Here is a 53,043-nt window from a genome sequence, read left to right on the forward strand (position 1 = left end):
AGCGCAACCTTGCCAAGGTTGAGGTCGCGAGTTCGAGTCTCGTTTCCCGCTCCAGATAGTGACCAGCAGATTCCATGTGATATCTGCAGGTAAAGAAAAGCCCCTGACGGGGCTTTTTTGTTGTCCGCGATTTACCTTCAGCCAACTGCTGCCGACATCGGCAGCAGTTGACGATGCGTGACGCTGCTCAGCGCGCGCCGTGCGCTGCAGGTTCCGCAGTGGGGGTGTGGGCCGCTGCACTCCATGCACGCAGCCCGATCACGGCAAGACCGAGGAAGAACACGTACAGCGCCGCGGTCACATGCAGTGACTTGAACAGATACGCGCCCACGTACACCACGTCGACCACGATCCACAGCCACCAGGTGGCGGTGTGGCGGCGTGCTTGCCACCACTGTGCGACCAGGCTCAAGCCGGTGAGTATCGCGTCCAGCCACGGCAGTGAGGCATCGGTGAGGCTGTGCATGCCGGCACCAAGCGCGATGCCGCCAAGCAAGCCGATGCCCAGGTCACGCAGCATCTTGCTGCGTGACAGGGGCACGATGCGCACGCTGCCTTCGTCGGCGTTGTGACGCCGCCAGTTGATCCAGCCGTAGACCAGGAAGACGGCAAAGGCGAGCTGCAGCAGAGTGTCCGAATACAGCTTGGCTTCGGCGAATACCAGTGCATACAGCGCCACCGACAACAGGCCGACCGGCCAGGCGACCATCCGCCGTTGCGCCATCAGCCAGACGCCGAGGATGCTGCATAGCGCGGCCGACCATTCGAGCGCGGCGCTGCTCACAGCGCGACGCTCACCGATACGCGTGCCTGTCGCGGTGCGCCCGGGAACAGGTAGTAGTCCCCCAGGCTGCTGCCGGTGTCGCGCCAGTAGAAGCGGTTGAACAGATTGTCCACCGACAGGTTCCAGCTCACTGCGTGGCCTTGCAGCTGGTGCTTGAAGCGCAGGCCAGCGTCGAACAGGTTGTAGCTCGGTGCGCGTACCGCGCCATCAGCGCGCGCGGTATTCGCCGATGCGTAGCGCCAGCCGCCGGTCAGGTCCAGCCCTTCAACGAAGGGCAGTGCATAGCTCAGGTGCACGCTGGTCCGCAGCTTGGGGACGTTGACCAGTTGGTGGCCTTCGTAGTCCGGCGTGCCGGTGTCGCGCGCACGTGCCTGCAATAGGCTGGCGCTGGCGACAACCTGCAATGCATCGGTGAGCTGGCCGTTGGCCGTCAGTTCCAGGCCGATGTGGGCCTGCTTGCCTTGCTCGACGAAGGTGTAGCCGACATCGCTGTCGTCGGGCTTTGCGTACTGGTAGGGCTGGGTGGTGCGGAACAGTGCTGCGCCCAGCGTCAGCTGCTCGGTGCTGGAATACTTCACGCCGATTTCGAGTTGTCGCGACTGCACTGCCGGCAGGAAGGTATCGGCGTTGGCGGTCCAGAACGGTGCTTCCTGGCCCAGCGAGATGCCTTCGACATAGCTGGCATAGGCATTGATGCTGTCGCTGGCCTTCCACATCACCGCGGTCTGCGGCAGAAAGCGCGACAGGCGGCTGCGACGTTGCGGGTTGCCGCGCTTGTCGTAGGCGCGTTCGTCCAGGCGCACGAAGCGGCCGCCGGCCAGCCATTGCCAGTCTTCATTGAGCTGGATGCGATCCAGTGCGAAGACGGCGGTCTGGCGGCTGTCGAGGCGGCGTGCGGAGGCGCCGGGCATCAGTGGCGAAGGCTCGAATACGGGCAACTGTTGGTCGTGGATGTTGACCGTGCCGACGTACTCGTTGACGTTGCGGCGCTTGTCCACGGTGCGGCGGAACTGGTCGGCACCCACGGTCAGCTGATGGCTGATGCTGCCGGTGTCGAAGCTGCCGCGCAGCTCGGCGCGCAGCTCCTGGTTGCGACGGGTATCGTCCGGGCTGCGGTAGTCGTAGATGTCGTAATCGCCATTGGGGGCGAAGTAATTGCCCGGCACGCTGCCATCGGCACATTCTGCGGCGTAATAGCAGCCATAGGCGAAGGCGACGTTGTCATCGATCACCGTGCGGCTGTGGCTGACGGCAACGCGGGATTGCCAATCGGCGCTGAAGTCGTAGGTGTGCAGCGCAGTGATATTGGTGCTGGCAATGCCTACCGGCTGCTGCCACGGCTGGTAACCGAGCAGGTGCTCGCGGTCCACGCCGGTCGGCAGTTTGCTCGCGCCCAGCAACTGGTAGCCGGAGGCTGAGCGCTGCGCGCTGGTCTGGTAGTTGGCATCCACTTCAAGCTTGCCGCGCTCGCCGATCAGCCAGTCGGTCGCCAGCGAATAGAAATTGCGGCGGCCATCGGCATGTTCGATATAGGACGCGCTGTCGTCCCAGGCGGCGTTGAAGCGCAGGCCGATGCGCGGGGTCAGCCAATGGCCGACGTCGATGGCGGCGTAGCGTGAGCCTTCGTTGTCGGTGCCCAGGGTGACGGTGCGTACTTCGGCCGGCCGCTTGCCGACGTAGTTGATGATGCCGCCCGGCGCCATCACCCCGGCCGCCAGGCCAGCTTCGCCCTTGAGCACTTCCACCGACTGCAGGTTCTCCAGCGCCAGCCGCTGTTCGCCGGCAATCGACATGCCGTTGAAACGATAGCCGGTGGCGGTATCCAGTGCGAAGCCGCGGATGGCGACGTTCTGGTAATAGCCGACCGGTGCATAGGCATCGCCCAGCGAAGCGTCATTGCTGGCCAGTTCGGACAGCGAGCGCACCTGCTGATGATCGAGGAAGTCGCGGTCCAGCACGTTCATTGATGCCGGGGTGCTTTTCCAGTCGCCGCTGCCAAAGCTGTTGACGCGGGCGTTGTCCGCTTCCGGCTGACGGGCCTGCACGCGTACGGCGGCCAGTTCGGTCGGCGAGTGTTCGACAGCCGCATCGAGGCCGGTGTCGCTGGCGTACAGCGGCAGGGTGGTGCTCAGGGCGAGGGACAACAGCGTGGGGCGCAGGCAGCGGTTCATTCGATTCGTCTTCAGGGAACAAGGGAGACGAAGCGAAGGCGCGCATGCGCAGCGCCAATGACGGCGCTACGGCTGCTGCTCAAAGCTCCCTACGCCGGTGCAAACCGGATCAGGTTCCAAGGGACTCTCTCAGCCTGGCAAATCCAGGCACCCCCGCTTCAGGCCGCCATTTCACTACAAATGCGAATGATTTGCGAGTCGGGCCGCTTCAGGCGGCGGCGTGCAGGGCCTGCAGCAAGGCTCGGCCGTGGTGACTGGCGAACCATTCGGGGTGGCCGAGCATGAATGGCTGCCAGGCGACATCGGCATTGGCGGTGGAACCGGTGATGCCTTCGAAATACTCCACTTCGGACAGTGCAAAGTCGAAATGCACCATTGGCAGCAGATCGGCAAGCAGGTGGACCCGCTCGGCCGACAATGGCAGTACTTCGCGGTAGCCGTCGAGCAGGGCCAGTGCGATATCGGTACGTACCGCTTCGGCGCCGCGCTCCAGTTCCAGCCAGGCCACCGCATTGCGTTCGATGGCGGTGGCCAGGTCGAACAGGGCGCTGGTGGGGGAGGCCAGGCCGAAGTCGAGCACGGCGCTGACCTGCATCGCGTTGTCGTCATGGCCCCACAGCAGGTTGGAGACATGCCAGTCGTTGTGCGCCCACAGCGGCGGTTCGGCCTGCAGGCGCGCGGATAGTCCGGTATGCCAGGGCAGGACGCTGCGCTGCAGTTGCTGCTCCCACGGGATGCGGGCCAGGTAGCGCGCCAAGCCGGGGCGATTGTCCAGGTCGGCGTTGAGTGCAGAGATCGGGTCTTCGGCCCTGATCAGCTCATCGCGGGCGACCAAAAGGTGGGTGCTGCGCTGGGGCGCGTGATAACCGGCCGAAGCGCGATGCAGGGTGGCCAGCATGCGGCCGGCGGCGCGTGCGCGTTCGCGCTCGGTCAGCAACGTCCACGACGGGGCGTCGCGGTACAGGTCCTGGCCAGTGGCGACGGCGTGCAGTTCGTAGGTCCAGTCGCCATGTTCGATCGCGGTTGCGCCGTGCTGGTTGCGCAGGAGTTCGGCAACCGGAACCCCTGCATTGGCGAGGTGGGTGATGAACCGGTGCTCCTCCTGCAGACAGGCGGCTGTACGGACCAAGCGATGATGCCGTTTGATGAAGACCTTGCCGTACGGGCCGGAGGCAATCGCGGCGGCCGACATCGGTCGCGGACTATGCCAAAGCAGGGCGCTGCCGGCATCCAGCTGCGGGTAGTGATCACATAGCCAGGCCAGTTCAGCCGCATCGATGGCGGGCCAGTCAGCGGCCACTTCATCATTGTTGAGGCCTTGCACGCGGTGTGATTGCTGGGTCATCGGAACAGGCTGGAGCAGGTGATGCGGCGGAGGCGCGATGGTACGCCAGCCCCGCCCAAGCTGCAGGCAGCACACACATGTAGTGCCGAGCCATGCTCGGCAAGAGCTTTACCAGCGTAAAGCTCCCCTCACCCCAACCCCTCTCCCGCAAGCGGGAGAGGGGCTAAAACCGTAGTGCCGAGCCGTGCTCGGCAGGGGCTTTCCCGGTGATGCCCCAGCCGAGCATGGCTCGGCTCTACAGGGATTGCAGAGCCGACGAAGACAGCCATCCAGCCTATGTGAAAGGAATTGTTAAAAAGCGCTGGCGCAGCCCTGCCGAAGTCTGTATGATTCGCCCACACCGCGGGAATAGCTCAGTTGGTAGAGCGCAACCTTGCCAAGGTTGAGGTCGCGAGTTCGAGTCTCGTTTCCCGCTCCAAATTGGAAAGGGCCCCCTCAGTGGGGTCTTTTCATGTCGAGGTGATGTTGTGCTTCGACGACGCAGTTGTTTGGCCTGGTAGCAGAGTGGTTATGCAGCGGATTGCAAATCCGCGTACGCCGGTTCGATTCCGACCCAGGCCTCCAAGTAGTAAGCACTAAAGCCCTGAGAAATCAGGGCTTTTTTGTTTTCTGCCGCTTGCGCCGAAATCCCGGGATGACCTGTTCAAGCGTGTGCGCTTATCCGCCACTCGCGTTCACGTGGCAAACCCGTGGGGGCATGCGTGCACTGCGTGTACTTGGGTTTGAGCGGCGACATCGTTTGTGCGGTTTGCTTGCCCAGCGCTATGCCTGCAAGCGGGAGGTGAGCGTGTGCGGCGTGGTTTGTTGGGCGCAGGCACTTCGGTCTATGGCACCTACCTTTGTCGACCCTCCGTAACTCAATGGCAAGCCAACTGAGAGTTTTCCGGTTCGTGGTATCCGCAGAACTCGGTAGGCATCCGTCCGCCAAGGTTGTCGGAGGGCTCTCGGCTTTGCATGGGCGCGCCTATCCAAGCGGTCGTACGATGTCCGCTTGAGGTTGCCGGGGCATATGATTGTTTCCAGGATCTCAGTGAAGGCAGTTCAGTAGAGAACGCCATGAAAGTGATTTTTGCTGTGTTGATCTTCAGCTGTTGCTCGCAATCAGTTCTCGCCCAAGAAATGGGTCTGTTGCCTCGTGCAGAGGATATCGCGACGGTGATTTCGTCTGAGCTCTCCAGGCAGGCAGAGCGGTCCCTGCCTGTCTTGTCTGCGCGCATCGATGTGGTTGACGCAAAGGCGCTGAAGCACGACTGTTCGCTGGTCTCGCCGGGATTGGTCGACTGCATGGCGTCAGGGAGCTTTGATGGCTTCCTGTATCTGGATGGAAGTGCCACTTCTGTCGCGCCGAGAGCTTTTGACGTGCGGCAAAAGCTTCGTCTCAGCATGATTGAGGGGGCCGGGTTTGTGCGGTTTGCTTGCCCAGCGCTATGCCTGCAAGCGGGAGGTGAGCGTGTGCGGCGTGGTTTGTTGGGCGCAGGCACTTCGGTCTATGGCACCTACCTTTGTCGACCCTCCGTAACTCAATGGCAAGCCAACTGAGAGTTTTCCGGTTCGTGGTATCCGCAGAACTCGGTAGGCATCCGTCCGCCAAGGTTGTCGGAGGGCTCTCGGCTTTGCATGGGCGCGCCTATCCAAGCGGTCGTACGATGTCCGCTTGAGGTTGCCGGGGCATATGATTGTTTCCAGGATCTCAGTGAAGGCAGTTCAGTAGAGAACGCCATGAAAGTGATTTTTGCTGTGTTGATCTTCAGCTGTTGCTCGCAATCAGTTCTCGCCCAAGAAATGGGTCTGTTGCCTCGTGCAGAGGATATCGCGACGGTGATTTCGTCTGAGCTCTCCAGGCAGGCAGAGCGGTCCCTGCCTGTCTTGTCTGCGCGCATCGATGTGGTTGACGCAAAGGCGCTGAAGCACGACTGTTCGCTGGTCTCGCCGGGATTGGTCGACTGCATGGCGTCAGGGAGCTTTGATGGCTTCCTGTATCTGGATGGAAGTGCCACTTCTGTCGCGCCGAGAGCTTTTGACGTGCGGCAAAAGCTTCGTCTCAGCATGATTGAGGGGGCCGGGGCTCTGGTGGATGGCGAGGAGGTTTAGCGCGCGACCGCTCCTTGCCGCGGCTCAGCTGCTTGTGCGCGCTGCGATCTCGACCTCGAGGTGGGCAAATGCACGCCACTCGATGGCTTGCAGCAGTGCGCGATCCGCCGGTGGCAGGGTGTTGCTCAACATGGCTGCACCGAAGTCGCTCAAAACTGCTTCGCCGGTGACCGGGTTCCACAGGATGTTGTGGGCGTACAGGTCGCCGTGCAGTATGCCGCGTGCATGCAGGTGCTTCAGCGCGCCACGGATGCAGCCCAGCAGCCGCTCGGCGATGGTCGGCGTAAAACGCGTATCTGTGGCATAGACATCACGCGTGCAACTGGCAAGGCTGGGTGGGCCGGCCAGATTGATGTAGTCCGGGGGGAGCAGGGGCATCGCCACCGCCAGGCGGCCTTCCGGGTGGCCTTCGACCGTTGCCAACGGTGCAAGCAGGTAGGGATGCCCGGCGGCGGCCAGGCCGGCAGCCAGTTCCGACTGTGGCGTCCCATCGCTGGTAAATGCCGCCTTGAATACCTTGATGGCCATCGACTGGCCGCTGCATGTGTGGGTGGCGCGATGGATGTGGCCGCTTGCCCCTTCGCCCAGCAGCGCGCCGATCTCCAGTTCGTCGTAGCGGATGGCGTGGTGATGCGCCTCTGCCAATGCAGTCTGCTCGGCGTTTGCAGTCAGTGGATTACCGGCCACCGCCGGCCACGCGAGGTTTGGCAATGCCAGCACGGTCGCGGGAATTTCCTGGAACCGGTTGCTGGCAATGCGCAGCAGCTCCAGTGCCTTGCAATTGCCCAGGTCGGGCAAGGTGGTGAGCTGGTTGCAGGAAAGCATCAGTTTCTGCAGCCGCGGCCGCTGTCCCAGCGCAGCGGGCAGTTCAGCCAGCTGGTTGTCGGAGAGGATCAACCAGCGCAGCTGCGCTGGCAGGCTGCGCTCGCTTACCCGGGTAAGCGCGCAAGCCTTGAAGCCGACCATCTCCAGCTGCGCGCAGTCGCCCAGCGCCGTTGGCAGTTGCGTAAACGGGTTGTTGGAGCAGAACAGGATGCGCAGCTTGTGCAGCCGCCGCAGGTCTTCAGGCAGTGAGCTGAGCTGGTTGCCGGAGAGGTCCAGTATTTCCAGAGTGTCAGCCAGTGCAAACAGCGCCTGCGGGAACTCGGTGAGGCCCAGGTTGACCAGCCGGACAGCCTGGGCGCCGGCGAGGGCGCCGTTGTTCAGATCTTCAAGGGTATGCATGCGCGGTGAGTGTAACGAGGCCGGCGGCAATGTCCTATGTGGAAGCGGCGCCAGCCGCGAGGCATGCGGATCAGCAGATGACGCTGCTGCCGGGTGCTTGCGCGTTGCCGGGTGTACGGTTGATGCCGCTCCCGCTGAGCAGGAGCAGCCCTGTCTCATCGAAGTGAGCAGCATTGCGCGCGGGTAGGCATGCTTCGTGGTGTGCTGTACTCCTTCAAGTCGCTCAAGACAGGCTTGTGGCCGTGAAGGCCGCCAGGCCGATGCACAGCAGCATCAGCGCCGCAAACGCCAACGGCTTGATCCGCCATCCGGATGCGTTGCCGCCTGCTTGGCAGGCCGGGCGGGCGCGATGGATGAGATCCAGGGGGTAGTGTTTGGCGGCCATGGTGTCGTCACAGGCATCCATGCAGTTGCCGCATTCGATGCAGCTGTCCGAGCGACCATTGCGGATATCCAGGCCGATCGGGCAGGCCGTCACGCAGGCGCCGCAATCCGTGCAGTCACCCAGATGGGCCGGGCTGAAGTTGGGCATCGCACCGGCAATGGCGGGGTGCGCGGCGCGGAATACGTAGTCGGCGGCAGTGGTTGCATCAAGCAGGCCGCGGGAGCGATGCAGCACGCTGGCGTTGTCCTGATCACGAGGGCCACGCGGCTCACCGCGTGGCGCGTTGTACTGGATGCTGGGGGTGCGTCCATCGCTGATCAGGCGTTGTACGCGGCTGTAAGGGCATAGGTAACTGCAGACCTGTTCATGCAGATACGCCACGTTGGCCCAGGTCGCCAGACCGTAAAAAATGATCCAGAAGCATTCCCAGCCGCTGAGCGTGAGCGTGAATACACCATGCACCAGTCCGCCGATTGGGGTGAAGTAGCCGACGAAGCTGATGCCGGTCCATAGCGCGATGGCTGCCCAGAGCGCGTGCCTCAGCGGGGTTCCCAGTGGCTTTGCCCAGCCTTGGAGATCAGTCAGGCGGGTCAGCCTGCGGAAAAGGCGGGTCAGTACCGTTTGTGGGCAGGCGTAGGTGCACCACAGGCGACCGTACAGGCTGGTGACAAGGCAGAGCAGGGCCAGTGCTGCCAGCGCCAGCCATAGCAGCGGCAGCGACTGCTCGGGTTGCATCGAGATGCCGGCAATCCGGAACTGGCGCGCATCAATGTCCAGCAGCAGCCAGGGTTTGCCATTCCAGTGCAGCCACGGCAGCCCGTAGAACGCCGCCAGCATCATCGTGGTGGTGAACTGGCGGAGCGTATCGCGCTTGCGGGCGGTGCCGGCGCAGGCTTCGCCGATACTGCGCACCGGCTTCATTCGAAGGATTCCTCCGGTTCGCGTGCCGGGCGCAGCAGCAGCGCGGTCACGCCGCAGGCGCACAAGGTGCCGGCCCAGAACATGAAGAATCCCAATGAATAGCCCAGTTCGCGGCTGATGACCTGTCGTGGGAAGCTGATCTGCTGCAGTTCCAACGGATCGATGAAGGCAAAGAACAACGCCGACATCACGGCAGCGGTGAAGAAGCTGGGCCAGACCACGGCGCCCAGGCGTTGGATCATCGGCAACGAGCGGCGGGTACTGGAGTCGACAGGGCTGGTCATTGAGGATTCCTGGGGGCCTCGTGGCGAAGGAATAGAATGGGCTGTGGCCACTGTGCGGGATGGCGGCAACTGGTGGCCCGGTGTGCAAGGCTAGGGGCTGTGCCGGTGGGCGTCGTTGATCCTGATCAAGCAGGGCACGGCCGGGTGTAGTCGATTCGGGTTAGGTGACAGGAGGTGTGTGGTGCGGGCTGGGCCGGATGTGTGCACGGAGGAAGAGGTCGAGCTGCTGGTACGGCGCTTCTACGCGCGGGTGCGCGAGGACGCGGTGCTGGGGCCGATATTCGAAGCGCGGGTGCACGATTGGGAGGCGCACCTGCAACAGTTGGTGGATTTCTGGTCGGCCCTGCTGCGTGGGACCTCGCGCTTCACTGGCGCGCCGATGCCCAAGCATCTGGCTATTCCCGGACTGGAGTGGCCGATGTTCGAGCGTTGGCTGGGCCTGTTCGCGCAGACCACGGCGGAGCTGGGCAATCCGGCGATGCAGGCGCTGGCCGACGAAGCCGCGGCACGGGTTGCCGGTTCCATCTGGCGCCGCTATCACGCCCCCTCGTTCCCGATACTCTGAACGTCAGGGTGGTTGGCTCCATTCATGAACGGGCCAAATTGATCTAACTCAAGGCAGGGGCATGCGGGCGCAGGCAAGCTGGCGCCATGAACATGCCGCTGCCGACCTCAAATACCCTGGGCTGGACCTTCGATGCAGACCTGCTGCGCCGGCATGATCGGCCAGGGCCGCGCTACACGTCCTATCCAACCGCGCCCCATTTCCATGATGGCTATGGGCAGGCGCAATTCTGTGCGGCGGTGGCGCGCAGCAATGTGGTGGGGCGACCGATGTCGCTGTACGTGCATGTACCGTACTGCAGCAGCCCCTGCTTCTACTGCGGCTGCAACCGCGTCATCAGTCGTGATCGCAGCAAGGGTGAGCGCTACGTCGATCAGCTGCTGGTGGAGGCGGGCGGGTTGGCGCCGCTGTTCGCGCGCGAGCGTGAAGTGGTGCAGCTGCACCTGGGCGGCGGCACGCCCAATTTCCTGGAACCGGCACAGCTGCGCCGCTTGATTGGTGGCTTGCAACAGCTGTTCAACTTCAGCCAGAGCAGCGCACGTGATTTCTCGATCGAGCTGGATCCGCGTTCGGTCAGCGTGGACGACATCGCTGTGCTGGCAGAGCTGGGATTCAATCGCGCAAGTCTGGGTATCCAGGACTTCGATCCGCAGGTGCAGCAGGCGATCAATCGCGTGCAGGCGGTGGATGAAACGATGGCCATCATCCAGGCCTGCCGCGACAACGGCATGCGTTCGGTGAATGTTGACCTGATCTATGGCCTGCCGTTGCAGACGCTGGCCGGCTTCGGCCGAACGCTGGATACCGTGATCGACGCGCGCCCGGACCGGTTGGCGATCTACGGCTATGCGCACCTGCCGCATATGTTCAAGGCGCAGCGGCAGATCCAGGACCGCGACCTGCCTGACCCGGAACAGAAGCTGGCGCTGCTCGGGCTGGCGGTCGAGCGACTGTCGGCGGCCGGTTATCAGTACATCGGCATGGATCACTTCGCATTGCCGGAAGAAGACCTGTCGCGTGCGCAGCGTGCCGGTAGTCTGCACCGCAATTTCATGGGCTATACCACCCATGCCGACAGCGATCTGTTGGGGCTGGGCGTCAGCGCGATCAGTCACATCGACAGCAGCTACAGCCAGAACCCGCGCGATCTCAAGGATTGGGAAGCAAAGATTGCCGAGGGCGGCGTGCCGGTGTGGCGTGGACTGGAGTTGGACAGCGATGACATGCTGCGCGCGGAGCTCATCCAGCAGCTGATGTGCCATGGCAGCGTGGACGGGCACACGCTGGCGCGACGGCATGGCGTGGATTTCGACAGTTATTTCGCCGAGGAGCTGATCGCCTTGCGGCATTTGCAGGACGACGGCCTGGTCAGCTACGGCGACGGCGTGGTCGCCGCCACCGAGCAGGGACGGCCCTTGCTGCGTTTGATTGCGATGTGCTTTGACCGCTATCTGAAAGCCGCGCAGCAGCCTGCGCGCTATTCGCGCGCCATCGGTTGAGGCCACGGTGGCGGCGGCGTTTGGCGCCGTCGCCAATCTTCGTGATTCACAATTGGGCCGCGATCAGGCACGCTATTGCGATGCCCGGATGGCGAAACTGGTAGACGCATCGGACTTAAAATCCGCCGGCCGCGAGGCCATGCCGGTTCGATTCCGGCTCCGGGCACAATGACTTAGGCGACTTTTGTCGCCTTTTTCATTTCCGCAATATCGAGGGGTGTTCCGCAATTCATCGGGTTGGGGTGACCTTGGCGCCGCGGCGCTTGCGCACATAGTGCTCGGTCATCACCACCGAGGAATGGCCGAGCTGCTTCTGAGCCTGGCGGATGTCACCAGCTGAATCGGTCTTGTCGGTACCGGCCTTTGCGCGCAGATCCCTGAACTGGATGCCTGTGATCTGGGCCCCTTTGCAGGCCTTTAGCCAGCGCCTGGACATCGCAGCCACGGTCATCGAGCGGCCATGCTCATTCACCACCAGCCGGGTGCTGTGGACGGTGTACCCGTGCTTCCGGACCCTGATCCTCTCCAGCAGCGCCGATAGATCTGCACTTACCTCGACCCGAAGCTTATGGGCGGTCTTGTTCTGCGTGAGGTGCACAGCGCCATCGCGCACGTCCATTTCGGTCAGGCTGAGGACATCCGCCGGGCGCTGGCCGAGCAGGTAGGCGAGGTCCATCGCATCTTGCACGCAGGCGTCCGCTGCTGCCCAAATGGCCTGGTACTGCGCGTCCTCGATGTAGACGTCGCGGCCGGTTTCCTTGAATCCCTTGATGCCGGCGCAGGGGTTGGGCAAGGCCGTGTAGCCGCGGTCGCGGGCATAGTTCCACATGTGCGACAACAGGGCCTTCTCACGGTTCGCGCGGACAAAGGCCGTGCCGCCCGAGGTGCGCCAGGTCATGTACTGCCGGACGTTCACCGGCTTGATGGCTTCTAGCGGGGCCGGCGGATCGCAGAAGAAGGCCTTCAGCTTCTTCAGCTCATCCTTATTGTCCTCAAATGTCCGCGCCGATTTCCGCGCGGCGACCTCGGCCATGTAGCGGTCGCACACCCAATCGAACATGATCTGAGGCGCTTCCGGGGCATGCGCGGCACGCTCCAGCTCCGCCCACTTCTGGATGGCCAGGCCGTAGTCGCTACCCAGCGATTCCTCGCGGCGCGGTGAGCCGCCATGGTCGTAGAAGTAGTAGGTCTTGGAGCCGCGCTTGCGAGGGCGAAGGCGAGGGATCGCCCCCGGCTTTGTTGGTTTCCTTCCCATCACGCTGCCTTGTTCGGCTTCCAAGAGGGTACAGCCGGCTGATCATGGGCTTGTCCGCCATCGACCGTTGACCGCAGCACCACCGGCCAGCCATGGGCATCCAGGTAATGCCGGATGCCGTTCTGTAGCAGGAAGGCAATCTGGCGCGCCTTCTGCGGGGTGCGGCACAGCTCGCCCACTTCTCGCTTGGACAGTGCAAGGCTGTCAGCCATGTTGCTCTCCTTCCAACGCCGCGCGGGCGCTCTTGATTCGGTCTTCGTTGGCCAGCTCCTGGGCGCGGAGCCGGATGATCTCGTCTGCGGCCGTGGCCAGCTGCTCGCGCAGGAAGTCCTTGGGCGGCTGCTTCATCCGCTTGGCCGGCTTGGGGAATAGCTGCGGGGTCGTCATGCGAAAAGGCTCAGTTGGGCTGGGGCATCGACCTGCAGCGCAGGTGCAGGCTGGGTCACCACCTTCACGGCACGGCGCTTCGAATCCGATGGTGCTGCCCGCGAGACGAGCTGCAGATAGTCGCCGTCACCGCGCATCTGCCACGGTCGGCCCTTGATCGGACAGACATCGTGACTCCCTGCGTCATAGTGATCCCCTGCTGGTCCTTCCCGATACCACAGGTGCACCTGATAGTGCGGCCTGCCGGCGTAGTGCCAGGAGCCGTGGTGAGGCCCAGAAACTTTCTTCACCGTGAAAAGTGGCACACACCGGTGCCAGTCGGCATCGGCGCCCGGTCGATCGGGTTGACCGCAGTCGGCGTTGGGCTCGTGTTTGTACCAGGCCCACACCTTGTCGCCGACCTGGAAGGGCTGCAGCTCTTCGGTGCTGGCGTGCGTATGGACCGGCAGCGGAGGGAAGAGGTCGCGGATCGAGAACCAGCACCCGCGACCGTTCATATCGCTGATTTGGGTCATCGCGAAGCGAGCTACAGCGATTACACCTGACCGCATGATGTAGAAGGCAGTCCCGCAAGGCGTTGGCCCACCCTCGATGCTTGCGAGGATCGTCTGGCGAGACCAGCCACGCGCCAGGCGACGAGAGACGATGCCTTCCGCGATTGCCCATGCATCCTCGGTATCAATGGTGTCGTCGCTCATACCGCATACCTCGTTTGCGGCCGTGGCCAGCTGCTCGCGCAGGAAGTCCTTGGGCGCCTGCCGCATGCGCTTGGCCGGCTTGGGGAATAGCTGCGGGGCGGTCATCGGCGCTTCCTTAGGATTGGAGCCGTATCTTTCTGGCCTCGCCCAGGATGCAGTTGGTGCAGGTCATTTTTATTGCTCGCCTCCGGGGTGCGAATTTGTGACGCGAGACCGGTCGCATTGACACTGAACGACCTATGCGGGACGCTCTTTGTCGAGTTCGAAACGGCGGGGTCGTGATGATCAGGTACGTCGAAGGCTGGCAGCTTCACTCTTACGTCGAGCATGGCTTGGACGGCCCGGAGGGGCTGGCCATTTCTGCGCGGCACTTGGCTCGCGACATTTTTCGCGTGAATCGGTTCGACCTGATCGATATTCCATCGACCCGAGAGGCGACCGACTTCATCGATAGCAGGCTGTTCGCTGTGATCGGCGTTACGGACGACGGACGCATTTTCTTCTAGATCACGCATCGCTCGCCTCCTCCCAGTCGTAGTCGTCCAGCTGAATATCCAACAGCTGCTTGCGAAGGTGCTCTCGATAGATCTCGGCACGCTCCCCGCAGTCGGTGTCGCATTCCAGATCGCCGCAGTGCGGGCAGCAGTGATCTTCGGGCACGCAGTTGTGACAGGCGTGCTGACCAGCGTGCCAGGTGCCACAACGACTCCAGCAGAATCCTTGGCCGCAGGTCTTGCAAATGCCAGCGTCACTCAGGTCCAGGTCGTTGTCACAGACGGCGCAAAGGCCGATGGGCATGTCCCTGGCCATCACTTCACCCCCTGCGGGCGGGCGGCGAGAGGTTTCCTTGCGCCCATGGCAAAATGCCGCCCAATCAACAGGGGGGCGAGCAAATGGAATTTCTTGGAGCGCTTAGTGATTGCTGGTGGCTTGGGAAAGAGTGCATTCCAAAATGGGAAGCATGGGCGGTCTACGCCGCAATTTCCGCGGCACTGGGTACCTGGGTTGTAGGATTTTTTGCGGGCTTCATTGCTTGGATGGCCTACACCCAGAGGGAGCGCGAGAGAACAGAGAACTCCGTTCTGGAGCTTTCCAAGTCGCGATCGCTTTACAAGCGCTGGGCGACCGAGATCCGCACTTGCAGTGTTGCTAATACTTTCGTGAAGAGCCACGGACCAACTGTGCTTACGCAACTTGAGGCTGGCAGCCAACTGTATCTGCAGGATTTGCTGGATACCCTCAATGACGTGCTTTTGGAGACGATTGACGAGCCAACGGGAGTCGATTTTTCGCCGGAGGATCTGAACCTGCTCACCAACTTCAAAGTCGCACACCGGAGGGCGCGGTCTGCAATCGGAGCGTGTCGGGAGTATCTGAAGGAAGGGCGTCCATATGCAGATGTTGCAGAGAAGTTTCGAATTCTCGCTATGTGGGTGGAAGATGTTGAGGGCCAGGCAGTGAATCTCAACGACCTGCTGCGACGAAATGAGCCTAGTTAGATTAGAGCTAGGTAGTTTTGAATCTTGGTTCGCATTCTTAAGATAGGTCTTCATTTCAGCCACGCCCCCGCGCCGTGGCTGGTGGGCTGCTCGTCGTCACCCGCCAGCTCAAGCTGGCTGTCAAAGAACCACCAGCCATCACCATCATCGTTGACGTGGCGCGGACCAGCGTCCGTCTGGATCGAGGCCGCACCGCCAAGGCTTTTGATTACGCGACCGGTCTGTCCGTTGGCGAGGTTCGCGTCCTCTGAGGTGTCATAGTCGGTGGCGATGATGCGAACACGGTCGCCAGTCTTGAACGCGCTCACGCCCCCCACCTCGGCGCTGGTGGCCTGCAGTTCTGCCAGCCGTTCGCTACGCGGGCGCATGTGCTGCATGTCCACGGTGATCCGGCCAAGCTTGTCGATCTCCGCGCAAGGCCACGGCACATCCGTTTCACGCGAACGGTTCTGCCGGATTGCCTCCTGTTCGGTGAAGCGGCCAGCTTCATCGAGACGGGTCACGTAGCCAGCGCCGTTTGGTGCCCACCACATCGGGCAGTTGCCGACGAAGCTCCGCGTGTCCTGGATGTAAAACATCGGCTCGGTCTCGCTGCCGCCCTTGGGGCTGCCGACAATCGCACTGATGGCTTGGCGAACCGTGGCGAGATGGATCGGATTCGGGTCAACGCTGGTGAAGTAGTCCTCAACGTCGCGCAGCTCGGGCAACAGATCGTTGTTCTCGTCGGTGCTGCCGCCCTCGGGGCTGGCGTCGATCAGTGGCAGCCAGCCGACCGGCGTGCCCTTGCCCTCAGTGAAGTGATCGTGATCCCAGCACCAACCAGCGAACTGCCAGCCGGCACGCTCGTCCTGGTGCACGTTGTCGTCGTTGCATGCTCCGATGGTCCACGCCGGGCCTTCGGTGTCTTCGGTGGCATGGTCATCGAACTGCACTAGCAAGCGCAGCATGGTGCCATCGCGCGGCGCGGTCGCCATCGGGCGCGGGGCAAGGTCGATCCCCGGCGCTGCGGGGGTGCTGGCCAGCGAATTTAGGTGATCGTCATACCGCACGAACTCCTGGTTCGGGGTGATGCCGCTGTGCGACGCAACGGCGAACACCGCCATGCCATCGACGTTCCGCCAACCCGTGATCTGTCCGCCCTCAACCGGCGCTGCCGCGATGGGGGCGGCGATAGCCGGAGAAGTCCCATCCAGCAGGATGCAGCCTTCCTCTTCCACGTCCACGCACTCGCAATAGAGGCCCGGGCCGCTGTGGCCGTTGTCGGTGTGGAAGATACGGACACGCGAGCGGTCATCGAACTCCACGTCCAACTCGGGGGAGCCCGCCATCAGCAACGCTTCGTGAAGCTGGCAGGCGGTCAACTCGATTCCACCCGCGTTGTAAGCCACCGCTTCCGGGGCCGCGGCGCTTTCGCCGCTGCGGTCATGCTCGATGGCCTTGTCCGCAGGCATGGTGCTCCAGTGTGGCCAGGTGCGTCCCTCGTTCTTTGTTTGCTTCACGACGATAGCGGAGATGATTTCTTGTGCTGTGGCGCCACTGCGCCAGGCGCCATCAAACGCAAGGATGATCACATCCACCCATTCGCGGAGGTCGCCCGGGTCGGCCTCGATCTCCAGCAGCTCCTTGCGGATGTGGTCGACGATGCCCGCCGCGCGGGTTCCGGGGCCGAATGTGTGCGCTGAGAAATAGCGCTGGCGCTCCAAGTGGGCGACGAGATCAAAGGGCGCTGCATCGCCAACGTAATTGGCGTTGTGCACCTGGCAAGGGTGGCGCAGAGAGCCGTCGCCGCTGGGGCAGGTACACGCGGTCGGGTTGGAATCAATCATCGGGAGGGTTCCTTCTTGATCCGGCGCTGCGAGAACTTCGCGCGGCCGGGTAGCTGTGGAATGAGGAGCAGCTGGTCGGTGGTGACGCTGTACCTGGCAACGCGGCAGGGTTTGCCCTTGCGGTTGTTGACCACGACTTCTGCCGAGTGGATCGGGTGGCCTTGCTGCCGCAGGTCGTAGATGCGCGCGCTGGCTCTGGCGATGCCCAGCTCCAGGAAGATCTCGGTAGCAGTCATCGGTCGTTTGGTGAGCGCTGCGAGCAGTTCGTCGCACTGGGCTTGGTCGGTCATGGGGGCCTCACAGACTCAGCTGCAGCTGGGCGAGCTCAGACGGGAATACGGATCGCTTTACTGGTGGCCTGCGCTTCGGCGCGCGCTGTCCATGCACAAGGCACCACTCCGCGTGCGCTTCTTCGAATGTGAGATGCCTGGCTGTGTTGCTGCAGGCGCATTCCACGCTGTGGCCGCCACCGGCCGATGGTCGGCGGAGGTCGAGCATATGGCGCGCTGCGTGGCCTTTGCTGCAGGGGATGATCGGTGGCTGCTCGGTGATCATGCGTTGCATGTGCATCTCCAGTTATGCGCCGTAGGCCAGCAGGGCGACTAGCGCGCCGAGGATCAAAGTGGCCCCTGCGACGATGAGCAGGAGCGCGCCGATTTCTGCAAGGACCCCTTTCACTGCGCTGCCTCAACGAAGGCGAGGTCATAGATGACGCAGTGCGCCCGGGCGGCCGAGGGGGAGTCGGCACTGACCGCAGAGAGGGGGACAACCGCAGTTGCCCGGGCGCATGCGCTTGGAACGGGGTAGGAGCCGCTGGCGACCGCATCGACGGCGTCGAGCGCGTCTTGCCAGTGGCGAGCCGAGAAGTCGGCGGTCAGTGCGACGGCAACGCCAGCGGCGCAGTTCGGCACGCGGTCGGCCGCGCGGAAGCCATTGAGGGCGGTTGCCGCGATGGTCCCGCGCAGTCCCCAGTCGTCGTGGTCTGCGAGCTCGTAGACGGCGAGGGCGGCGCAGATGCGCGGGCTGCTTATGACCAGGTCTGCCGGGATGGTCGCTTCACCATCGGTGGTGACCTCAGCGGCCGGGGAGGGCTCCGGATGGCCGGTGGCGGCGCAACCGCTCAGTGCGAGGCACAGAGCGGCGAGGGAGGTGCGGGCGGTTGCCATGAACCTGATCTCCAGCCCCTGCCCGGAATGGGTGTGTCGCGGGGCGACGGAGCACAATCTACGGAATACCGTTAGCCGTTGTCAACGGAATACCGTAATTTCGAACTTCGATTAAGTGAACAAATTCAGCTCCGGCTCTCCTGCAAAGAAAAACCCCGCCGAAGCGGGGTTACTTAATGGTCCTTCGATGCCTTTGAGAGCCTTTCGAGCTCGGCCGTCTGGCGGGACTTGCGCTCCTTCTCCGCGATCATCGCTGTCGTGAAGCGGCGCAGCTCTTGCCACATCCCTGGTAGACGGCCGCATAGCAAGGCCGTAGTTGTCTGTAGAACCGTCGCAGAAAAGAGCAGCTTGTTTTGCGCTGCGCCCTCGGCTATCGCACCTGCCACCCTGGGAAGAAGGGCAGATAGTGCGATAGCGAAGAACAATGCCCAGAGACGTCGCGACTTTACAGTCACCATGTCATCTAGCTGAATGCGCTGGATTGAGCTGAGACCAGCTAGGCCAGCAATGTCACTTTGGAGTTTGTAGATGAGGGCCACGACGGCAGCCACAAGAACGCCTTGGATGATCCAGGTGTCTTTCAGGAGGGCTTCCAGGCCACGATCAGAAAGCAACTGCGACGCAATGACCCCCGTAGCCAGCCCAGTGGTCAGCACTAGGATCAGGAGCAGGATGTTTTTGGTCGCATTGGTGTTCACTGAGGAACTATTGAGGTTGCTATAGCGTGGCGTAGCCATGAGTGCACCTTTCCCCAAAGGTCAAATTCATCAATCATCCCTGATTCAAGCACGCTCACCGTTAGGCTCGTCTGAACCTTCAAATCGGTGCCGCGCAAGGTTCCACCCTTATGAAGATGAACACGGGTCTCGTCCAGATCGAAGTGACGGCCGGCTACCGCCAGCTTTTGCATCATCTCAAATCCCTCATCGGACTTTCGCCGATTAGAGTAGTTCAGCTTTAGCGTTGCCTTAATGCGTTCATCCTTCCCAAGCGCCTTGGTTAACGGGACGTCTCCGAACCAGTCTCCAATCAGCGAACTGAGCATATCGGCGACGGGACCTACAGGGCGGACACTTTTGTAGCCGGGTACAGTCTCGCGATCCTTCGTCCTTCGTTGTGTTTTGACCATTTCCACGACTTCAAAGTCGAGTTCCGCCCCGATCGTCACGCTATCAACCGGATGCCTTGCCAGACGTTGTTCAGCATTTGCTGATTGCTGGTCGGCAAGGATCACGTAGTCGTCTGCTGCAATCTTGGAGTACTTCTTGAGCAGCCAATTAAGGTGTTCCTCAAGAGCCTTCGAACCCAAGTGCAACGCGGAAACGAACATCACGTGGGATGCAGAAAGCGCAAGGAACGTCAACGATTCAACAAACTCCCGGCGCGCTGCTCCGTCTTCCTCTGGAACAGCAATAGTGTCCAGCTTGTAGTCGCCAGTAGCGCTGTCTCTCTCCAAGAAATGCGCTTTCTGACCAACTGTGAACTGCATGAACTTCGCGGTGAGCATCCCGTTCGTATTACCGATTCCCGACAGAACGCGCCGCACCGCTTCACCTTCCTCCCGCGCATCCACGTTCTGCGAGTCGCGAATCGCATCAGCGACAATTGATTGCAGGTCCAGTGGTGCACCAGATAGCAATTTTGCTCGTTTGTAGTGCATTGCTCTTGGTCGATCTACAGCCATTACTTCCCCCTGTTAAAAATCCATTTTTAGCTTGACCATGGAAGGTCCGAGACCGTGTAGCTTTCAGTCGGCCCAGCCACCTATCCAGTGGACACGGCCAATGACCGTGATGGGATGCTTATTTGAATCCATGGCCTTAGGCTTCTTCCAACTGTGGTCGCCGGCGGGGTTGTCGCTGGCAAAGTAGACGCCGGCGTCCAAGACCATGGCGCGCTTCACGAAGTACTCGGGGTTGGCCGAGCCGTTGACTTGGATAACATAGAGCGCGCCGTCCACGACACGGGTGTCGCTGGAGTCGAAGAGGATGGCGTTTCCATCCCTGATTGTCGGTTCCATGGAGTCACCCTTGCCGTAGTAGACGTGCAAGGTCTTGTTCTCAGCGCTGCCCAGGATGCCGCGGCGGCGGAGGCTGGTCTTCTTGAACTTTAGGCTGTGAGTATCGGCGTACTCGACCGCCTCGGAACCGCCCGCACCTAGGCCGACCGCCTGGGCGTAGCCGACAACGTCGGTGTAATCCGAATCACCAGGAGTCGTAGTGCTGACGGCTTCTTTCACTCCCTTGCCGGTCTCGATCCACTCTGGACGGAGGCCAAGTCTCGCGGCGATCTTGTGAAGAGCCGTCGTGGATTTTGATAAGCCCAGCTCAAGATCCGAAAGGGTGGTTGCTGCGATTCCGGCGAATCGCGCAAGCTCGGCACGGGATACCCCCTGTGCTTCGCGCTCGCTTCTGATCCGGGTGCCAATGTTGTCCATGTACACATTTGAACGGAACTCCGTAACGGAATGCCGTTGACTGTAGACTACGGAATACCGTAACGTGGCGGGCATGGACAAATCCTGGGCGAGCATCATTGGGGAGCTTCAATCGGCTGGCATGACATATGTCCAGATCGGCGAAGCTATTGGTTCGGCTGGGTCGACGGTTGGAGATTTGGCTTCAGGTCGATCTCAGTCCCCTCGCGCAGCTAGCGCCCTGGCGCTCCTTCGGCTTCACGCCACTCGCTGCTCGGGTTCCGATGAAGAAACTCGACCGACACAGGTGGAGCAGGTCGCCGCCCAGATCGATGTCCGCATGAGTAAACGCGCGCTGCGCGCCCGGCTGGGCTTCACCAACGACAAGCAGCTGGCCACGGTGCTGGGTTTGCCTTTGGCCCAGGTTGAGAGCTGGGAGGAAGAGCGCGCGCTGCCGGGCGTGCCCGAAGTGCTGCGCCTGCTGGGCGTCCAGGCTCAGGCCATTGCCGAAGAGCCGCCAGAAGACCCCGACGAAACCCGAATCGTTCCGGTGGAGACCGCTTGAGATGAGTTCGATTCCGTCCATGGGAAGCAGTCTGGCGACCGGTACCGGCGATGTCATGAAGCTGGGGAGGCAGTTTCTGCCTTCGCGCCAGCAGGTGATCTACGGCTTCACCCACCGCCTGCTCAACGAAACGGCGATGAACGCCAACAGCTTCGCAATGCAGGTTGCGGAGAACTATTTCGCGATGACCGCGCCGCATATGCACGACAAGAAGGCCGTGCCGCTACGGATGGGGCGGGGCGACGACCTGGCCGACGCACTCAAGGCCAACGGCCAGGCGCTACGCCGCTACATGGATGGCACGGTCAAAACACTTCCGGCCGATCTGGAAGATGCGTGGGTGCTGAGCCTGCCGGAGCCTTACCGCAGCGACTGCGAGCGGGATCTGGCTGCGCGCCGCGGTCTGCTGCCGATTCGTTTGGCGTTGATCGCTGCAGACGCCGACACGGCCGGCATCGGCAACCTGATGACCGAGTTCGGCTCGTTGGTATCGGCGCTTACGCCGGCCACCGCTGACGGTCTCATCGATGAGCGCGACCGCCCACATGCTCGAAGCATCATCGAGCGCTGCAACGACGTGGTAATTGCAGCTCTGACGATTCAGCGTCGTTTCGTGGCACTCCTGGGTGGTGACAAGTGAGCCGGGCCATTCGCTACTCGCTGGTTGGCTTCACTGTGAATGAGCTTCGCGATGAGCTGGACAAGCGCGCCCGCGCCGCTGGGAAGCCGCCCCACCAATGGGACGAGAAGCGCACGGTGTATCTGGAGCGTCTGATTGCTGAAGCGACCGCAACCCTTGCAGAAGTTGAGGCGAACGGGTCACCGGGCGGCCGCTCCCGCTACATCCATCAAGCCCGCCTGAGTGGCATCCGGGAAAAGATCAAGAAGTACGAGGCCTGGCTTGTGTTGGCTAAGGCCGACGAGAAGAAAGCCGAGGCGCGCAAGCGCCCCTAACCGAATCCCGCCCCTCTAACCGTCAGGTAGCTCCTGGTGGGACAGCCGAACTCCTGCACGGTTGAGGGAAGCGGGTTTGCAGGAGGACGTAGGAGACATGGCATGACGTACACAAATCGAGCGGGGGGCTGACATGCAGGACGCACGCATCGCGACCGGCCTGTCGGCGCACCCGAAGACAAAGAAGTTGATCCGCGCGCTGGGGCAGGGCGGGGCATGGAACCTGATCTGCCTGATCACCTGGGCCGCTGCCAACCGCAGCGACGGGGACCTGTCGGGCATGACAGTGGAAGACATCGAGTTGGCTGCCGACTGGATTGGTGATGAGGGCGCATTCGTGTCCGAGCTGGTGCGGGTGCGCTTCTTGGATCAGGTCGGCGAAAACTACGCACTGCACGATTGGGCAGATCACAACCCATGGGCTGCAGGTGCGGATGCGCGCAGCGAAAAGGCGCGCTGGGCCGCGCTGTGCAAGCAGTACGGCCGGCCAGAGGCTGCCCGGCTGATGCCGGAGTATGCCAAGCGCATTGGGGCTGACTGCCTGCCGCAACCAACAGTAGTACCAGAGAGTGCTAGCGGATCACGACCGGCAGATTCTGGCAGTGCTAGCAGCAGCCAGACGCACTACCAAAAAGTGCTAGTAGCAGATTCTAGGAGTGCCCCGTCTCCGTCTCCGTCTCCGTCTCCGTCTCCGTCTCCAGAAGAGCCTAAATCCTCGCTTCGCTCGGATTCGTCATCGGCTGAGCCGAATGACGCCTCCGGTGGTGGGGTTGCTCCGCTGGACGAGAAGGCCCAGAGGCTGGCGGAGGTGACCAACGAGGCGATTGCCGCTTGGAACGCCTCGGCGCTGGTGAAGGGCAACGGTGGGCTACTCGCTGCCGTGAACGCCACCATCGGGCGAGAGAACCGTCGAGCGCAGGTGAAGCGATGCATCTCCATCGCTAGGGACATTTGCCGCGGCCAGGGCCACGACCGCATCCCAGCCGAGTTCTGGTCCGAGTACTTCGCCGTGGCGGCAAAGGATGACTTCCACTCAGGCCGGCAGGGTGGAGGGCGTGGGCACGAGAACTGGATGCCTGATTTCGAGTACATGACCCAGCCCAAGACGATGCTGAAGCTGTTCGAGCGTGAGGAAGCGGCCTGATGTATGACATCGACTCGACCGTGGACCAGCTGCGCCTCCCGCCGCAGAGCATCGCCGCAGAGCAGGCAGTGATCGGAGGCCTGCTGCTGCACCCGGGTTCCTGGCGCAAAGTGGAGGCTTCGCTGGCAGCGGACGATTTCTATCGCCGTGATCACCAGCTGATCTACCGCGCCATCCGGGACATGGTTGAGCGGGAGCGCCCTTTCGACGCCATCACGCTCGGTGAGTCGTTCGAGGCACAAGGCATGTCCGAGCAGGTGGACAGCGGGTACTTGATCCACCTTGCCGCCACTACGCCATCGGCAGCCAACATCGTTGCCTACGCCCAGGTTGTGAGTGACAAGGCAATCGCTCGCCGGATGATCAGCATCGGCACTGAGATTGCCGATGCGGCCTATGACCCGCACTTCGAGCCGGTCGAGGGGATCGCCGCCGCGCAGGTGCTGATGCAGGGTTTGGCGCCCAGCCAGACGGACGGACTTGTCCCGGTTACCGACACACTGCCGGATTGGTTCGATGACCTACGGTACCGGTTTGAATTGGGCACCTCGGTTACGGGTGTGCCGACGCCTTGGGAGGAGCTGAACGCCGCCACTCACGGGTTGCAGGACGGTGACCTGATCATCCTGGCAGGCCGGCCGAGCATGGGTAAATCCATTGCAGGCCTGAACATTGCGGACTTCGCGGCCCGAGATCGTCACGTCGCGGTGTTCTCGCTGGAAATGAGCAAGAAGCAGATGAACCGGCGTGGGATCTCTGCGGCTGCCCGCGTACCGCATGAATGGCTCTTGGCGCCAGCTGGCTCGGACGAGTACTGGGCAAAGGTTACAGCCGCCGTGAAGGATCGCCGCGCGCTGCAGCTCAGCGTAGATGACACTCCGGCCCTGCGAATCACACAGCTGATGGCACGTGCTCGCGCGCTGCATGCCAAGAAGCCGATCCGGCTGTTGGTGGTGGATCACATCCACGACTTCAAGATCGACGCCAAGCTGGCTCGATTCGAATACGGCGAGATTGCCCAAGGGTTGAAGACGCTGGCCAAGGAGTTCAATTGCCCGGTTCTAGCGCTGGGCCAGCTCAACCGCGCGCTGTCCAGCAGGCAGGACAAGCGGCCGAACATGGCTGACCTGCGCGAATCCGGTGAGATCGAGCAGAAGGCGGACATGATCATCTTCATCCACCGCGATGAGTACTACGACAAGAACACGCACATGCGGGGGATCGTGGAGTTGATCCTGGCGAAGGGCCGCGACGTGGAGGCGGGGAAGTCGATCTATCTGGGGAACGACTACGCTCACATGGCTTTGCGCGACCGTGATGGCCCGCTGCCAGCTGAGCCGGAGCCCGACCGCCCGACCGGGCGCACCGCCGGGAAGTCAAAGTTCTTTGGCGGCGGCCGGCGCGCGCATTTCGGGGAGCAGGACTGATGGCGATGCAGCACTCCACCGGCACCCCGACTGCAGCCGAGGCTGAGCGCATCGAACTGGCGAAGGCGGGCCCGTGCATGGCTTGTCTGATGCTCCAGATGGCCGGCCTTCTGTCCTCGCGCCGCGTGGTCTACGGCTGCGACTACAACCACGCCAAGAGCGGGAACCGCCGTCGTGGGCACTTCTTTGGCTTTGCGCTTTGCGTCTGGCATCACCGCCGGCACCCCAATGAGGGCAAGACCTTGGCCCAGACCCGAGCGATCTACGGGCCGAGCCTGATGGATGGCTCTCGGGCGTTTCACGAGACTTACGGCAGCGACGACGACTTGATCGAACAACAGACCCACGTGAATGAACTGAGGAGAGCAGCATGAAAGACGTTCGTGAGCTATTGGCGAGGTTTCACGCGTCCTCGTTCCGTCTTGATGCCGGTACCGGCACAGATGGTGGAGTAGGTACCCTGACCAACATCGATATCGCTGGGGCGCTCGGAATGGTGCCCGCTGGCCTTGGTCGGGACCTTCTGGAGTTGCTGTATGGGCCTGATCCGAGCCGCGCGGACATAGTTCGCGTGTTTCGCGGGATAACCCGGCTAGCACTTGAAGAGCGAAATCGCCGGTCGCGCAGTTTTATCGATGCTCGAACTCTATGGGGGATCACCGACTGCATCGCGAAGTTCGAGCGGGACCAAGACGAGAAGACCCGTCGCAATCTGGGTGTGCTGAAGGCGCGCGCTGCCGTGGCTCGTGAGCAGCTATTCCCGGACAGGCTGGAAGAGCGCATGCCGCAGATCGCTGCGATCACCATCGGCTACATGAAGGGTGAGCGGCTCAGCAATCGTGAGCGAGCGGCTGCCATGGGCATGAGTGAATCTGCTTACCGCCAGGCATGGGCAGCCGTAGTAGATTGGGTCCTATCACGAATCCTAGAGGCGGAGGCTGATGCCGCCCGCGATCTTCGGCGCAAGGCATTTGTGGAATGAGGACTTTCCCGCCCGCAGACTCCCCAGGAAAGTTCAAAAAGCGCAAGTCCCGTGACCTGTGATTGGTCATGGGGCAAGACTATCGGCCCCTCTGCGCCTCTCTAAATAAACAGAACCGCTTGTTTGGCACACAGTCCAGTTCTAATATCAGCATCCAAAACAGGGGGGCGCTACGCATTTTGGCGTTTTGCGTGTATTTCACAATGCCAGGTGTCACGTCTGGCTATTAGTACTAGATGCTCAGGGGGAACATGCTCGACTACTTTCGCGATCCGGCTTGGCAGTTTGTTGGCGCAATCCTAGCTTTAATAGCGATTGTTGCAACCGTCCTCGTCCATTTGATCCAGCGTCAAAGAAAGCGCTTGGCGTATGAAGTGGTGTCGCGCAATGAGCTGCTGACTGTGAAGGAAGAGCTTGAGAATAAGCTGCAGATTCTATTTGACGGTCAGCCAGCGAGAGACATATGCCTGATTGTCGTTAGGATTTCTAATATTGGAAATGTCGCCATCTCATCTTCCGACTACGAGAGGAACATCGTAATCGGCACTGGAACTACGTCCAAGATTCTCTCTGCCGCAGTGACAGAGATTGAGCCGGAGAACTTGGCGGTTGACATAGTTGCAAATGAATCTTCTGTCCAGATCAACCCAACTCTCCTGAATCCAAAGGATTCCATCAGTCTCAAGATTCTGGTTAGCGATTTCTCTGGCCGGATCGTAGTTGATGCAAGAATTCTCGGCGTCAAGAAGATTGAGAAGGCAGGCGCTCGAACTGGGGTTCAAGCGATCATGATGGTCCTGGCTCTCATCTTGATGCTCGTTGGAATATTCATGCTCGACCACTTTGATCCGAAGCCTGCGGTGAAACCGCCGATGCCCATTGGGGGCAAGATCGGAGGGGGATTGGTGATCTTGGCATACATAGCTCTTGTGTATGGCTCTATCCGAAATGGATTCATGAAGCAGATGGTGAAGAAGTGGGCCAGGATGTCTAGGAACTGAATTTATCGGAAGGGGTGCGGTTCAATTTTGACCACAGCCTCCTTTTGAAGTCTGCTCGGGCTTAATCTTCCTGCGTCCTCCCGCTCTTCACGTCTCGCGCAGTTGTAGGCTGCGCACATTTGCGGATAGATTCCTACCATCACGCGACGAAAGCCCGGCACAAGCCGGGCTTTTTCTTTTCAACCCGATCATCACCGCCCCGTAAGTTCCTCCGCTCGCCGTGAGGCGATTGGGGCCGGTGCCGCGCGCAAGCGCGCCAGGAACGCCATGACTGGCCTGCGCACCAGGCAGTGGTGGTGATCGGACCTTCTACGCCCGTCAATCCTCACCGGACCAATCATCGACCGCAGCCGGACTGTGGTGACGGGCACCTATGCCATACAGGGGATTCACCCATGAGCACGAAGCCAGAGCCGCGCGGCGTCCGGAGCAACAACCCGGGCAACATCGATCGCACCAAGACTGTGTGGCAGGGCGAGGATCGCAGCGCCGCTGCTTTGCGCCGTGAGCCGCGCTTCTGCGTGTTCGAGACGCCGCAGGCTGGTTTCCGCGCGCTGGCCAAGACGCTGCTGACCTACCAGAGCAAGCACGGCCTGCGGACGGTCCGCGACATGATCAACCGCTGGGCTCCCCCGGTGGAGAACAACACCGAGGCGTACATCGCCCAGGTGGCCCGGGAGGTTGGGGTTGGCAGCCGCGAGATTGTCAGCCTCAGCAAGCAGGTTCCCCTGCAGCGCATGGTGACGGCCATTGCCCGGCACGAGAACGGCGGGCTGTTCTGGGATGAGTCGGTGATCGAGGCTGGCGTGCGCCAGGCGCTGGCGTGATGGATGACGTCAGCATGTGGGGCGTTGGGAGTGGGGTAGGTGTCCTCCTCCTGCTGGGCAAGATGGCTTGGGACAAGTTCCTTTCACCAGAGGCCAAGGCCAACGACCGCCTGATCGGTCAGCTTGGCGAACGTATCGCATCCCAAGAGGCGCGGCTGGTGACGCTGGAGACTGGCCTGGATGACGAGCGCAAGGCTCGCCGGGACGCCGAGTCGAAAGTCTACGAACTGAAGATGCGGATCATGCGCATGGAGTTCGAGCTGAAGAAACACAACATCGAGGTGCCGCCGTGATCTACGTCGCGGCTGGCGCGCTCGCAGGCCTAGCTGTGGCAGCGCTGGCGCACTGGCACGGCGACATAGGAATGGACCCATGACAGCCCTTGTGGGCATGGAGGTTTGAGTGAACGTGCTTCGACGCCCGGGCTATGACGCTCTCTGGGGCTGGTTCGGGCTGAGCTATGCATCCTGGCTTCCGCTGCCACGAGTGCTTATGCACGAGATGCCGGACGACTGGCAGGCACGGATGACGGTGCTGCTGGAGGAGTTCGACGCGACGTTCAAGAACGTCCCGCGCTACGAAGTGCAGATCCAGCTCAAGCAGAACGGGCGGTTCGTACCAATGCCCGAGTGGATCAGCTACCGCCACCCGGACCGGGTAATCATCGAGGGCTTCAAATGACCAGGGCGCACATTCTCGCCGGCCTGCTGCTGTTCCTCGCTGGTTGCCTGCTGGGCCGGGAATGGCGGGACCGAAGCGCCGACATCGCCGCTGGCAAGCAGGAAGTGAAGCAGCTCACCAGCCAGGTGCTGGCGGAGCAGGGCGCCCGCGCGCTGGAACAGACCAAGGGCCAGGAGCTGGCCAAGATCGGAGCGAAGCATGAACAAGACCGTGAAGCGGCCGAGGCTGTCCCTGCTGCTGTTGTTGCTGACCTGCGCGCTGGCAACCTCCAGCTGCGCCGGCAGTGGGCAGCATGTGAAACCAACCGTGTGTCCGAGTCCGCAGCCGGCATCGCCGAACGTGATGCGCTCGCCGAACTACGAGCAAAGGATCAGGGCGATCTTGTTCGAGTCGGGCGAGACGCCGACGATCAGGTTCGTGCCTGCCAGGCCACCGTGAAGGCTGACCGGGGCCAGCCCCCAGAGTGAGGGCTGGCGTAATCGCTGGGCACTCGGCCCGAATAGTCGTTGGCATTCATACTCCAGCAATTCAAAGAAGGAGTAAGCGAATGGGCGGCTGGATCAGGTCGGGTTTGGAGTGGATCACTGCCCATGCTTGGGCGGGTGCGCTGTTGGGTAGCTTGGTTGGCTTGCTCGCCGTGCTATTGGGTGCGCTTTACAACGCCCGACTAAATAGAAAGAGAGACAGTCGAATGAGCCTTCAAGAGGTTGATAGCATCCGGGTGGCAATTGGGTCGGAGCTAAGGAGCTTCGCCCTGTCGATGGATGAGCGCTTTACTACCCTGCAGAGGTACATCGGAGAGCCCGATGGAAGGCCGGGTGGAGGAGAGATGGCCATTCGGCTCCGGCTGCCGCCTCCGGTGCTATATGTAGCCTTGGCGGGCCGAATTGGCATGCTGAAGAAAAATGAGGTGTTGGCTGTTGTGCAGGCTTGGAGCTTGGTTGATATGGCTCGCCTGCTACTGGAGGCGAGCATTGAGTCCATTGCGTCGGATAACACGGACAAGAAGCTTCTTCGCCAGCGTGTTGGCTTCGGGCTTGATGCTTGCGTTGAGTGCCACGAAGCTGCAGATCTTCTCATTGGCCCCGTTCCGCCACCTCAAATCGCCACCCTTAAAACTGAGGAGGAAAAGCGGCAATGGTTTCGGGATACCAGTCCAGGTGCGCGTTATGCGCGATGGAGAGTAAGTCGAATCAAAGGTAGTGCTGAGTCTGGAGGCGACGAGGCGTGATTGGCGGCGGCTGGGATGTGGAGGAGTTCTGATGGGAAGGTTGAAGACCATGCAGCCACGCCTCAAACCCGCAGGTCAGCGCCTCGCATGGGTTCCTACCCCGGGAGGTCAGCGCCTCACTGGCAGACGGCTACAGGCGCGCCGCCTGCGCATCTGGACGGCCAATCCAGCCTGTAAGGACTGCAACGTACTGACGCGCTACCCCGATGGTTTCGAGTTGGACCACGACGTGGCGCTGGTCAACGGTGGCGAGGACACGGATGCGAACTGCTGCGTGAGGTGCATCGAGTGCCATGCAGCCAAGACGCTGGGCGACATAGCCAAGGCGGGCCGACCGGTTCCACGGCGGTGATGTTCCACGCGAGGGTAGGGGGAGGGTCAAAGGTGAGAGCGATTCTCGACCGGAAACCACCTGTCCTCGCATGCGCATTTTTTATGCCGATTCAGGAGTAATCAGCAAATGGCGGGTAAGAAGGGGCGAAGCGGAGGGCCGCGCGCGAATTCGGGCGGTGCTCGCCCTGGAGCCGGGCGCCCTCCCAAGGAGCCCGTTTTGAACATGTCGGATCTTCTGCTGACGACTGATCCGCAGAAGTTCCTGCAAGGCGTAATGAACGACCAGGAGACGGATATAAAGCTTCGGGTGGATGCTGCCAAGGCACTTATGCCTTACCAGTACCCGAAGAAGGCCGGGGGCATCAAAGATCAAAAGCAGGCGGCTGCTGAGCGCGTGGTGGGGGCCGGGAAGTTCGGTCCAGGGCAAGCGCCGATGCGGCTGGTGAAGGGCGGTAAGGGATGATGCCCGCGTGGACGACGGCCTGTCCCGACTGGGAGCAACGCCTGATCGACCAGCGCGGCATCATCCCTCCGCCGATCTACCCCAACGAAGCAGAGCAGGCCCTTGAGATATTCAAGGCGCTGCGCATTGTGGACTTGCCCGGCAAGCCGACATTTGGCGAGGTGTCAGAGGAGTGGGTCTTCGACTTCGTGCGCGCCATCTTCGGCGGCTACGACGCGGAGACCGGCAAGCAGCTGATCCGCGAGTACGGCTTGCTGATCAGCAAGAAGAACACCAAGTCCACCATTGCCGCTGGGATCATGCTGACGGCAACCATTCTGTGCTGGCGCGAGGACGAAGAGCACCTCATCCTTGCCCCAACCAAGGAAGTTGCAGACAACAGCTTCAAGCCAGCGGCGGGCATGATCCGCGCCGACGAAGAGCTGCAGGCGATGTTCCATGTGCAGGAGCACCTGCGCACCATCACCCACCGGGTGAGCCGGAATACGCTCAAGGTGGTGGCGGCCGATACGGACACGGTGTCCGGCAAGAAGGCCGGGCGCGTCCTGGTCGATGAGCTATGGCTGTTCGGCAAGAAAGCGAATGCCCAGGCGATGTTCCTGGAGGCACTGGGCGGGCAGGTGTCGCGTGATGAGGGTTGGGTGATTTTCCTGACCACTCAGGCCGACGATGCCCCCGCAGGCGTGTTCAAGGAGAAACTGCAGTATTGGCGCGATGTGCGCGACGGCGTGACGTTGGACCCGGCCACCCTTGGCGTTCTCTATGAGTTCCCACAGGCGATGGTTGAGGCCAAGGACTACCTGAAGCCGCAGAACTACTACATCACCAACCCGAACATTGGCCGGTCGGTCAATGCGGAGTGGATCGAGGGGCAGCTCAAACGCCTGCAGAACTCACGCGACGGCAAGTTGCAGGAGTTCTTGGCCAAGCACCTCAATGTGGAGATTGGTCTGGCGCTGAGGTCCGACCGCTGGGCCGGTGCTGACTACTGGCTGGCGCGCGCGTTGCCGGGGCTTACGCTGGACAGCCTGATGGCCCGTTGCGAGGTCGTAACCGTTGGGATCGACGGCGGCGGCCTGGACGATCTGCTGGGGCTGGCGGTGGTGGGGCGTGAATCGAACTCGCGCAACTGGCTGGTGTGGACGCGGGCCTGGGCGCACCCATCTGTGTTGCAGCGGCGGCAGGATATCGCGCCGCGCTTACGGGACTTCGCTGCTGACGGTGATCTGGGACTGGTGGAGCAGATCGGTGACGACGTGCGAGAGCTGGCCGCGTGTGTTGCAGACCTTGAGGATGCAGGGTTGCTTGCTGGCGTTGGCGCTGACCCGGCTGGCATTGGCGCGGTTCTTGACGCACTGGAGGAAGCTGGCGTCCCGCAGGACAAGATCAAGGCTGTATCGCAGGGCTGGCGGCTCGGTGGCGCAATCAAGACAACCGAGCGCCGGTTGGCTGAGGGCGCGCTGCAGCACAGCGGGCAGCCCCTGATGGCCTGGAGTGTAAGCAACGCGAAGATCGAGCCGCGCGGGAACGCCATCCTGATCACCAAACAGGCCTCTGGCTCGGCAAAGATCGACCCGCTAATGGCGGTGTTCGATGCGGTATCGCTCATGGAGCTGAACCCCGAAGCGGGGAACGGCGTTATTTCACAAGGCTTCGTGGTGATGAACTGATGCTTGGACTATTTGGAAGCAGCCCGCGCCCTGACCCGCGAGACCGGGTAGAGCCGACCATCGGAAACGTGGTGGAAGGCGAGACAGTCTCGTCTTCCAGCGTGCGGATGTTCGAGATTTTCGGCAATCCGACGACTGCATCTGGCGCGGTGGTGACGCCTGACAGCGCGATGCGAGTTTCGGCGGTGTTCTCTTGCGTGAGCTTAATCGCAGGAGCCATCTCGCAGCTGCCGGTCCACGTCTACGAGCGCACGGAGGAGTCGCGCAAGCGGGCCGACCACGACTATTGGTGGCTCCTCAACGAGCAGATGAGTTCGGCTTGGCCGACAGCTGCAGCTTGGGAGTACCTGGTTGCCCAGGTCTTGCTGCGCGGCGACGGAATTGCTTACCTGAAGCGGAATCGCGCAGGGCAGGTGACCGCCATCTTGCCCTGGCCCCGCAACCAGGTGCAGATCCTGGAGCAGGAAAGGGACTCACCCCGCGATGAGCGCCGCCTTCAGTACACCTTCTTCGACAAGGAGGGGTACTTCACCGTCGATCAAGCTGATGTGCTGCACCTGCCCGGGTTCGGATTCAACGGTGTGCACTCCATGTCCGTTATCCAGTGGGGGGCGTGCAATGGAATTGGCATCGCGCTGCAGGGCGACGAGCACGCCGGGAAGTTCTTCAGCGAGGGCGGCAAACCCGAGGTAGCGATCACCACGACCGGCAAGATGACAACGGGACAGCAGGACGAGTTCCGCGATGCGTGGGTGAAGAAGTACGGCGGCAATCAAGGCAATCGAAGAATCCCGCTGATCCTGACGCAGGGGCTGGATGTAAAAGAGCTGACCATGTCCGCCGTGGACCAGCAGCTGCTGGAGTCACGGCAGTGGCAAGTGATCGACGTTGCCCGAGCCTTCGGGGTTCCTCCGCACATGATCGGCGAGACCACCAAGGCCAGTAGCTTTGGTTCGGGTATCGAGCAGATGAGCATTAGCTTCGTAAAGCACACCTTGGGACCGCACCTGAAGCGCTTCCGCGACGAGTTGAACCGCAAGCTGTTCCTGACCTCGCGCTTCTTCGTGGAGCACAACGTTGACGGCCTCATGGCCGGTGACTCCAAGGCGCAGGGTGAGTATTTCGGCAAAGCGCTCGGCGGCCCCGGTACACAGGGTTGGATGACGATCAATGAAGTTCGCCGGATGAAGAACCTGCCGCCCGTCGAGGGCGGGGACCGGCTCTATAACCCCACTGATTACCAGGCAGGGCCTGGCGACACCACCAAGAAGGACGAGAACGATGACGATTCCGAAGCTGCTGCAGCTGGCTAAGAGTAACGCCGCGGCATCGCAGCCGCTGCGTGCCGAAACCAGCGGGGCAGAGGCCACCGTGTATCTGCATGGCGTGATCGGTGGCTACTGGGGCGATATTGACGAAACCGAGTTCGTGAAGGCCCTGACCGCCTTGGACGTGGACACCATCCACCTGCGAATCGACTCGCCAGGCGGTGATGTGTTCGGGGCCCGGGCAATGATGACAGCCATCTCGCAGCACAAGGCCAAGGTCATCGCCCATGTGGACGGTCTGGCGGCATCAGCGGCTACCGGAATCTGCATGGCCTGCGATGAGGTGGAGATCACCCAAGGCGCAGGTTTCATGATCCACAACGCCTGGACCATCGCACTGGGCAATAAAGCCGACATGGCAAAGACGGTCGAGCTTCTCGGCAAGATCGATGCTGGGCTGGCTGCGGACTACACCGCACGCACTGGCAAGGATCAGGAGCAGATCACGCAGTGGATGGACGAGGAGACCTGGTTCACCGCCGATGAGGCCAAGGAGCATGGCTTCGCCGACCGTGTGGTCGAGGTGGTTGGCAAGAAGAAGGCAAAGAATCAATGGGATCTTTCCGCCTACGCCAACACCCCGGCTGCGCTGTTGGCCAAACCGAACAATGCCGCCCCCGATGACGGGGATATCGCGGCGCACCGAAATGCGCTCGAGCGGCGATTGTCGCTGCTGGAGCGAACCCCGGCCTAAGCGACTCCCGCTTGCCGAAACCGATACCGCCGAAAGGCGGTTTTTTATTGCCCAAAGAGGAATCAAGACCTATGGCTTTCAATATTCAGGCCGAGCGGGAGCGCCGCACCCAGCTGGCGAAGGACACCCGCAATCTGCTGGACACCAGCACCGGTGCTGGCAACACCTGGACCGCCGAGAACCAGGCCAAGTACGACGAAAACGTGGCCGAAATCGAGCGTATCGATGCTGCCATTGATCGTCACCAGAAGGTGATGGATCTGACCGCTGACAACGCCATGCACGATGCAGGTGTCCGTGAGCACGGTGGCGGCCGGAGCGACAAGAACGCGTCGAGTGACGTGCGCTTGTTCGACAAGTGGGCGCGCGGTGGCGACAAGGCGCTGAGCGCCGAGGAGTGGAAGCAGGTCAACGCGGCCATGTCCGGCAATCCGGCCGTCAACCCGGAGCAGGGTGGCTATACCGTCCCGACCACCCTGGCCGAGCAGATCCTGGACGCGCTCAAGGCCTACGGCGGCATGCGTCAGGTGGCGGATGTGTTCCGCACTGCTGGCGGCGAGCCGATGCAGTACCCGACCAGCGACGGCACGTCGGAAGAGGGCGAGATCGTTGCGGAGAACAGCTCTGCAACGGACGATGACGCTGATTTCGGCACCAAGGGCCTGCAGGTCTACAAGTACAGCTCCAAGGTCGTGACCGTGCCGTGGGAGCTGCTGCAGGACAGCACCGCCGATATCGCGGGCTTCATTGAGCGTCGCCTGCAGTCGCGCCTGGGCCGCATCACCAACCGTCACTACACGCTGGGCACTGGCAATAGCCAGCCGATGGGCCTGATCACCGCCGCTACCGTTGGCAAGATCGGCGCAGTCTCCGCGCTGCCGGTCATCACCTACGACGACCTGGTGGATCTGGAGCACAGCGTTGATACGGCCTACCGTGCGAACGGTCGCTGGATGTTCCACGACGACATGCTCAAGCTGATCCGCAAGGTGAAGGACGACCAGGGCCGCCCGATCTTCGTCCCGGGCTACGAGCAGGGCAACCCGGGCGGTGCGCCGGATCGTCTGCTGAACCGCGATATCCAGATCAACCAGCACGTTGCCTCCCCGGCCGCAGCAGCAAAGTCCATCGCGTTCGGCGACTTCAGCTACTACAAGATCCGCGACGTGATGGACATCCAGATGTTCCGCTTCAATGACTCCGCCTACGTCAAGAAGGGTCAGGTCGGCTTCCTGGCCTGGATGCGCACTGGCGGCAACCTGATCGACGTTGGCGGTGCGGTGAAGACCTTCCAGCACGGCGCTGCCGCCTAATCCACCAGTGAACGACGGCGGCCAGATTGGCCGCCGTCTGGAGGAAGTCATGTCGAAGAAGACGAACCAAGCGGCTCAGGCCGCCGCCAAGGCAGAGGCAGAGGTCGCGCCAGTAGGTCAGCCTGCGGATGTTGTGGAATCCGATTCCACGCCTCCCGAAGCCAGCGGCGCAGAGAGTGCGGAAGCCGTTGCGCAGGCCGATGAGGTGGAGGCTGATGCCGACGCAGGCGAGGACGACCAAGCGCACGTTGAGCCGGCCGAACCCGCCGAGACGGTTAAGGCCCTGGTGCTGAGCAACAACCACCTGGGCAACGTTGGCGACGTCATCGCTGTTCCAGCGGCCCACGCCGAAGCACTGCGCTTGGGCGGGCTGATCGATACCCATCCCAACGCCTTTCCCAAAGAGGGGTAAGCCATGCTGTACCTGATGACCGCCGCCACTGCAGAGCCGGTGACGGTCGCAGAGGCGAAGGCCCGTCTGCGGTTTGACGGGGATGCCCTGGACGCGGATATCAGCAAGATGATTTCCGCAGCCCGGGAGGTCGTTGAACAGCAAACGGGCTATGCGCTCGCTGACGCTTCCTATGCCTGGAGCCCGGGTGGCGCGGGAGATGTACTGCCGATCCAGCCCGCAACGGTGACGAGCGAGGCTGGTGCGAGGCCCATTCTGTTCACCACGACGCCAGGCCCCGCCCCGGAGGCGTTACGCACCGCAATCCTGCTGCTGGTTGGGGACATGTTGGCTAACACGGAGGCGTCAGTCTCTGTGCAGCTGCACGACAACCCGGCGTTTCAGACGATGATCTTCCCCTATCGACGGGTGCTGCCATGAGAGCAGGCGAACTGAACCGGCGAATCCTTATCGAGCGCCCCGTGGCCGGACAAGATGCAGCCGGACAGCCCGTGCCGGTCTGGGAGTTGGTCGATCACCTGTGGGCCGGCATAGCGGGTGAAACGGGGCTTGGCGCCATCCGGTCCGGACTGCAGGGCGGCGTTCCTGCGTCCATCGCGCGTTACAGCTTCAAGGTGCGCTTTGAGTCGATTAGTCGCCTCGGCATCGACGCTGGAATGCGGATTGTCTACGACGGCCTGATCTTCGACGTAAAGGGCGTTACGCGCGACCTAAAGGACAGGCAGGCGGCCTACATCTTGACCGAGCAGGGTGGGAACAGCGGATGACCATCAAGGCAAACGTTGACTTCAAAGATGCCATAGCAGGGTTGGATAAGCTGAGTGAGGTTCGCGCCAAGCTTGCCCGGTCGATGGCCGTCGCAGGCGGAAAGGTTCTCCGGGATGAGGCCAAGATGCGCGCGCCAGTAGGGACAGATGAGGGAGGCAGCAAGAATCCGGGCGGCCTGCAACGATCCATCTACGTGGCCTACCGTGATAAGGCGTCTACGACTGCAAAGCAGGTCTATGCGGTGAGCTGGAACGCAAAGAAGGCTCCTCACGGGCATCTGGTCGAGTTTGGGCACTGGCAGAGCCATGCCCGCTACAAGGGTAAGGACGGCAACTGGTACACGGGTGCGAAGCTCGCAGCTCCCAAGTGGGTTCCCGCCCATCCATTCCTGCGCCCGGCAATGGACGCCTCCATGGCCCAAGCCCGTGAGGTGATGCTCCAGCGTGGCCGCGAGCGTTTGCCGGAGCTGTTGGCCGGGGGAGGTGATGCCGATGAGCTATGAGGCCACGCTGTCGGGGCTCATTGGGCCGCTGCTCAATGGTGCGTTCTACCCCGACGTACCGCCGGACACGCCCTCCTACCCATGCGGGGTCTACCAGCAGGTAGGCGGCCAGGCGCTCTGGTTCAGTGAGGGGGCAATGCCCGGCCACAAGCACGCCCGCGTGCAGATCATCGTATGGGCGGATACGCGGCTGAAGGCCAACCAGCTGATGCGGCAGATTGAGGGAGCCATCTGCGGTCTACGCAATTCGGAGCCGTTTGGGGCGATGGTCGGCGGCTACGAGGACGCGATCAAAAAGTACAGCGCAAGACAGGACTTCGGGCTTTGGTATCCCGACCCGTGAACTACCCAATACCCGGCACCCGCCGGGCTTTTTATTGACCCAGCGAGGTAATCAAGAATGGCACTCAAGTTTCCCAAGGGCACCCAGTTCGGGTTCGCCAACCTGCTCAGCGCCGCCATTGCCGCGACGACCATCTCCAAGGCCGACCCGGCAGCGGCAACCGTGACTACGGATGCCGTCGATGAGGGCGATGTGGTACTGATCGAGGTTCCAGGATGGCCCATCATCAACAACCGCGTTGCGCAGGCCGGTGAGGTCACTGCCGGCGCGAGCGATTCGGTAATCCTCCGCGGTATCGACACCAGCTCGGCTGTCCTTTTCCCGGGTGCCAGTGGGGCAGCCAAGCTGTTCAAGGCGGGCGACTTCGTGGACTTCACCCAGCAGGGTGAGCCTTCTATGTCCGGGGGCGAACAGCAGTTCTGGACCGGCCAGATGCTGGAAGACCCGACCGGCCAGCAGATCAGCGTGCCGACCTACAAGAACGCCCGCGTGCTCACCATTCCGCTGTACTACGATCCCAAGCTGCCCTGGTACAAGGCTGCCAAGGAAGTGGACGCCATCGGAAAGCCCGTGGTTCTGCGCGCCAAATTGCCCGGAGGCGACGTTCAGTACCGCTATGGCTACCTGTCGTTCAACGGTGACCCCGCCATTGCCAGCAATACGCCGAATTCCAACACTGCGACCTTCACGCAGCTGTCGGAATCCACCCTGGTGGAGGCCGCTGAGTAATGTTCAAGGTCAAAGCCCCGGAGAAGATCGACACCACGCTCACCATCGCAGGCCAGGGCCGTGAGCAGAAGCTGAAGCTCATCTACCGTCACATGCTGAAGGACGAGTACAAGGCGCTCGTTGAAAAGCTGGCGGCTGGCGAGATCACGCCGACGCAGGCAATTCTCGATATGGTCAGCTCGTGGGAGGCCGACGTGGAGCTGGATACCGCTGGCGTGGATCTGGCCCTGCAGCATCAGATCGGCTTGGACACGGCGATCATCCATGGTTACGCCCAGGCCGTGCAGGTAGCCCGCAAGGGAAACTGACTGAGGCGGTGGGGGCGATGTACTGGCGCGCCCCCACCGAGGCCGAGCTTGCAGAAGCCGGCCTCAAGGCCAAGCACTTCAAACGACCGGAGGTGGACCTCTGGCCGGAATGCGCCTTGCCTTTCGAAATCTACTGCAGGGTCGCCACCCAGTGGCGCGTTGGCGCCGGCGGCCCAATCGGATTGGACTACAACGTCGTCTACTACGAGATGGACCGTGAGGGGCTGGCAGGGGAGCTGCGCGACGAAGTGATGGCCGGCATCCGCATTGTGGAGGCCGCGGCCTTGACCGAGTTCACTTCGCCCGGGAAGTAGGGGTTTGCTACCATCTGCCCCCTAATGCACGGGGCCTGAGACGTGGCACTGATCAAATGCACGGAATGCGGGAAGGAAGTTAGCGATAAGGCAGCCGCTTGCCCGGGGTGTGGTGCACCTTTGCCGGTGAAGTCTTTGGTTCCGAATGAGCCAGGGAACACGTCGGGAGCCTCCAGCCTAGCCCTGCTTGCAATGGTTATTGCAGGGCTCGGCTTAGCCGCATGGGCTGTGAAGTTCTGGATTGAGGCTCGTTCGGGTACTTGATTCGGCGCAACGTCTACCGAACCAACCCGTCTTTTTGGCGGGTTTTTTCTTGTCCAAAGGAAAGCCATGACCGATACCGCCATCGGCACAGCTCGAATTGAGATCGAGGTTGATACCTCCCAGTTCGACTCAGCAATCACCGCTGCCAAGCGATCTGTGGCTGACATGTCGTCATCGGCACAGCAGCAGTATCAACAACTATCGGCTGCGGAAAAGCGCCGTATAGACACGCTGGTTAAGCAGGCCGACATTGTTGGCATGAATAAGGCGCAGCAGATCGCCTATTCGGCCTCGCTGAGAACAAGTGGGCCTTTGCTTGATGAGATCACCAAAAAGCTAGCTAAGAACCAGGCGGCGGCCCAGGGCGCGACGACGGAGATAAACAAATACGGCGTTAGCCTGAAGCAACAGCAGGCGGCCATGCGTGGCGTACCTGCGCAGATGACTGACATTCTTGTCAGTTTGCAGGGTGGACAGCATCCGCTGACGGTCTTGCTTCAGCAGGGCGGCCAGCTCAAGGATATGTTCGGTGGCATCGTACCGGCTGCGCAGGCGCTGGGAACGCAGCTTGCGGCCATGATTAGCCCAGCGACGATAGTTGCAGGAGCATTGGCGGCCGTTGCCTACGCGGGCTACTCTGCAACTGAGCAACAGGCTGCGTTCGAAAGGGTTCTGATCACCACAGGTAGCTACGCCGGGGTTGCAGCGGACGACTACCAGGAGCTAGTCGCGCGGCTTGATGCAGTGGCAGGCGTGTCTCGCAGCGGCGCCTCCGATGCTCTAATGAAAGTCGCTGCATCGGGGAAGTTCGCGGGCGAGCAATTCGACTTGGTGTCGCGCGCTGCCGCTCGCATGAGTGTCACCACGGGTCAGGAAGTTGAGAAGACCATTTCCAAGTTCGAGGCGATTGCCAAGTCGCCTGTAGATGCTCTGCTGGAACTGACAAGCACGGAGCATTTCCTGACCCAGGCGCAGTTGGAGCGGGTGGTTGCCCTTGAGGACGAGGGCCGAACGCAGGAGGCGGTCGCCGAGGCTGTTCGAATCTACGGAACCCACTTGGATGAGGTGGCCGAGAAAGCAGACGAAACTCTTTCGGTGCTTTCGAGGTGGTGGCGAGAGGTTAAGGATGACACCTCGGCTGCGTGGGGTGAAGTTGGCGTCTATATGCAGCTGCTCGACCAACTGATTGAGAAGCAGAAGCTATCTAAGTCGTTGTGGGCTGGAGGCGAGGTCAGTGCATCTGGGGCGTTGCGTAGAGCCGGATTCGCCCAAGGAAATGCTGCGTCGCTGATCCCTGAAGGTTGGCTGTCGTCAGGCGCAACCCTTGCGAACGCCCTTGGCAAACAGTGGCTTCGCGGCAAAGTCGCTGAGGGGGACCTCCAGCAGTTCCCCGTAAACTCCACATGGGAGAACGCGGTTGATCCGATCGGGGCGAAGGACGCAATTGAAAAGGCCCGCGAGGAGAGGAAAAAGACCGAGGCGGAGTGGGACAAGTGGCAAGGGCAAAATCTGAGCAAAAAGGAGAAGCAGCAGGCCGAGGAGAAACGGATTCAAGCGGCAGGGGATGCCCTTGGCAAGAAGCAGAGCGAAATTGATGCTCAGATCGCGGCCTCGCGCCAGCGGTTCGCGGAGTCAGAGAAGAGGTCCTCTGGGAGCAAGGCGGCAGATCCTACCATCGCCCTAGCGCAGCGAATCAAGCAGCAGATCGCCCTGAACACGGAGCAGCTGCAGAGCGAAGCAAAGCTCACTACGAGCCAGCGGTTGCGCATCCAGGTGGAGCAGGAGCTGCTGAGCCTTGGCAGCAAGGCAAGCCCAGAGCGCCGCGCTGTATTGAACGCAATGCTGAAGGAGCTGGTAGCCAGCGGCGAGCTGGCAACGGCGCATGAGCGCGAGATCAAGGCCAAGGAGCAGCTTTCCAGGTTGAACGCGCAGATTGCGGTCAGCGAGGAGAACCGCCTCCGTGCCAACACCTTGGACCTGATGGGCTACGGTCGTGGCGGCGACGCTGTGGACATGCTGCGGCGGCAGCTGGACATCCAGCGCGAGTATGAGGACGGGCTCAAGCGCATCCGTGATAGTGGGGTGGCGGCAGACAGCGAATCTTGGCGGCAGCAGGAGACCACCCTGCGCGCGAGCCGTGACCGCATGTTGGAGGTAGAGCGGGATTACCAATCCCAGAGGCTGGCGCTTATGGCCGACTGGCGCGTTGGCGCGAACGCGGCCTTGGAGGACTACCTGTTCTCCGCAGCAGACGTGGCGAGCCAATCCCGCGACATGTTCGCCAACGCGTTCGGCGGGGCCGAGGATGCCATCCGCCAGTTCACCAAGACAGGAAAGTTCGAGTTCTCCGACCTCGCCGACTCGATCATCTCCGATCTGACCCGTATCGCGGCCAAGCAAATGATCACCGGCCTGTTTGGCAACATGATGTCAGGATGGCTTGGCGGCGGGGTGACGGCCACCGGCAACGCCTTGGTAAGCGGAGGCACGCAGAGCATCAATGCTGGTCTAACCGAGCGCTTGTTGTCTTTCGGAGGGGGACGTGCGTCCGGCGGGCGGGTAGATGCGCGCTCGTTCTATGAGGTTGGTGAAAGCGGCAGACCCGAGCTGTTCGAGCAGAATGGGCGGACCTACCTGATTCCCGGAAACGCGGGGCAGGTATTTCCTGCCGTGGCTCCAAACAGCAGGCCACTAGCGGGTGGTCAAACAGCTGTTACCGGTGCGCAGCAAATCAAGATAGAAGTCGAGAATAGGGGGCAGCCTGTGCAGGCTCAGGCAACGGCGCAGCGTCAGCCGGATGGTTCGACACTCATCAAGATGCTTATAGACGGCGTGGCAGATGATATGGCGAGTGGCGGCAAGACCTTGGCAGCGATCAAATCTCGCCTTGACGTTCAGGAGCGCGTGTAATGGCTTATTTCCCTACCTACGCGCAGATCCTGACCGATGGATTCACTGAATCCTTCGATCCTGCTGTCGAGCGCACCGACATGGAACGCGGCGTGCCCAAGCAGCGCCTGATCAACAGTCAGGTACTGGTGAAACTCAGTGCGACGCTGCTCTTCCGCTCGGCTGCAGACGTTGTTGCTTTTGAAGCGTGGTATTTCGACACCATCAAGCGGATTGGCTGGTTCCAGCTCAAGCACCCGCGGACTGGCGCACTGATCACCGCTCGATTTGAGAACGGAAGCATCGGCACGCTTTCACCCCTCGCTCCCGCCTTCTTTATCGCAAGCCGAACTGTCGTCATGGAGTATGTCCGTTGAGCACTTTCATCGAGCGCCGGCAGCGCGTCACCGATACTGCCGGCACGCTGCTGTTCCTTGAAGTATCGGCGCCGTCGTTCGCTGAAACCCTGCGGATCGTCAACGACACGCAGGACTGGACCAGCAACGGGGTGCTTTACACCGGTGTGCCCTTCGGGTTCAAGCTACCGGACGACGTGTCCGGGCAGGCGCCTCGCGCGGTGCTGACCCTGGACAACATCGGGCGGGGCATCACGGACGACTTGGAGAGCCTGCAGCCCTACGACGTCGTGCAAGCCAAGCTGATGATCAGCGATCGCGCCGACCCCAATGTGATCGAACGAACTTACATCCTGCCGATCACGCAGGTATCGGTGAACACGCGCACGGCCACAGCCAGCTGCGGCTACGACGCACTGATGCGGCAGCAGGCCGTGCGCCTGCGCTACAACCCGTTCACCGCACCGGGGGCGTTCTGATGCGACTGGCTGACGTTGAGCGCTTCACCCTGCTGCCCTACGACGAGCAGACGTTCGACTGTGCCGACCTCGTTGCGCTGGTGCAACGGGATCTGTTCGGCCGGCAGATCCAGATGCCCGGGCACCGCCCACGCGGCGCGGAGGGGCAGGCCGCCATCGGGGAGCTGTCCAGGCCCTATGCGCGACGAACGGAACTGCCACAGGACGGGGATCTCGTTCTCATGATCGAACACGGACACAAACGCCCCGGCCATGCCGGGGTTTTCTTTTATCTGGCCCACGAGGCGTGGGCTCTGCACGCGAACGAGAAGACGGGCTGCAGCATTCTGCACCGCGTCCGCGAGCTGCCCGATTTCGGGCTCAGGATTGAGGGCTATTACAGATGGGTCTGATGGAACTGCCGCGCACTGAGCCGGGCCAGCTGATCGTCACACCGCATCCGCTGCTGCTGGACGGGCAGCGCAACGTCGTGTGGGAGGCGCGGGCAGAAGAGAGCCTGTACGCATTGCTGATGCGCAACGTGCCAGAGCTGGACGGCCAGCCCTGGGCAGTTGCAATCGGCGGCGTGCCTGTGGAGCGCCACCTTTGGCATTCCGTCTTCCCAAAGCAGGGGCAGGTAATCGAGGTTCGCGGTGGCGTGGGTAAGACGGCGCTGGCCGTCGTAGCGATGATCGCGCTGACCTACTTCACCATGGGCGCTGGTGCAGGCTGGATCGCCGGATCTTTTGGCGTCGCGGCAGGTGGCGCTGCCGCGGCAGTGATAGGGGCAGGGCTGTTCATAGCAGGCTCAATGCTCATCAACAAAGTGCTCGCGCCGAAGCCCGCGAAGGCAGGGGGCCAGTCGCAGGACTCGGTCTATTCTCTGTCCGGTGCGCGCAACCAGCTTCGGCAGTATGAGCCTCTGCCCATGCTGTTTGGCCGTGTGCGCATCACGCCGGATCTGTTGAGCAAGCCCTACACCTGGTACGAGGGCAACGATCAGTACCTTGGCATGCAGTTGTGTGCGGGTATCAACGTGGGTCGCATTGAGGCGATCTACAACGGCGACACCCTGCTGAGCAGCTATGAGGGGGCCCGGGTCTACCACGCCGGCTACAGCCAGATGCCCGCCGAGCAGATTCCGCTCTACAGCAACGCCGATGTGACCGAAGGTGGCCAGTTGCTGGACACCAACAGCGACCCAAAGCACACGCCGAGCGCCTGGATCGAGCGCACCAGCTCCGCAGACACTGTGCGATTGATCGTAGGGCTGGAATACCAGCTCTATGACAAGAGCAGCAAAGGCAAGGACAAGAACAACACCGAGCGGGTTGAGGTCCAGTACCGCCCAACCGGAACCACTGGCTGGCTGCCGTTCGGCAGCTACACGATCACCAGCAGCAAGACCAAGGCCTATCGGGCCGGCTACGGAAAGGACGTCGCTCGGGGCCAATACGACGTCCGAGTGCGCACGGCAGGTCTGAACACCAATGGCAGTGGAGCGCAGGCTGCATTTACCTGGAGCACCCTGACCAGCGTTCAGGTGGACGAGGGCGACTACACGGGACTGTCGCGCAGTGGCGTCCAGCTGAAGGCGACCGGCCAGCTCAATGGCACCCCTGACGAACTGCGCGCCATTGGCTATGCCGACCCGATTCCGGTCTGGGACGGTACGGCGTATCACACTGTGGAAACCAGCAACCCGGGCGCTCAGATCCTCGCTTACGCGCGAGGGATCGTTCGGGAGGGGCGCTTGCTGGGGGGCATGGCGCTCGATGAAGCGCAGATCGATGTTGAGTCGCTCAAAGCGTTCACCCTGCACTGCGCGTCGAACGGCTACGCGTACAACTTCTATATCAAGGACCCCCGAAACCACGAACAGGTGTTGTCGGCCATAGCCCTGGCTGGTTTCGGTCAAGTCACTTGGGCCGGCGGCCGGCTGGGCGTTGTCTGGGCTGCCCAGGACCAGCCGTTGTCCGGCGTGGTCAACATGGGCACGATCAAGAAGGGACAGTTCCAGATCGACTACAGCCTGAGCAACGCCGCTGACGGTATCGAATACACCTACGTCGATGGCGATACGTGGGAGACGAAGACCCTGCGCGTTCCTGCGCCTGGCGTGACCACCATGCTCAACCCGGCCCAAGTGTCGGGCGAAGGTGTAACCAGCGAGGCGCACGCAGCAGAGCTCGCAAGGTGGCACCTTGCCCAGTCGCTGTACCAGTACAAGGACATCAGCTACAGCACGGACATTGAGCACCTGAGCTACCAGCGTCTGTCCCTGCTGGCCCTGCAGCACGATATGACGCAGTGGGGGTTTGGTGGTCGGGTCGTCGGGGCGGTGAATGACGCTGGAACCGTCACCCTGGCCCTCGACGAGCCCGTGCCAGCGCCGACCAGCGGTGTTGCGTACATCGGGCTGCGAATTCCTGGCGAGCGGGTGTATCGGGTGCTGCGGGTCAAGCCATTCGCTGGTGAGTCGAGCACTATCGAGTTGCTGGACGGTTGGCCATCTGACGCCGCGCTGCCGGGTGGCGTTGCGGACAATCCTGCGCACGACACGTTGTGGATCTACGACTTCAAGCAGACGCCGGGTTTGCGCGTCCGCGTTGTTGGCATCGAGCCGGAGAGTGACCTCAAGGGCGCGAGTGTTCGGGTGGTGGCAGAAGGTCCCGAGTTCTGGGTGTACGTGAAGACGGGCAACTATGTGCCGTCCCCGAACGAATCGCAGTTGCCGACGCGGCCTGTCGCTTCAAACCTGCGCATTACCGAGCAGCAGATCGCACAGGGCAATACCCAGTTCACCGAGCTGACCGCCACGTTCGATATCACCGGCCCAGTCGGCCATGTGCTGGTGCTGGCCGCGGGCCCGAATCAGGAGCTGCAGGAAGTCACGCAAACGCAGACCCGGACGGCGACCTGGCGCATTCCACAGGCCGACGTGTACAGCATTGTGGTGCGCCCCTTCGCCCCCGATGGGACCGCGGGCGTAGCTGTGTCAGCTACCTACGCGACCGCAGGGGCAGACATCCCGCCGGTGCTGGTGGATCTGTTTGATGTGCAGGAGCTCAGCGGGGGTGTGCGCCTCTACACCTGGGGCTGGCTGGCCGAAACGATGCGCTCTGCGGACTTCGCGGGCGTTGAGATCCGCTACATTGCTGACCACGTCATCGCGCCTGATTGGGACGCGATGACCCCAATCGGCGACACCGGATATCACTCGGCTGCATTTGAGGCGGTGATGCCGGCGTCTGGCAAATGGACCTTTGCCTGCCGAAGCTGCAATACCAGTGGTGAGCTTTCCGTCGGTATGCGCATTATCCAGCGAACGCTCGGAAAGAACCTGGGGCAGAGCCTGGCGGACATCACGCTTGAGCAGGTCGCCCAGCAAGAAGCCATCGATGCCGCCCTTGCAGCGTCCCTCGCCGCCGAATTGAAGGCCGCCAAGTCGCTGGTACTGATGGGCGAGGAGTATGACGCGGCGAGCACGTACGTCTCGGGGGACGTTGTCTATTTCAACGGACGCATGTACCGCGCAAAGGCTGATGTTGAGATGGACACGCCGCCGCCGGACACGGATTACTGGGAGGATGTCGGCACCGTTACTGAGGCCCAGTCGAGCACGTCTCGGGCGGTCAGCCAATTGCGCACTGACGTTGACGAACAGGGCAACGAGTTCGCCGCCGCTATCGACCAAGTTGAAAGCGGCATGGCAAGCGTTACGAACGCTATCAAGGCTGTTGGTGGTGGTGGCAATTTGATTGCTAACGCCGACATGTCCGTTGACCTTTCGGGTTGGAATATTTCGTGGAATGACGGCGGTTGGCTTGGCCCAGCAAGGAACGCGGCAGGGGGTAACTACTATCCGCCAGGCGTTAACACCATATCGGCGTATCGTCCTGGTGTGACCGATCGCACTATGTACCTAGACATAGTGAACACAACACCTATTCCGGTGGCGGCAGGCAAAAGGTATTGTTTTTCAGCGTACATGAATCCGTCGCGCTGCTCCCAGCAAATATTCCTGGCATGGTTGGATGCTTCGGGCAATGTCATTTCGTACAGCCCTGCATCAGACTTTGTTAATCGTCACGGTGTGTCTTTACCCGGCAGCAACCTCGGTGTGAATTGGGTTCGAGGTAAGATAGTTGTTCTTGCTCCGACAAATGCGACCCGGGCACAACTAGTACTTAGAACAATGGCCGTCAGTGGGCAGGACACACCGTATCCGTTCTGGTGTCGCCCAATGTTCGAGGAAGTTGCACCATCGCAAGAGGAACCGTCCCCCTGGTCCATCGGTGGCCAGGAACAAGCGGCGTCCCAAACCGTAACGTTGGACGTGAACGGCTATATCAGCGGCACGCAGTCAATGAATGATGGAAAGCGCTCGTCGTTTTCAATCCTCGCGAATATCTTCCGTGTTATTAGCAGCGCAAGCAGTGGCCTTGAATGGCAGAACGGGTACTTGCGCGCTTACAGCGCCGGCATCCAACTCGTATTGGGTATTAACTTCGGTGCGGCGAGCAATCTGTGCTTCTGGTACGGGCCAAACGTCGGCGTGGGCAACTGCAACAAGTCCAATGGCACCATCTGGTTTGACAACACTGGTGGTGCCTACTTCGGCGGGTCGCTGTCCGCAGGCGTGAAGAAGAATGCGGTGCAGACAACGACCACGGTGACTGTCGGCACAGAGTTGGTGAATGGGCCCTTCGACACGAATGGCACCGTTCGCCAAGTAACGATCAGCTTCGGTCGCTCCACCAACTACGTCAGCAATGCTTTCGGTGCCGGTGGGTTTGTTGCCGGTGCTGGCGCAAACTCAGCATCTGTTGCGGTGTACCGGAAGATCGGCAACGCGGCAGAGACGCTGTGGCAAACCATGCCAGTCGGCGGGGGCATCAACATATTCAACGAGGGGGATGCCCCCGATCGTGCAACGGCCTATTGGTCGGGCTCGATGACAATCAACGACACGTCACCCGCTGCATCGACCGTTACCTATCGGGCGGTGATCACCGCCTTCGCATCCCAAGACATAAGCCACCCAGGCACGATCAACTCGATCACCACCACCCAAAATCTCTCGATCATCTCGGTGGAGAATTGATATGGAACCTCAGATGCAAGTAAGCGAAGCCGGCGACATTGAGCGTGTGTACGATCAACAGAACCGGGATGTTCTGATCGGCAGGCGGCTTGAGGTGCTCTTTGAGCCAAGTGTCGACGGCAGTCCTAGCTTCGACGGGAAGTTGATCTGGCATACCGAGTGGCAGCACTGGATGGGGGATGTTCTACGTGGCACATCCCTTGGGCCACGCATCGAGCGCACCATTGCGCAGGTGGCGGCAGGGGAGTTCGGCGGTGTGCCGGGGATGGATGTCATTGCCATGGTGAAAGCGGCATACGTGGCCCATGCATCTGAAGCGCTTGGCATTGGGGCCAGTCCGCTGGACACACTCCCTGTCGACGACGATAGTCAGGGTTAAACGAACCCCTGCAGGCTTCCCTCCGGCTTCACGCCCAGCTTCACTAGCCAAGTGGCCACCATTTCAATGATCGCCGTCTCGTCCTCAGGGTACTGATCTATAAGCCGCTCTTCGACCTCGTCGCAGGATGACCAAAAGCTCTCGGATTCGCCGTGTTGCTGCAGGGCGTGGCGGATCTCGTTGAATGCCAACTCGTAGTCAGAGGTCTGTTGGTTCATCAGGGTTGCTCGCTCGGATGCAGGCCAGAGCCTCGATTACGTCCCGGACCTGGTCGTGGAAGTGGTCCAGGTCCTCGACCGCCACTCGCGCCTCGATGACCTCGACTTCGCCGGCGACGATTTCCGCCAGATCGCCGGCATGGGCGGTTTCGGCCTCTGGCTTCAAGCGGGCGGCCATGTCCTGGACCCAGTGGTCCAGCTCTTCGCGGGTCATCTTGGTCATGCACGAATCCTATGCCTCGGGGGCGTTATGCTCCGGTCAAACGGAGGTGACGCGTGTGCTATTCAGCTCAGATCGAAGCCGACTACAAGAAGTTCGTCCGTGAATTTGGTGCCGTCGTGGATCTGGAAGTGTTCACACAGCTGTGGCTGCGTGACAACAACAAGACCCGCCGACCGAAAACGCCCAGGGCGCTGGACCTGTCATTTTTGCGCCCCGGTGACTCCAGCGTTGCCGCCATTGCCGCCGAGATTCGGGAATGGGACAACGAGGAAGTCGCACAGCTTGAGACCGACCTGACCAAGCAGACCGAGCGCCTGGCCGCCGCCGAGCAGAAGCTGGCCACCAAGCCCACGAAGACCGCGGCGAATGAGCAGCGGATTGCCGGCAACAAGATCGAGCAGATCAAGCGGAAGATCGCCGACCTGAAGCGCGCGAACCTGGAGGCGCGCGATTCCCGCATGTTCCCGGGCTACTACTGCCCGGTGTTGGTCAGCGAGGGCGGCAAGCTGGTCGTGAAACCGATGCGCTACCAGTGCCGGCCGGCTGGGAAGCCGGCGTTCTACGACGAGAAGTACCCGGGCACCTACAACGCGAGGCGCGACAAACTCGAAGGCTTTTGGAAGGGCCAGTTCGGGTACACGCACGGATTGATCGTGGCCAGCCGATTCTATGAGTGGGTCACGGTCGAAGGCGAAAGCAGGGAGCTTGAGTTCGTTCCGCGCACCGGGGAGGACATGCTCATCGCGTGCCTGTGGTCGCACTGGACCGACCCGAAGGGGCAAGAGGCGGATCTGCTGAGCTTTGCGGCGATTACCGACGAGCCAGAGCCGGAAGTAGCCGCCGCCGGCCATGACCGGACCATCATCAACATCAAGCCCGAGCACATCGAGGCCTGGCTCAACCCGGACCCAGCGAACCTATCCGCGCTCTACGCGATCTTCGACGATAAGCGGCACCCGTTCTACGAGCACAAGAGTGCGGCTTGAACGGTGGCGTGCTCAGTCCGGCTATTCTTCGGCTTGTTAGTCGGACCCAGCCAACCTAAGATCGAGCTGTACCAACGGGAAAGCCCGCCATACGGCCGTTTGTGGATAAGTCGTATAACCGGACCCACGGGTCCGTCTATTAGGTAATTAGGCCTTGATGGAAGCTTTACTGCCAGCTGTCTTTCTCCTATCAGGCTTGGTCACACTCCCGGCTTTCGCCATGTCCGCCTACTACTCGCGCACCTTCAACCGCTATTTGCGAATCGCTCATCCAGACATCTGGACTAAGATCGCTCCTGATCCAGCGACAGAGCCATCGGCTTCTGCTCCAGACGTTTTGTTCATAACAAAACGCAAGTACAGAGCCTTTGGCGACCCAAAACTCAACGCCCTGGGTGATCTGTGCTTCCGCTCCGGCTACTGGGCTGCCTCTGCATTTCTCGTGTTTGTTCTTTCTGGCGTCGCCTGTGCCACACTCAAGGCCTAACAGTTCATTCAAGTCGACGCCGCTTCGCGGCGCGGCTTAATTCCAGAGTTAGGTGCTATGGAGAGTTCTCAAACGTTCCCGACAAAGAGCATGGCCGTCTTATGCAGCTTGGCGCTACTCCCGGATGGCTCATTGAGGGTGGTACTCGATGACGCTCGTAAGGGCCAAGAACCCGGCGCTTGGGCATACGAAAGCTTGGTTACCTTCAAGGACTATTCACCTGGCACCCTTGAGGACTTGGCAACTCTCCCAGAGGAAGAACTGGCAAACTTTGGTCATTACGTGCTGGCCCGTCTGCTCGCTAGCAATGGGCTAAGCACCTAACAATTCATTCAAGCCGAGCCAGATTCGCGACAGCGCCTTGGTGTTGCAGCCCCGCCCATAGTCCCAGTTGCTGAGACGGCTCGCCGCCATGCTGGGTCATGCTTCCAACCCCGTACCACTGGCTTGATAACCCCGACACCTGCTACCTGTGCTTCAACTACGGGACCGTGGCGGTCCTAAGGCTGGAGGCGGGGAGGGTAGCTGGAACCCTCAACTGGCAAGGCCGGTCCTTCTGGTTCAAGGCCGGGTCCTACCGCCAGGGCAAGATGTGGGTTGAACGCTGGATCGCTGCACGGGGCAACGATCTGCCCAGCCGGCCGGTGAAGCCACGCCGTCGATCACGGGAGAAGATGGTGCTGCAGGCACTGATCAGCAAGCGGCCGGCGGCTGAGGTCAGGGTGCCCAGGTAAGGTTGGCGCAGCCCGGGGGCCCGCAACCAGCAGGTGCTGTACGCGATCTTCGACGACAAGCGGTATCCGTTCTACGAGCACAAGGTTGCGGCGTGACGCAGGCCTATGTGGCCGTTCGGCGCAACCTTTCTAATCTGAGATGCGATGAGCCCGGCATAAAGCCGGGCTCTTGGGTTGATCAGCCTACGATCAAGCTCCAGGGTATTTCGGAATTAGGGTACTTAAATCGAAACCCGTCATAGTCGGTTTGGACGGCAATCTGCCCGTGCTCATCTACCAACGTTTTCACTTCGACTTCCGAGATCGAGCGATTTCTGATCTTGATGCTGTCAACGCTGCCGGTATGGAGGCGTTTCCGCTGACTGGAAAGGACTTGAACTGAACGGCGCTGGCGGCCTGGCCCTTCCAGATACATCGCAAGTGATCCCATGACACAAATCTCCCTAATAAGTATCGGCATCGCCCCCGATTAGCTTCGGAGGATAGTGGGATAATTCCTTCACTTCCGTGAAAGGGAGGTCAAGCAGAGTTAGCGATAATTCAGCTGCGAGCAAACTTAGATGGCAGCACGGCGACACTTGAGCCGCGACATTGCCCCCTGGCGAAATACTCGTATCGATGCTTGCTATCAACGTAGGTCGATGAGGCGTAAGTTGAAGCGTCTTGGGAACTTGGCACGTACTACGAGGCGCCCGCAAGACTCATCCATATAAAAGCCCCTCCAAAAGAGGGGCCCCTAAGTTCGTTGCTGCCGAAAGCAGTTAGGTATCAGAATCGGCGTTGGCTGCCTGCAAAATTCCCAATGTCGCATTGACCAGCAAAGTTTGATGCGCCTTGGATGGTGATCTGGCCGGTGCGACGGTCGACATGAATCTTTGGCTTATTCATGCCGTTGAGGCGATATCCGGCAGTGATCAAGTCTGGTCCGACCACGAGGTTATCCAGCTCCCACCAGCCATGGTCACCGCCAGAATTGATCGGGGGAACTAAGCCCTGGCTCAAGTGAATCCGGCCATGGTCACCGTACAGCTCGATCTGTACGTCTCCGTTGAAGCCTTCCGTACTACTGTGGATGTTCTCACTAGTTTTCCACTTATGATCATCCTTGTCCCACGAGTAGGTGGGATCACTCTTAACTGTTGGTCGAGTTCCAGCGCCGTAACAGACAAGTACTAGCGATTGCGCATCACGACTAGTGGAGGTTGGAGATCGGGAATTGCTTTCCGATTGTCCTCCACAGTTGGCGGCTGGAACCGACTGAATCGAAGCGTATCGCCCGTCGACGGTGGCAACGGAGATGCACTGTGACGTCTTGGCCTTCCACCAGAACGTGAAGCGTCGGTCGCCAACTGTATTTGAATCGCGCACTTCGTATCCGCGGGAGAGGAGCTGGGTCTCTCCACCTGCGCCACGTGCATCGACAAGATCCGCTACGTCAGGTGGAGTCTCAGCGAACACAGGTGTGCTGGTCAACGCGATGGCAAGGCAGATTGGGAGCTTGAGGGTTCGCATTCGGGTATCGTCCTGATGGATGTGCGATCGGGAGGGCGAGAGTTTGTCCGCCGGCGTCATTGAATCGCGCCGCATGAAAATCCGCAATGCCCTCAGCAACCATCTGCCGATAAGAACAAGGGTTCGGCTGAAGAGCCCAGCGCCGCACGTGTTCAGCGATTCGCTACTGGCTGAGAATCCGGATAGATCTGATAGGGGCCGCTTACATGTGCCTTGTGAGCCACATGCAGCTGCATCCATTCATCGTTCGTCAGATACGTGAGGACTGTAAGGAGCTCTCCGTCCTAGTGTTTGTATCCATCTTTCAGCTTCTGAAGCTGTTCAGCAGAGGCCGTCATGCTCATGATTCTGTCAAGCACTGCCTCGATATTGTTTCGCAGCTCTGCCTCGTTGCGAGTTCCGCTTGCTGCAAGCAACATGCGCCTCGTAAGAATCTGTAGGGAGCGGAGCTTTTCAAGTCGTTGAGAGTAGGTCCAAGACTGAGATGCCATCGCCATCTCCAGTGCCAGATCATCGAACTCTGCACGCGCCTCATCGTAGTTCACGGTGTCACCTCGGGTGCTAAGAGCACCTGTCGTTCAACACCATAGACTCTTTCTATGTCGAAGATGTGAGGGTGGGTGTGCAGGGGGGCGGTTTACTTGCTGCCCTGCGATCTTTGCGCATACATAAGGATCATTTCCTCGTCCTCGGCAGCCGCTTTTACTGAGCTAGACCAACGGGTTACGGCACCTCTGTTGGCTATTAGATCAGCTAGTTCGGTGCAGAGACACTCGGAGCACGGCTGTCCGCCCGGACTACTTCTTCCACAGATTCGGCATGGTGCCATCGTGGTCTCCTGGGGAGGTCGCAGCTGATAGTTGATCCTGTTCATCAGCTCTTTGGCCTTTTGGGAGGGATTCATTTGGCACCTCAGTATTTAAAG

Annotated in this window: 65 protein-coding genes, 3 tRNA genes and 1 riboswitch; of the genes, 46 read left to right on the forward strand and 22 right to left on the reverse strand. The window is 61.3% G+C overall.

The window, feature by feature from the left end; all coding sequences use genetic code 11:
* Positions 1-187: 187 nt before the first annotated feature.
* The 3 genes from pnuC to RT131_RS06615 form a co-directional block, all read right to left on the reverse strand.
* Positions 188-784, reverse strand: coding sequence for a nicotinamide riboside transporter PnuC (pnuC, locus tag RT131_RS06605; protein ID WP_313171373.1), 597 nt, complete (start codon positions 782-784; stop codon positions 188-190).
* The gene (locus RT131_RS06610) at positions 781-2,955 is read right to left on the reverse strand and encodes a TonB-dependent siderophore receptor (RefSeq protein WP_313171375.1); all 2,175 of its coding nucleotides are present in this window, start codon (positions 2,953-2,955) and stop codon (positions 781-783) included. Before RT131_RS06610 ends, pnuC begins: the two co-directional genes overlap by 4 nt.
* 69 nt (positions 2,956-3,024) lie before the next feature.
* Positions 3,025-3,120, reverse strand: a riboswitch (TPP riboswitch).
* A 43-nt stretch (positions 3,121-3,163) separates the two neighbouring features.
* Positions 3,164-4,300 (reverse strand): phosphotransferase, encoded by a 1,137-nt coding sequence (locus tag RT131_RS06615; protein WP_313171377.1) that lies wholly within the window; start codon positions 4,298-4,300, stop codon positions 3,164-3,166.
* Between the two features lie 342 nt (positions 4,301-4,642).
* Between RT131_RS06615 and RT131_RS06620 the strand changes: the two genes are divergently transcribed.
* From RT131_RS06620 to RT131_RS06635, 4 genes are all read left to right on the forward strand, one after another.
* Positions 4,643-4,718: transfer RNA gene (locus tag RT131_RS06620), tRNA-Gly, on the forward strand.
* A 72-nt stretch (positions 4,719-4,790) separates the two neighbouring features.
* Positions 4,791-4,864, forward strand: a tRNA-Cys gene (locus RT131_RS06625).
* A 492-nt stretch (positions 4,865-5,356) separates the two neighbouring features.
* Positions 5,357-5,839: a hypothetical protein gene (locus RT131_RS06630; protein ID WP_313171379.1), complete on the forward strand. Its 483-nt coding sequence runs from the start codon at positions 5,357-5,359 to the stop codon at positions 5,837-5,839.
* Between the two features lie 180 nt (positions 5,840-6,019).
* Complete coding sequence (locus RT131_RS06635) at positions 6,020-6,391, forward strand: hypothetical protein (RefSeq protein WP_313171381.1); 372 nt, start codon at positions 6,020-6,022, stop codon at positions 6,389-6,391.
* A 24-nt stretch (positions 6,392-6,415) separates the two neighbouring features.
* Here RT131_RS06635 and RT131_RS06640 read toward each other — a convergent pair whose 3' ends face one another.
* From RT131_RS06640 to RT131_RS06650, 3 genes are all read right to left on the reverse strand, one after another.
* Positions 6,416-7,615, reverse strand: coding sequence for a leucine-rich repeat-containing protein kinase family protein (locus RT131_RS06640; RefSeq protein ID WP_313171383.1), 1,200 nt, complete (start codon positions 7,613-7,615; stop codon positions 6,416-6,418).
* Positions 7,616-7,838: 223 nt separating this feature from the next.
* Positions 7,839-8,921: a 4Fe-4S dicluster domain-containing protein gene (locus RT131_RS06645; RefSeq protein WP_313171385.1), complete on the reverse strand. Its 1,083-nt coding sequence runs from the start codon at positions 8,919-8,921 to the stop codon at positions 7,839-7,841.
* Complete coding sequence (locus RT131_RS06650) at positions 8,918-9,205, reverse strand: hypothetical protein (protein ID WP_313171387.1); 288 nt, start codon at positions 9,203-9,205, stop codon at positions 8,918-8,920. Before RT131_RS06650 ends, RT131_RS06645 begins: the two co-directional genes overlap by 4 nt.
* 178 nt (positions 9,206-9,383) lie before the next feature.
* On the opposite strand from RT131_RS06650, the gene RT131_RS06655 reads away from it, so the two are divergent.
* The 3 genes from RT131_RS06655 (at position 9,384) to RT131_RS06665 (ending at position 11,435) form a co-directional block, all read left to right on the forward strand.
* Positions 9,384-9,770: a group III truncated hemoglobin gene (locus tag RT131_RS06655; RefSeq protein ID WP_313171389.1), complete on the forward strand. Its 387-nt coding sequence runs from the start codon at positions 9,384-9,386 to the stop codon at positions 9,768-9,770.
* An 86-nt stretch (positions 9,771-9,856) separates the two neighbouring features.
* Positions 9,857-11,269: an oxygen-independent coproporphyrinogen III oxidase gene (gene hemN, locus RT131_RS06660; protein WP_313171391.1), complete on the forward strand. Its 1,413-nt coding sequence runs from the start codon at positions 9,857-9,859 to the stop codon at positions 11,267-11,269.
* Positions 11,270-11,351: 82 nt separating this feature from the next.
* Positions 11,352-11,435 (forward strand) — tRNA-Leu (locus tag RT131_RS06665).
* Between the two features lie 63 nt (positions 11,436-11,498).
* Here RT131_RS06665 and RT131_RS06670 read toward each other — a convergent pair.
* From RT131_RS06670 to RT131_RS06685, 4 genes are read right to left on the reverse strand one after another with little or no spacing between them, the layout of a single operon-like run.
* Positions 11,499-12,524: a tyrosine-type recombinase/integrase gene (locus tag RT131_RS06670; protein ID WP_313171904.1), complete on the reverse strand. Its 1,026-nt coding sequence runs from the start codon at positions 12,522-12,524 to the stop codon at positions 11,499-11,501.
* Positions 12,524-12,736, reverse strand: a complete 213-nt coding sequence (locus RT131_RS06675) for a DUF4224 domain-containing protein (RefSeq protein ID WP_313171393.1) — start codon at positions 12,734-12,736, stop codon at positions 12,524-12,526. Before RT131_RS06675 ends, RT131_RS06670 begins: the two co-directional genes overlap by 1 nt.
* On the reverse strand, positions 12,729-12,911 hold the full coding sequence (locus RT131_RS06680; protein ID WP_313171395.1) for a hypothetical protein: 183 nt from the start codon (positions 12,909-12,911) through the stop codon (positions 12,729-12,731). Before RT131_RS06680 ends, RT131_RS06675 begins: the two co-directional genes overlap by 8 nt.
* A complete protein-coding gene (locus tag RT131_RS06685; protein ID WP_313171397.1) occupies positions 12,908-13,714 on the reverse strand; it encodes a hypothetical protein in 807 nt (268 codons plus the stop codon). The genes RT131_RS06680 and RT131_RS06685 overlap by 4 nt, the downstream gene beginning before the upstream one ends.
* A gap of 176 nt (positions 13,715-13,890) precedes the next feature.
* Here RT131_RS06685 and RT131_RS06690 point away from each other — a divergent pair, with 176 nt between their 5' ends.
* Positions 13,891-14,115 carry a hypothetical protein gene (locus tag RT131_RS06690; protein WP_313171399.1) on the forward strand — a complete coding sequence of 75 codons (225 nt, stop codon included), beginning with the start codon at positions 13,891-13,893 and terminating at the stop codon, positions 14,113-14,115.
* Position 14,116: 1 nt separating this feature from the next.
* Here RT131_RS06690 and RT131_RS06695 read toward each other — a convergent pair whose 3' ends face one another.
* Positions 14,117-14,407: a hypothetical protein gene (locus RT131_RS06695; RefSeq protein WP_313171401.1), complete on the reverse strand. Its 291-nt coding sequence runs from the start codon at positions 14,405-14,407 to the stop codon at positions 14,117-14,119.
* Positions 14,408-14,502: 95 nt separating this feature from the next.
* Between RT131_RS06695 and RT131_RS06700 the strand changes: the two genes are divergently transcribed.
* The gene (locus tag RT131_RS06700; protein WP_313171403.1) at positions 14,503-15,108 is read left to right on the forward strand and encodes a hypothetical protein; all 606 of its coding nucleotides are present in this window, start codon (positions 14,503-14,505) and stop codon (positions 15,106-15,108) included.
* 50 nt (positions 15,109-15,158) lie between these two features.
* Here the strand turns inward: RT131_RS06700 and RT131_RS06705 are convergent, their stop codons facing one another.
* The 6 genes from RT131_RS06705 to RT131_RS06730 form a co-directional block, all read right to left on the reverse strand.
* Positions 15,159-16,934: a dATP/dGTP pyrophosphohydrolase domain-containing protein gene (locus tag RT131_RS06705; RefSeq protein ID WP_313171405.1), complete on the reverse strand. Its 1,776-nt coding sequence runs from the start codon at positions 16,932-16,934 to the stop codon at positions 15,159-15,161.
* A complete protein-coding gene (locus RT131_RS06710) occupies positions 16,931-17,224 on the reverse strand; it encodes a helix-turn-helix domain-containing protein (RefSeq protein ID WP_313171407.1) in 294 nt (97 codons plus the stop codon). The genes RT131_RS06705 and RT131_RS06710 overlap by 4 nt, the downstream gene beginning before the upstream one ends.
* 384 nt (positions 17,225-17,608) lie before the next feature.
* A complete protein-coding gene (locus RT131_RS06715; RefSeq protein WP_313171409.1) occupies positions 17,609-18,100 on the reverse strand; it encodes a hypothetical protein in 492 nt (163 codons plus the stop codon).
* Between the two features lie 173 nt (positions 18,101-18,273).
* Positions 18,274-18,798 carry a hypothetical protein gene (locus RT131_RS06720; RefSeq protein WP_313171411.1) on the reverse strand — a complete coding sequence of 175 codons (525 nt, stop codon included), beginning with the start codon at positions 18,796-18,798 and terminating at the stop codon, positions 18,274-18,276.
* Positions 18,795-19,784 carry a hypothetical protein gene (locus RT131_RS06725; RefSeq protein WP_313171413.1) on the reverse strand — a complete coding sequence of 330 codons (990 nt, stop codon included), beginning with the start codon at positions 19,782-19,784 and terminating at the stop codon, positions 18,795-18,797. The genes RT131_RS06720 and RT131_RS06725 overlap by 4 nt, the downstream gene beginning before the upstream one ends.
* Positions 19,785-19,847: 63 nt before the next feature.
* Positions 19,848-20,537 carry a helix-turn-helix transcriptional regulator gene (locus tag RT131_RS06730; protein ID WP_313171415.1) on the reverse strand — a complete coding sequence of 230 codons (690 nt, stop codon included), beginning with the start codon at positions 20,535-20,537 and terminating at the stop codon, positions 19,848-19,850.
* A gap of 286 nt (positions 20,538-20,823) precedes the next feature.
* Here RT131_RS06730 and RT131_RS06735 point away from each other — a divergent pair, with 286 nt between their 5' ends.
* From RT131_RS06735 to RT131_RS06900, 34 genes are all read left to right on the forward strand, one after another.
* On the forward strand, positions 20,824-21,081 hold the full coding sequence (locus tag RT131_RS06735) for a hypothetical protein (protein WP_313171417.1): 258 nt from the start codon (positions 20,824-20,826) through the stop codon (positions 21,079-21,081).
* Position 21,082: 1 nt separating this feature from the next.
* Positions 21,083-21,721 (forward strand): hypothetical protein, encoded by a 639-nt coding sequence (locus RT131_RS06740; RefSeq protein WP_313171419.1) that lies wholly within the window; start codon positions 21,083-21,085, stop codon positions 21,719-21,721.
* On the forward strand, positions 21,718-22,035 hold the full coding sequence (locus tag RT131_RS06745) for a hypothetical protein (RefSeq protein ID WP_313171421.1): 318 nt from the start codon (positions 21,718-21,720) through the stop codon (positions 22,033-22,035). The genes RT131_RS06740 and RT131_RS06745 overlap by 4 nt, the downstream gene beginning before the upstream one ends.
* A 133-nt stretch (positions 22,036-22,168) precedes the next feature.
* Positions 22,169-23,179 carry a hypothetical protein gene (locus tag RT131_RS06750; protein WP_313171423.1) on the forward strand — a complete coding sequence of 337 codons (1,011 nt, stop codon included), beginning with the start codon at positions 22,169-22,171 and terminating at the stop codon, positions 23,177-23,179.
* Entirely contained in the window at positions 23,179-24,606 is a 1,428-nt protein-coding gene (locus RT131_RS06755) for a replicative DNA helicase (protein ID WP_313171425.1), read from the forward strand. The genes RT131_RS06750 and RT131_RS06755 overlap by 1 nt, the downstream gene beginning before the upstream one ends.
* Entirely contained in the window at positions 24,606-24,980 is a 375-nt protein-coding gene (locus RT131_RS06760) for a Ref family recombination enhancement nuclease (protein WP_313171427.1), read from the forward strand. Before RT131_RS06755 ends, RT131_RS06760 begins: the two co-directional genes overlap by 1 nt.
* Entirely contained in the window at positions 24,977-25,588 is a 612-nt protein-coding gene (locus tag RT131_RS06765) for a hypothetical protein (RefSeq protein ID WP_313171429.1), read from the forward strand. The genes RT131_RS06760 and RT131_RS06765 overlap by 4 nt, the downstream gene beginning before the upstream one ends.
* Before the next feature lie 251 nt (positions 25,589-25,839).
* Complete coding sequence (locus RT131_RS06770; RefSeq protein ID WP_313171431.1) at positions 25,840-26,589, forward strand: hypothetical protein; 750 nt, start codon at positions 25,840-25,842, stop codon at positions 26,587-26,589.
* 395 nt (positions 26,590-26,984) lie between these two features.
* Positions 26,985-27,416 carry a structural protein P5 gene (locus RT131_RS06775; protein WP_313171433.1) on the forward strand — a complete coding sequence of 144 codons (432 nt, stop codon included), beginning with the start codon at positions 26,985-26,987 and terminating at the stop codon, positions 27,414-27,416.
* A complete protein-coding gene (locus RT131_RS06780) occupies positions 27,416-27,709 on the forward strand; it encodes a hypothetical protein (protein WP_313171435.1) in 294 nt (97 codons plus the stop codon). Before RT131_RS06775 ends, RT131_RS06780 begins: the two co-directional genes overlap by 1 nt.
* Positions 27,710-27,908: 199 nt before the next feature.
* Complete coding sequence (locus RT131_RS06785) at positions 27,909-28,097, forward strand: hypothetical protein (RefSeq protein ID WP_313171437.1); 189 nt, start codon at positions 27,909-27,911, stop codon at positions 28,095-28,097.
* Complete coding sequence (locus tag RT131_RS06790) at positions 28,094-28,564, forward strand: lysis system i-spanin subunit Rz (protein WP_313171439.1); 471 nt, start codon at positions 28,094-28,096, stop codon at positions 28,562-28,564. The genes RT131_RS06785 and RT131_RS06790 overlap by 4 nt, the downstream gene beginning before the upstream one ends.
* Before the next feature lie 80 nt (positions 28,565-28,644).
* Positions 28,645-29,328 carry a hypothetical protein gene (locus tag RT131_RS06795; protein WP_313171441.1) on the forward strand — a complete coding sequence of 228 codons (684 nt, stop codon included), beginning with the start codon at positions 28,645-28,647 and terminating at the stop codon, positions 29,326-29,328.
* A 31-nt stretch (positions 29,329-29,359) separates the two neighbouring features.
* On the forward strand, positions 29,360-29,680 hold the full coding sequence (locus RT131_RS06800; RefSeq protein WP_313171443.1) for a hypothetical protein: 321 nt from the start codon (positions 29,360-29,362) through the stop codon (positions 29,678-29,680).
* A 204-nt stretch (positions 29,681-29,884) separates the two neighbouring features.
* Positions 29,885-30,124, forward strand: coding sequence for a hypothetical protein (locus RT131_RS06805; RefSeq protein WP_313171445.1), 240 nt, complete (start codon positions 29,885-29,887; stop codon positions 30,122-30,124).
* Positions 30,124-31,794, forward strand: coding sequence for a terminase large subunit (locus RT131_RS06810; protein ID WP_313171447.1), 1,671 nt, complete (start codon positions 30,124-30,126; stop codon positions 31,792-31,794). The genes RT131_RS06805 and RT131_RS06810 overlap by 1 nt, the downstream gene beginning before the upstream one ends.
* Before the next feature lie 107 nt (positions 31,795-31,901).
* Complete coding sequence (locus RT131_RS06815; protein ID WP_313171449.1) at positions 31,902-33,107, forward strand: phage portal protein; 1,206 nt, start codon at positions 31,902-31,904, stop codon at positions 33,105-33,107.
* Positions 33,076-33,816 carry a head maturation protease, ClpP-related gene (locus RT131_RS06820; protein ID WP_313171450.1) on the forward strand — a complete coding sequence of 247 codons (741 nt, stop codon included), beginning with the start codon at positions 33,076-33,078 and terminating at the stop codon, positions 33,814-33,816. The genes RT131_RS06815 and RT131_RS06820 overlap by 32 nt, the downstream gene beginning before the upstream one ends.
* 71 nt (positions 33,817-33,887) lie before the next feature.
* A complete protein-coding gene (locus tag RT131_RS06825) occupies positions 33,888-35,129 on the forward strand; it encodes a phage major capsid protein (RefSeq protein ID WP_313171452.1) in 1,242 nt (413 codons plus the stop codon).
* Positions 35,130-35,178: 49 nt separating this feature from the next.
* The gene (locus RT131_RS06830) at positions 35,179-35,541 is read left to right on the forward strand and encodes a hypothetical protein (RefSeq protein ID WP_313171454.1); all 363 of its coding nucleotides are present in this window, start codon (positions 35,179-35,181) and stop codon (positions 35,539-35,541) included.
* 3 nt (positions 35,542-35,544) lie between these two features.
* Complete coding sequence (locus tag RT131_RS06835; RefSeq protein ID WP_313171456.1) at positions 35,545-35,961, forward strand: head-tail connector protein; 417 nt, start codon at positions 35,545-35,547, stop codon at positions 35,959-35,961.
* Positions 35,958-36,308, forward strand: a complete 351-nt coding sequence (locus tag RT131_RS06840; RefSeq protein WP_313171458.1) for a phage head closure protein — start codon at positions 35,958-35,960, stop codon at positions 36,306-36,308. Before RT131_RS06835 ends, RT131_RS06840 begins: the two co-directional genes overlap by 4 nt.
* Complete coding sequence (locus RT131_RS06845; protein WP_313171460.1) at positions 36,305-36,811, forward strand: HK97-gp10 family putative phage morphogenesis protein; 507 nt, start codon at positions 36,305-36,307, stop codon at positions 36,809-36,811. The genes RT131_RS06840 and RT131_RS06845 overlap by 4 nt, the downstream gene beginning before the upstream one ends.
* Complete coding sequence (locus RT131_RS06850; protein WP_313171462.1) at positions 36,801-37,154, forward strand: DUF3168 domain-containing protein; 354 nt, start codon at positions 36,801-36,803, stop codon at positions 37,152-37,154. The genes RT131_RS06845 and RT131_RS06850 overlap by 11 nt, the downstream gene beginning before the upstream one ends.
* A 57-nt stretch (positions 37,155-37,211) precedes the next feature.
* On the forward strand, positions 37,212-37,883 hold the full coding sequence (locus RT131_RS06855; RefSeq protein WP_313171464.1) for a phage tail tube protein: 672 nt from the start codon (positions 37,212-37,214) through the stop codon (positions 37,881-37,883).
* Positions 37,883-38,191: a phage tail assembly chaperone gene (locus RT131_RS06860; RefSeq protein ID WP_313171466.1), complete on the forward strand. Its 309-nt coding sequence runs from the start codon at positions 37,883-37,885 to the stop codon at positions 38,189-38,191. The genes RT131_RS06855 and RT131_RS06860 overlap by 1 nt, the downstream gene beginning before the upstream one ends.
* 17 nt (positions 38,192-38,208) lie before the next feature.
* On the forward strand, positions 38,209-38,505 hold the full coding sequence (locus RT131_RS06865) for a DUF1799 domain-containing protein (RefSeq protein ID WP_313171468.1): 297 nt from the start codon (positions 38,209-38,211) through the stop codon (positions 38,503-38,505).
* A 42-nt stretch (positions 38,506-38,547) separates the two neighbouring features.
* Positions 38,548-38,769, forward strand: coding sequence for a zinc ribbon domain-containing protein (locus RT131_RS06870; protein WP_313171470.1), 222 nt, complete (start codon positions 38,548-38,550; stop codon positions 38,767-38,769).
* Between the two features lie 66 nt (positions 38,770-38,835).
* A complete protein-coding gene (locus RT131_RS06875) occupies positions 38,836-41,679 on the forward strand; it encodes a phage tail tape measure protein (protein ID WP_313171472.1) in 2,844 nt (947 codons plus the stop codon).
* The gene (locus tag RT131_RS06880; protein WP_313171474.1) at positions 41,679-42,035 is read left to right on the forward strand and encodes a hypothetical protein; all 357 of its coding nucleotides are present in this window, start codon (positions 41,679-41,681) and stop codon (positions 42,033-42,035) included. Before RT131_RS06875 ends, RT131_RS06880 begins: the two co-directional genes overlap by 1 nt.
* On the forward strand, positions 42,032-42,493 hold the full coding sequence (locus tag RT131_RS06885; protein WP_313171476.1) for a DUF1833 family protein: 462 nt from the start codon (positions 42,032-42,034) through the stop codon (positions 42,491-42,493). Before RT131_RS06880 ends, RT131_RS06885 begins: the two co-directional genes overlap by 4 nt.
* Positions 42,493-42,885, forward strand: coding sequence for a peptidoglycan endopeptidase (locus RT131_RS06890; RefSeq protein WP_313171478.1), 393 nt, complete (start codon positions 42,493-42,495; stop codon positions 42,883-42,885). The genes RT131_RS06885 and RT131_RS06890 overlap by 1 nt, the downstream gene beginning before the upstream one ends.
* Complete coding sequence (locus tag RT131_RS06895) at positions 42,885-47,579, forward strand: host specificity factor TipJ family phage tail protein (RefSeq protein WP_313171480.1); 4,695 nt, start codon at positions 42,885-42,887, stop codon at positions 47,577-47,579. Before RT131_RS06890 ends, RT131_RS06895 begins: the two co-directional genes overlap by 1 nt.
* A 13-nt stretch (positions 47,580-47,592) precedes the next feature.
* The gene (locus RT131_RS06900; protein WP_313171482.1) at positions 47,593-47,958 is read left to right on the forward strand and encodes a hypothetical protein; all 366 of its coding nucleotides are present in this window, start codon (positions 47,593-47,595) and stop codon (positions 47,956-47,958) included.
* On the opposite strand, the gene RT131_RS06905 is transcribed toward RT131_RS06900, so the two are convergent.
* On the reverse strand, positions 47,955-48,176 hold the full coding sequence (locus RT131_RS06905) for a hypothetical protein (RefSeq protein ID WP_313171484.1): 222 nt from the start codon (positions 48,174-48,176) through the stop codon (positions 47,955-47,957). The genes RT131_RS06900 and RT131_RS06905 overlap by 4 nt on opposite strands.
* Positions 48,157-48,399 carry a hypothetical protein gene (locus RT131_RS06910; RefSeq protein WP_313171486.1) on the reverse strand — a complete coding sequence of 81 codons (243 nt, stop codon included), beginning with the start codon at positions 48,397-48,399 and terminating at the stop codon, positions 48,157-48,159. The genes RT131_RS06905 and RT131_RS06910 overlap by 20 nt, the downstream gene beginning before the upstream one ends.
* A 53-nt stretch (positions 48,400-48,452) precedes the next feature.
* On the opposite strand from RT131_RS06910, the gene RT131_RS06915 reads away from it, so the two are divergent.
* The 3 genes from RT131_RS06915 (at position 48,453) to RT131_RS06925 (ending at position 50,606) form a co-directional block, all read left to right on the forward strand.
* Positions 48,453-49,385 (forward strand): SOS response-associated peptidase family protein, encoded by a 933-nt coding sequence (locus RT131_RS06915; protein ID WP_313171488.1) that lies wholly within the window; start codon positions 48,453-48,455, stop codon positions 49,383-49,385.
* Between the two features lie 220 nt (positions 49,386-49,605).
* A complete protein-coding gene (locus tag RT131_RS06920; RefSeq protein ID WP_313171490.1) occupies positions 49,606-49,872 on the forward strand; it encodes a hypothetical protein in 267 nt (88 codons plus the stop codon).
* A 422-nt stretch (positions 49,873-50,294) separates the two neighbouring features.
* Positions 50,295-50,606: a hypothetical protein gene (locus tag RT131_RS06925; RefSeq protein WP_313171492.1), complete on the forward strand. Its 312-nt coding sequence runs from the start codon at positions 50,295-50,297 to the stop codon at positions 50,604-50,606.
* 178 nt (positions 50,607-50,784) lie between these two features.
* Here the strand turns inward: RT131_RS06925 and RT131_RS06930 are convergent, their stop codons facing one another.
* The 3 genes from RT131_RS06930 to RT131_RS06940 all read right to left on the reverse strand — a co-directional run bounded on the left by RT131_RS06930 (position 50,785) and on the right by RT131_RS06940 (position 52,663).
* Positions 50,785-51,036 carry a hypothetical protein gene (locus RT131_RS06930; RefSeq protein WP_313171494.1) on the reverse strand — a complete coding sequence of 84 codons (252 nt, stop codon included), beginning with the start codon at positions 51,034-51,036 and terminating at the stop codon, positions 50,785-50,787.
* Between the two features lie 338 nt (positions 51,037-51,374).
* On the reverse strand, positions 51,375-52,118 hold the full coding sequence (locus RT131_RS06935) for a hypothetical protein (RefSeq protein WP_313171496.1): 744 nt from the start codon (positions 52,116-52,118) through the stop codon (positions 51,375-51,377).
* Positions 52,119-52,402: 284 nt separating this feature from the next.
* The gene (locus RT131_RS06940; RefSeq protein ID WP_313171498.1) at positions 52,403-52,663 is read right to left on the reverse strand and encodes a hypothetical protein; all 261 of its coding nucleotides are present in this window, start codon (positions 52,661-52,663) and stop codon (positions 52,403-52,405) included.
* Positions 52,664-53,043: the final 380 nt, after the last annotated feature.

The sequence above is a fragment of the Stenotrophomonas sp. genome (genome assembly GCF_032066555.1).
Taxonomy (GTDB): Bacteria; Pseudomonadota; Gammaproteobacteria; order Xanthomonadales; family Xanthomonadaceae; genus Stenotrophomonas.

Bases quoted from the DNA above. Each gene is read 5' to 3' on its own strand.
- RT131_RS06610 (WP_313171375.1), bottom strand. From the start codon at position 2,955: ATGAACCGCTGCCTGCGCCCCACGCTGTTGTCCCTCGCCCTGAGCACC.
- RT131_RS06615 (WP_313171377.1), bottom strand. From the start codon at position 4,300: ATGACCCAGCAATCACACCGCGTGCAAGGCCTCAACAATGATGAAGTG.
- RT131_RS06630 (WP_313171379.1), top strand. From the start codon at position 5,357: ATGAAAGTGATTTTTGCTGTGTTGATCTTCAGCTGTTGCTCGCAATCA.
- RT131_RS06635 (WP_313171381.1), top strand. From the start codon at position 6,020: ATGAAAGTGATTTTTGCTGTGTTGATCTTCAGCTGTTGCTCGCAATCA.
- RT131_RS06640 (WP_313171383.1), bottom strand. From the start codon at position 7,615: ATGCATACCCTTGAAGATCTGAACAACGGCGCCCTCGCCGGCGCCCAG.
- RT131_RS06645 (WP_313171385.1), bottom strand. From the start codon at position 8,921: ATGAAGCCGGTGCGCAGTATCGGCGAAGCCTGCGCCGGCACCGCCCGC.
- RT131_RS06650 (WP_313171387.1), bottom strand. From the start codon at position 9,205: ATGACCAGCCCTGTCGACTCCAGTACCCGCCGCTCGTTGCCGATGATC.
- hemN (WP_313171391.1), top strand. From the start codon at position 9,857: ATGAACATGCCGCTGCCGACCTCAAATACCCTGGGCTGGACCTTCGAT.
- RT131_RS06670 (WP_313171904.1), bottom strand. From the start codon at position 12,524: ATGGGAAGGAAACCAACAAAGCCGGGGGCGATCCCTCGCCTTCGCCCT.
- RT131_RS06675 (WP_313171393.1), bottom strand. From the start codon at position 12,736: ATGGCTGACAGCCTTGCACTGTCCAAGCGAGAAGTGGGCGAGCTGTGC.
- RT131_RS06680 (WP_313171395.1), bottom strand. From the start codon at position 12,911: ATGACGACCCCGCAGCTATTCCCCAAGCCGGCCAAGCGGATGAAGCAG.
- RT131_RS06685 (WP_313171397.1), bottom strand. From the start codon at position 13,714: ATGACCGCCCCGCAGCTATTCCCCAAGCCGGCCAAGCGCATGCGGCAG.
- RT131_RS06690 (WP_313171399.1), top strand. From the start codon at position 13,891: ATGATCAGGTACGTCGAAGGCTGGCAGCTTCACTCTTACGTCGAGCAT.
- RT131_RS06695 (WP_313171401.1), bottom strand. From the start codon at position 14,407: ATGCCCATCGGCCTTTGCGCCGTCTGTGACAACGACCTGGACCTGAGT.
- RT131_RS06700 (WP_313171403.1), top strand. From the start codon at position 14,503: ATGGAATTTCTTGGAGCGCTTAGTGATTGCTGGTGGCTTGGGAAAGAG.
- RT131_RS06705 (WP_313171405.1), bottom strand. From the start codon at position 16,934: ATGATTGATTCCAACCCGACCGCGTGTACCTGCCCCAGCGGCGACGGC.
- RT131_RS06710 (WP_313171407.1), bottom strand. From the start codon at position 17,224: ATGACCGACCAAGCCCAGTGCGACGAACTGCTCGCAGCGCTCACCAAA.
- RT131_RS06715 (WP_313171409.1), bottom strand. From the start codon at position 18,100: ATGGCAACCGCCCGCACCTCCCTCGCCGCTCTGTGCCTCGCACTGAGC.
- RT131_RS06725 (WP_313171413.1), bottom strand. From the start codon at position 19,784: ATGGCTGTAGATCGACCAAGAGCAATGCACTACAAACGAGCAAAATTG.
- RT131_RS06730 (WP_313171415.1), bottom strand. From the start codon at position 20,537: ATGGACAACATTGGCACCCGGATCAGAAGCGAGCGCGAAGCACAGGGG.
- RT131_RS06740 (WP_313171419.1), top strand. From the start codon at position 21,083: ATGAGTTCGATTCCGTCCATGGGAAGCAGTCTGGCGACCGGTACCGGC.
- RT131_RS06750 (WP_313171423.1), top strand. From the start codon at position 22,169: ATGCAGGACGCACGCATCGCGACCGGCCTGTCGGCGCACCCGAAGACA.
- RT131_RS06755 (WP_313171425.1), top strand. From the start codon at position 23,179: ATGTATGACATCGACTCGACCGTGGACCAGCTGCGCCTCCCGCCGCAG.
- RT131_RS06760 (WP_313171427.1), top strand. From the start codon at position 24,606: ATGGCGATGCAGCACTCCACCGGCACCCCGACTGCAGCCGAGGCTGAG.
- RT131_RS06765 (WP_313171429.1), top strand. From the start codon at position 24,977: ATGAAAGACGTTCGTGAGCTATTGGCGAGGTTTCACGCGTCCTCGTTC.
- RT131_RS06770 (WP_313171431.1), top strand. From the start codon at position 25,840: ATGCTCGACTACTTTCGCGATCCGGCTTGGCAGTTTGTTGGCGCAATC.
- RT131_RS06775 (WP_313171433.1), top strand. From the start codon at position 26,985: ATGAGCACGAAGCCAGAGCCGCGCGGCGTCCGGAGCAACAACCCGGGC.
- RT131_RS06780 (WP_313171435.1), top strand. From the start codon at position 27,416: ATGGATGACGTCAGCATGTGGGGCGTTGGGAGTGGGGTAGGTGTCCTC.
- RT131_RS06785 (WP_313171437.1), top strand. From the start codon at position 27,909: ATGCACGAGATGCCGGACGACTGGCAGGCACGGATGACGGTGCTGCTG.
- RT131_RS06790 (WP_313171439.1), top strand. From the start codon at position 28,094: ATGACCAGGGCGCACATTCTCGCCGGCCTGCTGCTGTTCCTCGCTGGT.
- RT131_RS06795 (WP_313171441.1), top strand. From the start codon at position 28,645: ATGGGCGGCTGGATCAGGTCGGGTTTGGAGTGGATCACTGCCCATGCT.
- RT131_RS06800 (WP_313171443.1), top strand. From the start codon at position 29,360: ATGGGAAGGTTGAAGACCATGCAGCCACGCCTCAAACCCGCAGGTCAG.
- RT131_RS06805 (WP_313171445.1), top strand. From the start codon at position 29,885: ATGTCGGATCTTCTGCTGACGACTGATCCGCAGAAGTTCCTGCAAGGC.
- RT131_RS06810 (WP_313171447.1), top strand. From the start codon at position 30,124: ATGCCCGCGTGGACGACGGCCTGTCCCGACTGGGAGCAACGCCTGATC.
- RT131_RS06815 (WP_313171449.1), top strand. From the start codon at position 31,902: ATGTTCGAGATTTTCGGCAATCCGACGACTGCATCTGGCGCGGTGGTG.
- RT131_RS06820 (WP_313171450.1), top strand. From the start codon at position 33,076: ATGACGATTCCGAAGCTGCTGCAGCTGGCTAAGAGTAACGCCGCGGCA.
- RT131_RS06825 (WP_313171452.1), top strand. From the start codon at position 33,888: ATGGCTTTCAATATTCAGGCCGAGCGGGAGCGCCGCACCCAGCTGGCG.
- RT131_RS06830 (WP_313171454.1), top strand. From the start codon at position 35,179: ATGTCGAAGAAGACGAACCAAGCGGCTCAGGCCGCCGCCAAGGCAGAG.
- RT131_RS06835 (WP_313171456.1), top strand. From the start codon at position 35,545: ATGCTGTACCTGATGACCGCCGCCACTGCAGAGCCGGTGACGGTCGCA.
- RT131_RS06840 (WP_313171458.1), top strand. From the start codon at position 35,958: ATGAGAGCAGGCGAACTGAACCGGCGAATCCTTATCGAGCGCCCCGTG.
- RT131_RS06845 (WP_313171460.1), top strand. From the start codon at position 36,305: ATGACCATCAAGGCAAACGTTGACTTCAAAGATGCCATAGCAGGGTTG.
- RT131_RS06850 (WP_313171462.1), top strand. From the start codon at position 36,801: ATGAGCTATGAGGCCACGCTGTCGGGGCTCATTGGGCCGCTGCTCAAT.
- RT131_RS06855 (WP_313171464.1), top strand. From the start codon at position 37,212: ATGGCACTCAAGTTTCCCAAGGGCACCCAGTTCGGGTTCGCCAACCTG.
- RT131_RS06860 (WP_313171466.1), top strand. From the start codon at position 37,883: ATGTTCAAGGTCAAAGCCCCGGAGAAGATCGACACCACGCTCACCATC.
- RT131_RS06865 (WP_313171468.1), top strand. From the start codon at position 38,209: ATGTACTGGCGCGCCCCCACCGAGGCCGAGCTTGCAGAAGCCGGCCTC.
- RT131_RS06875 (WP_313171472.1), top strand. From the start codon at position 38,836: ATGACCGATACCGCCATCGGCACAGCTCGAATTGAGATCGAGGTTGAT.
- RT131_RS06880 (WP_313171474.1), top strand. From the start codon at position 41,679: ATGGCTTATTTCCCTACCTACGCGCAGATCCTGACCGATGGATTCACT.
- RT131_RS06890 (WP_313171478.1), top strand. From the start codon at position 42,493: ATGCGACTGGCTGACGTTGAGCGCTTCACCCTGCTGCCCTACGACGAG.
- RT131_RS06895 (WP_313171480.1), top strand. From the start codon at position 42,885: ATGGAACTGCCGCGCACTGAGCCGGGCCAGCTGATCGTCACACCGCAT.
- RT131_RS06900 (WP_313171482.1), top strand. From the start codon at position 47,593: ATGCAAGTAAGCGAAGCCGGCGACATTGAGCGTGTGTACGATCAACAG.
- RT131_RS06905 (WP_313171484.1), bottom strand. From the start codon at position 48,176: ATGAACCAACAGACCTCTGACTACGAGTTGGCATTCAACGAGATCCGC.
- RT131_RS06910 (WP_313171486.1), bottom strand. From the start codon at position 48,399: ATGACCAAGATGACCCGCGAAGAGCTGGACCACTGGGTCCAGGACATG.
- RT131_RS06920 (WP_313171490.1), top strand. From the start codon at position 49,606: ATGTCCGCCTACTACTCGCGCACCTTCAACCGCTATTTGCGAATCGCT.
- RT131_RS06925 (WP_313171492.1), top strand. From the start codon at position 50,295: ATGCTTCCAACCCCGTACCACTGGCTTGATAACCCCGACACCTGCTAC.
- RT131_RS06930 (WP_313171494.1), bottom strand. From the start codon at position 51,036: ATGGGATCACTTGCGATGTATCTGGAAGGGCCAGGCCGCCAGCGCCGT.
- RT131_RS06935 (WP_313171496.1), bottom strand. From the start codon at position 52,118: ATGCGAACCCTCAAGCTCCCAATCTGCCTTGCCATCGCGTTGACCAGC.